We start from the raw sequence: 57,671 nt of genomic DNA on the forward strand, positions 1-57,671 counted from the left end.
CGACAGATGGTTTAGTCGACACTGGCTTTAACATCACCACGCAAAACGTGGGTGGCGAAGCGACCACAGCAGACAACGTGAAACTAGGTGAAACGGTTAAGTTCACCAATACCGATGAAAACTTGGTCGTAAGTACAACTGAAAATAACGATGTGATTTATGACCTAGCGAAAGACATCACAGTAGACAGCGTAACTGCTGGAACAGTTGATCCGACTACTGGTGAGCTGACAGAAGGTACTCAGCTGACAACAGCAGGTACAGAAGTCAAAGATGCTGGTGGTAACACAGCAACTTATGGTGCTACAGGTAGCAACCTTGAAGATGCTGTAGGTAACACCAATAACAGCACAGCATTGGGCAATACATTGACCAATGCAGAGACAGGTGCGACCACAACCAATGTTGCGGGTAGCACTACACTGAACGATGGCGAAGGCAACGAAACCATTGCGAATGCAGCGGGCACCGATGTCACTGATAAAGATGGCAACAATGCAACATATGGTGCCACAGGTTCAATCATTACCAATGCAGCTGGCGATAGCACAACTGTCACAGGCGACAACATCAGCGTAGGTGGTGCGAACCCAGTGACGGTGAATGGTAAAGATGGTGTGATTGGTGGCTTAACCAACAAAACACTTGATCCAAACAACTTTGTCAGTGGTCAGGCTGCAACAGAAGACCAAGTGGCACAAGTTGCTAATGACCTGAGCACTAACTTGACGGACACAGGTTTCAACATCACCACACAAAATGTGGGTGGCGAAGCGACCACAGCAGACAAAGTAAAACTGGGTGAAACGGTTAAGTTCACCAACACCGATGAAAACTTGGTCGTAAGTACAACTGAAAATAACGATGTTATTTATGACCTAGCGAAAGACATCACAGTGGACAGCGTGACAGCTGGAACAGTTGATCCGACTACTGGTGAGCTGAAAGAAGGTACTCAGCTGACAACAGCAGGTACAGAAGTCAAAGATGCTGGTGGTAACACAGCAACTTATGGTGCTACAGGTAGCAACCTTGAAGATGCTGCAGGTAACACCAATAACAGCACAGCATTGGGCAATACATTGACCAATGCAGAGACAGGTGCGACCACAAGCAATGTTGCAGGTAGCAGCACATTCACTGATGGCGAAGGCAATACCACGATTGCCAATGCTGCAGGTACATTGGTTAAAGACAATTTAGGCAATCAAGCACAGTACGGCTCAAATGGACTCACCATTACTGATGCTTCTGGCTCGACAGTGACGCTTGTATCTAACAAAGTTGATGTCGGTGGTAACACGATTAACAATGTTGCAGAAGGTGTTGAAAAAACAGATGCAGTGAACAAAGGTCAAGTTGAAAACCTGATTGCGGATGCATCAACAGATATGACCAACAAAGGCTTTGCAGTAACCGCTGAAGATGGTGAAACGGTTCAGAAGAAACTGGGCGAATCTGTGGATATTGTAGGCGATGACAATAACATCAGTACTGAAGTTAAAGATGGCAAATTGGCGATCAAACTCGCCGATGATCTGAACGTTACTTCAATCAATGCTGGTGGTAATGTCCTCAATGCTGCGGGTCTTACCATTGGTAATACTTCTGTGACATCGGGGGGTATTTATATCATCGGTGGTCCTAGCATCACAGTGGATGGCATCAATGCGGGTGATAAAGTCATTAGCAATGTGGCTGATGCTCAGAATGCCAAAGATGCAGTGAATAAAGGTCAGTTAGATGCAGCGATCAATGATGTTGAATCTAAAGTGGATCAGGTTGCAAACAATGCAGTTCAGTATGATGCTGCTGAAAAAGACACTGTGACACTCAAAGGTGAAAATGGCACGACTTTAACCAATCTTAAAGATGGTCAGGTTGCTCAAGGTTCTAAAGATGCGGTGACAGGTGGTCAACTGTGGAATGTTCAACAACAGGTGGATCAAAACACCAATGACATTAGTAATATTCAAACCAATATTGAGAATATTACCAATGGTAAGTCAGGTTTAGTTCAACAGGAGAACAACACTGCACCGATTACTGTTGGTAAAGACACAGGCGGTAAAACAGTCAATGTTGCGGGGACTGAAGGTGATCGTGTTGTGACAGGCGTGGCGAATGGTGAGATTGCTGCAACATCAAAAGATGCGGTGAATGGTGCACAGCTCAATACTACCAACCAAGCTGTAGTGGAATACTTAGGTGGTGGAGCAGGTTATGACAACATTACTCAAAGCTTCCAAGCACCAACGTATAACGTGGGTGATAAGACTGTAAACAATGTTGGCGCAGCAGTAGATGCCTTGAACCAAGCTGATCAGGCATTGGGTGCACGTATTGATAATCTAGGTGATCAATTGCAACAAAGCTTCTACTCAACCAATCAACGCATTGATGATGTGGAAAAACGTGCGAATGCAGGTATTGCAGCAGCAATGGCACTGGAAAGCGCGCCATATGTACCAGGGAAGTTAACTTATGCAGCGGGTGCATCGTACCATTCTGGTGAAAACGCTGTAGGTGTGACCTTACGTAAAACTGCGGATAACGGTCGTTGGTCATTGACAGGTGGTGTTGCGGCAGCATCTCAAGGTGATCCAAGTGTTCGTATCGGGATCAGCGGTGTAATTGATTAATGCTGAAGTTTAGGAAGATCCGAAGCGATCTTCCTTTCTTTTTTCACCTATTAGGATCGAAGCAATGAAAATTATTAAATCTTTCATGACAAGCAGTCTGATCTCATTGATCATTGCACCTCTGGCATTTGCCAATGCCCCGGTAGCACAGAGTGAAGAGGTTCAGTTTCCAGAGATTCAGGACAGCTATGTAAAACAGGTTCATCGTTTTGAACTGAATCAAATTGCGCGTTTAGATCAGCAACTCAATAAAGATCAAATTCGTTATATCTTAGGTCATCCACATTTTTCAGAAGGCATTTTCAATGTCAAAACCTGGAATTATGTACTGGATATTCGTCAGCCACGAACACAGCAATATAAACGTTGCCAACTCCGTATTGATTTTGATCAGAACCACTTGGCAGAGCGTTATTCTTGGAAAGGTGAGGAATGTCAGGGCTTAGTACAGTGGGGTGTCAATAATCAGCTGGCTGTTGCAGCCACTCCAGTCCCTGTTGAAGAACGTCAAGGCTCAGTGTTTTTCGCCTTTGATCGTGCTGATTATGATGGTATTGAAAATGCATCGCAGATCGAGCAAATTGTGGACAAGATCAAGCAACAAGATCAGGTGGATGTGATTTATTTGACGGGTTATGCCGATCGTTTAGGGGCAGCAGATTATAATCGTCGACTCTCTGCTCAGCGTGTGGAAACAGTCGCTCAGTATTTATCTCAACAGGGTATTGCGCGTGAAATGCTGAAAATCGAAGTACAAAGTAGTACTGAAAAATTCCAGCATTGTAGCGGTGAGAATCGTAATGTGCAGTTGATTGAGTGCCTAGCCCCGAATCGTCGTGTCAATATTACTTGGTAAGTACTCATGAATATGCTGATTAAGTCGTTGTTTATGGTGATCGGCCTTGCGGTCACCCATATCGCTTCCGCTGATACCCTTCAGCTTCCAAGCCAAGCTAATCATTCGGGACTCATGAGTCCAGAAGTGTTGACGCAGTATCCACAATGGGGTTTGGTGCGGACAGGTCATAGCTGTATTGAATACTATCAATTTCTACCCAATGGTGAAGTGAAAATTCAAAGCAATCAGGAACGTATCTTAGGTCGATATACGTTCTTGAATCATGCCAATGTGTTTGAATTGGCAGCAGTAAAAGTTGATTTTGTGTCAGACAATGGCAAGCCAGACTGCACAGGTGATGCGACCAATCAAAGTAACCATTCGACAGTCAACTACCTAAAACGTAAATCTGATCGAGAAATTTATTTCTGTGACGATGCGATGGGGAATAGCTGTCCTGTGTATTTAAGACCTGAAAATTGAAACGAAAGGAAGATGAAATGAAACGTATAGGTTTAGCACTATGCTTATTGGGTCTCGGTGTACATGCTCAAGCATTTGACAAGAGCAAATTAAATCTCGAAAATGATTTCTGGGGCACATGGTCAATCTATCATGGCAAAACTCAATGTGCTGAGAATTTCACATTTAGTAAACCTGCACAGTTTAAATACACAGCAAACCAGAAAAAGATGTCTGGTAATTTCTCGATTTTATCAAGTGATGATGCCCTTAAACATGATCTATTGGTATTAAATATTAAGCAGGACAACGCGCTAAAAGGGTGTGTTGAAGGGATGAAAAACATGACCGGTTATAAGCTGAATTTAACATTAAAATGGATTTCGAAAAATTCTGCATTGATCTGTACAGACCGTGAAGCGAAGAAGTGCACCAATCTCTATTTCATCAAGAAATCCCAATAAGGACATTATTTTTAGTTACTTTATTATTTAGAGAGTGAATTCATGTTAAAGCAAATTATTTTAGGCAGTGTCTTAATAATAGGTTTGTTACCTGTAGTCCACGCTGCTGACACGCAAAAAATAAACCTACAAAATGATTTCTGGGGCACATGGTCAGTCTACAATGCGAAAGCACAATGTACTGAAACATATGAGTTTAAAAAGCCAGGTCAATTTACTTATACGGCTAAACAGAAAAAACTGACGGGTGAGTTTGCGGTAATCACTAATGCAGACCCGAAAATGTTAGATGTGCTGATCATGGATGTTAAAACGGACAATAAAAAATCTGGCTGTAGCAAGGACATTCAAGACTATAGCAATGCTAAAGTCAATCTCAGCTTAAAGTGGGTTTCAGCCAATACAGCTGAACTATGTGTTGACCGTGAAGCGAAACAATGTACTGGCTTGTACATGATTAAACAGAAATAATCAGTCGCTATAATCTATGGTCTCTACGGAGACCATTTTTTAATACATCGTTTTATAGACTTATAAAAAAGATAAATTAAATTTATATAAAATTTAAATATTATTCATGAAAGTTTTATATTTTATCCTGCAGTAACGGTTTATATTAGCCTTAGAAATCCTTTTATATCGTTTCGCTGAAGGACGTTTTCCTCAGATCACTCACACGTTCAGTATATATAACGCGCACATGCTTCATCTTTAAAATGTAGTATGATGTGATGAAAACAAAGCTGAAATTTAAGTGTAAAGATGATCGACTCACAAAGTCATTCAGCTCACGATATGATTACGAATTAGCCAAAGGTAAGCCAGACGGTTTTACTTCAAGCTCAAATATGCTGGAACAATACAATGCCTGATTATCGTTCAAAAACATCGACACACGGAAGAAACATGGCGGGTGCGCGTGGCTTATGGCGCGCAACTGGAATGAAAGATGAAGATTTTGGTAAGCCAATTATTGCGGTAGTAAACTCATTCACGCAATTTGTACCGGGTCATGTGCATCTTAAAGATTTGGGTCAGTTGGTGGCACGTCAAATTGAACAAGCAGGCGGCGTAGCAAAAGAATTTAACACCATTGCAGTCGATGACGGCATCGCAATGGGTCATGACGGTATGCTCTATTCATTGCCTTCACGTGACTTGATTGCAGACTCAGTAGAATACATGGTCAATGCACACTGTGCAGATGCGATGGTCTGTATCTCCAACTGTGACAAAATCACCCCGGGGATGCTCATGGCAGCAATGCGTTTGAACATTCCTGTGGTGTTTGTTTCAGGCGGTCCAATGGAAGCGGGTAAAGTCCAAATCCGTGGTAATGAACAAGCGATTGACCTTGTTGATGCGATGATTGTGGCGGCAGATGACAACTATACCGACGAAGAAGTAAAAGCGTATGAGCGTTCTGCATGTCCAACATGTGGTTCATGTTCAGGGATGTTTACCGCGAACTCAATGAACTGCTTAACCGAAGCATTGGGTCTATCTTTACCGGGTAATGGTTCTACGCTTGCAACACATGCAAACCGTAAAAAGTTATTTGAGCGTGCTGGTCAGTTGATCGTTGAAATCACCAAGCGTCATTATGAACAAAATGACTACAGCGTATTACCACGTAATGTCGCGACCAAAGCATCGTATGAAAATGCCATGACTTTGGACATTGCGATGGGGGGGTCAACCAACACCGTTCTACACTTGTTGGCTGCAGCACACGAAGCAGAAGTGGACTTCACCATGGACGATATCGATCGTTTGTCTCGTAAAGTGCCAGTGCTATGTAAAGTTGCACCTGCAGTAAAAAATGTCCATATGGAAGATATTCACCGCGCGGGCGGTATTATGTCGATCCTTGGTGAATTAGACCGTGGTGGCTTACTTGATACCTCTGTACCAACAGTCCACGAAGCAACTTTAAAAGATGCTTTAGACAAGTGGGATATTATCCGCACTGAAGATGAAGAGGTGTATAACTTCTTTAAATCAGCACCGGGCGGTGTACCAACCCAAACGGCATTCTCACAAGATCGTTACTATACCCGTTTAGATGGCGACCGTGAAAATGGTGTGATTCGTAATGTTGAACATGCATTCTCGCAAGACGGTGGTTTAGCAGTTCTTTACGGCAACATCGCACTGGATGGTTGTATCGTAAAAACAGCGGGCGTTGATGAATCCATCTTAAAATTCAACGGCACAGCACATGTATTTGAAAGCCAAGACAGCGCAGTAGAAGCGATTTTAGGCGGCAAAATCACTGCAGGTGATGTGGTTGTGATCCGTTACGAAGGTCCACGCGGTGGTCCGGGTATGCAAGAAATGCTGTATCCAACCAGCTACTTAAAATCGAAAGGTTTAGGTAAAGACTGTGCACTGGTGACAGATGGTCGTTTCTCTGGCGGTTCATCAGGTCTGTCTATTGGTCACGTGTCTCCAGAAGCGGCTGAAGGTGGTGCGATTGGTTTGGTTGAAGATGGTGATCGTATCGAAATTGATATTCCAAACCGTACCATTCACTTAGCGGTAGAGGATTCTGTCATGGCAGCTCGCCGTGCAGCGCAAGAAGCCAAAGGTTGGAAGCCGGCTGAAGAGCGACCACGTAAAATTTCTAAAGCACTGAAAGCCTATGCAATGCATACCACAAGTGCCGCGAAAGGGGCTGTTCGCGATATCTAATTCGATTTAGATTGAATAAAAAAGCACTCGATGATGAGTGCTTTTTTATGTGTTTAACCTTCATTCTTTTGATATAAAATGAATCAAAAATGATCATGTGTTTATTGATTCTTGCAGTGTAAATCATTGAACTATTGGTGTTGAATTGTTATAAGTTTTGCATAAGTATTATATTTTTTAAAATTTGATCTAAATCTGTTGCGAAAGATGATTTAGATCTTTAGATATTTTCATCGAGGCTTGATTCATGTCATTGTTACGCCGTTGGTTCGATCCACTCCGATCGAGTTGGTTTTATCAAAGACCAATTCGCCAAGAGCCATTGTCGATTGAGCAAGGATTAACGATCTATTTACGTTTAGATGATGTGTATAGTTACCTGGCAGTACAACAATTAGGTCAGCTGAATGAGATTTTGAGTGAGGACATTAAACCACTTAAAATTGTCATTTCTGATACAGCAGCAGAACATCCAAATGAGATGACCGCTGAAGAATGGCGTGATTATAGTTTGCGTGATGCGCAAATTTTGGCACACCAACATCGATTTGGTTATGATAATGAAAAACCTGAAATTCCCAATGCTGAAGCCTTAAAACAAGCAGAAACCATCCTTCGAAAAACTCCGCTTCAAGATCAAAATTTTTTATATTTACTTGAAGATGTATTTCATATGTTGTGGCAACAACAGTATGGCAAATTACGAACCCTATTTATTTTAGCTACGCAGCATCAACATGATCAAGAATTGCCAGAACGTCAATTTAATCATAGTCCTGTTTTAGCCAGTTACTTCGAAGTAGGAGGACGTAGATATCATGCAGTCGATGATTTGTTACGTCTTACGAGACGCCTTAAAAAACAAAAATTACTAACCGATAATCCTATTTTTTTGATCAATCATATCGAATGGCGTGAGCATTTGATGAATGATGCCGAGGAACTCAGCGAAATTCAGGCCATGAATCCTGAGCTGGATTTGTATATCGCTTTAGAAGATCCGATTTCGTGGTTACTGTTGGCGTATATCAAAGAAGAACTCGCTGATTATTATGATATTGAACTGAATGTTTATCCTTTGATCTATCAAGGTCGTGATGCCTTTGATTGGAGTTTAGCAACGCGTTTATCAAAGCGTACAGATGTGAAATTCACACCGTTTTGTCGTCCGACGGAAGCCAGTACCTTGGAAATGGCAAAGCTATTTTATAGCGTACCTGAAGAAAGCCGTACAGATGCAATGTATGAAATTTTGCAGGCTGTATGGTCCAAAGGTAAAGATCCTTCTTATCGCGCCCACTTCGAGTACTTGCGACGTGAATTAGACATTGAGCAAATCACCACCGAAGACGTTGAAAAGAAACTTAAAGACAATGAGTTGATGTGTGAAATCAAATCGCAGCCAGATTTGCCTGTGATTGAACTTAGAATTGATGGTAAGAGTTATGTATTTAATAGCTTATATCGCGTTTGGATGATTGAAAGTATTTTCAGTAATGTGTTAGAACAAAAGTATAAGAGCGATAATGAACTAGAGCACAGACAGGAAGAATCAATTGAAGATCAAAAGAGAGAAGTGTGAGTCACTGATTCAAGCCCGTGAGAAAATCGATGAAATCGATCAGCACTTGGTTGAGCTTATTGCAGAACGCCAATTCTATGTAGATCAAGCCTTAAGATTTAAAAAATCAGTCCAGGATATTCAATCTCCTGAACGTGTCGAACAGGTGCTTCACAAAGTTCGTGAGTTGGCGACTGAACAAGGCTTAGATCCAGTCTTAGTTGAAAAAATCTACCGTGAAATGATTCAGCATTTTATCCAACGGGAGTTGAAAGAACTCCGTCCTTAGTCTATTCAATGAACGCTAAAATTCAGCCTTATTCAATATTTAGAGCCTATGGTTGAATGAATTTCTATAAAAAAGCATGTTTCAATTTACTGAAACATGCTTTTTCTTTTAAAGATATGAATGAGCCTCAAGTATATGGCGGGCGAATAGATTATGAACGCTGAATGACCAACGCTTATTCATAAGATGTGAAAAAATCAGCAATAAAAAAAGCAGCCTTGCGGCTGCTATAAACTTTAAAACTTCCAAATCAATCGTTAAATCATCAAGCGCATTTACTTGGCAGATTTGTCTGCAAGGCTAAAGAACCAATTCAATAACAAGGCAGCAAAAGTAGCGGTACCAATACCACCTAGATTAAAGCTACCAAGTTGTAAAGCAAAATCACCTGTACCCAAAATAATCGTCACTGCAGCGACCATTAAATTTTTATTTTGAGAGAAATCAACTTTGTTCTCAATCCAAATTTTTGCGCCAGCAATGGTAATCAAACCAAAAACAACAATTGAAGCACCTGTCAAAATCGCCGTTGGAATGGTATGAATAATCGCACCAAACTTAGGAGATAGACCAAGGAAGATTGCGAAAACACCTGCGATTGCAAAAATAATGGTTGAATAGACACGCGTTACGGCCATGACACCAATATTTTCACCATAGGTCGTCATACCCGGAGCACCGACACCACCAGCCAAAGTGGTTGCAACACCATCGGCAACAAAGGCTTTACCAATATGTGGATCAAGGTTTTCACCTGTCATGGCACTGACCGCTTTAATATGACCTAAGTTTTCAGCCACTAAAATTAAAGCAACAGGTGCAATGATAAGCATCGCATTGGTTGAAAATACAGGGGCATGAAAGTCTGGTAGACCGAACCATGCCGCTTGTTGAATTGGCGCAAAGTTAATCGCTGTACCGTAACCCATCACGTTTGAAACGATGTAATAGATGAAGTAAGCCGCCAATAAACCAACCAATAATAATAGACGTTGTAATAAACCTTTGGTAAAAACGGCGATCATGCCCATACACAGCACAGTCAACAACGCCATCCACATATTAAATGGATTTCCCGCAACAGCTTTGACTGTAACAGGGGCAAGGTTTAAACCAATAATCATGACCACAGAACCTGTCACAACAGGTGGCATGAGTTTTTCAATCCACTTGGTTCCAGTTGCCATCACCAAAAAACCAATGAGCGCATAAAGCACGCCACAAGCAATGATTCCGCCTGCTGCCACGGCAATATTGGGATTGGCACCACCTGCAGCGCTATAACCTGTTGCAGCAATCACCACACCAATAAATGCAAAGCTTGATCCCAAATAACTAGGAACACGTCCACCGGTCATCACAAAAAACAGAATGGTACAGATCCCTGACATTAAAATCGCTAGGTTAGGATCGAAACCCATCAGGAAGGGTGCAAGTACCGTTGCACCGAACATTGCAAAAGCGTGTTGAATCCCGAGAACTGCACTTTGAGCGGGTGGAAGATACTCATTGGTACCTACAGGTCGTGCATCAATGCTGCCTTCATAAGGACGCCATTTAGGAAACCAGTTGGACATAAAATGAGCACTCTAATAATAAATTGTGCACATGATACGCTTGTTTCAGCGATAAATGCCTATTGTAAGTTAAAAAAAAATTCAAACTAATCGTATGAATTTTATTATTTATTTACCGATTGGTAAAAATAAATATGATATAAAACAAGGGCTGTTTTGATTTATTTTCAACCTATCATTAAAATTTATAAGGTTTATTTGGTTGTTTTTTGATCAAATAAATGTGTAATTAAAAAATAAAAAATGTGAAACAATTCACCATTGCTTTAATTGGCAATACAAATTTTATTTCGTCCAGTTTCTTTTGCACGATAAAGCGCTTGGTCTGCAAGCAACATTAACTGCTGGTGATCATCATTTTCTAAAATACCATGGCTTAATCCGAAACTTGCGGTAAACCGAATGATATGTCCGTCATAAATCAATTCATGTTGTTCAATCGCTTTACGGCATCGTTCTAAAATGTGTTGGGCTGATTCAATCGTAGTATTTTCGAAAATCAGGATAAATTCCTCCCCCCCATAACGGCCTAAATGATCAATTTCGCGAATATTCGAACCTAATATTTTCGCCATATGAATCAGGACTTGGTCTCCACAATCATGTCCATATTGATCATTGATTCTTTTAAAGAAATCAATGTCGATCAAGCTCATGCTGATCGGCTGCTTTAAGTTCGGATGTGCTGTATAAATACGATCGAATTGAGTGGCGATACCGCGTCGATTTAGAATTTGAGTTAAAGGATCTATCGTCATCAGCAATCGCTGTTTTCGTTCACGATCCATCCAACGATTTAAGAATGAATTGAAAAAGATCACTAAAATGGTGCCGATAAAAGTTGTTGCAAATAAATTAACCAAGATAAAGTAAGTCTGTGTCTCTGCTACGATCATGCTAAAGGGGTGATATAAGGGTGCATAGGGCAAAATATCGATGACAGTTAGGATACTGGTGACATATAAAACCCCTAAGCAGGGTAGGGTCGAATAAAACATGATTCGGCGTTCAAACAGTAACAGCCCTGCCAAAATCGAACCAATGCTAAAGACGCCAGTGAGTATTGTCATCATCCCTGCGATGTAACCCACCATCATCAGCGATCCTGCATAAAATCCAACACATAAAATGGGGAAATAAAACTCACTACGCCGAGTCGCTTGAATAAAATAACTGGCAATGAACAGGAGGATAGAAATGAATATAAAAATCTGAAAGCACAATAAAATGTGCGGAATAAGCTTTTGATTAAAGAGTTCGAATTGTGTATTGGCTAAAATTGAAAGATAAAAAAAGGCATGGAAAAAGATCAGTACGCCACTGACCACTTTGGATTTTTGAATATTATCCACTTCCAAAAGCTGGATATAACCCAGCTTGAAGTTTTCAATTTGTTTTTTAAAGCAAAGAGATATCGACTGAAAATATTTCATGCTTGCACAAATGTTGTTGATTTATAAGATCATCATAGAACGCATTTTAGAATTTGAATAGCAAAATCAATGAATTATTGGTCATAAAAAATAGGGAGCTTAACTCCCTATTGTTAAATCATTCAGTTAGATGAGTGATTAGCCCGTGTTACGTAGCCCTGCGGCAATCCCTGCGATACTTACCATCAAGGCATGATCAACAGGTGTATGTTCCGTGTCTTGTGCCGCCAAATAACCACGGCGGCGTTTCATCAGTTCCGCCTGTAACAGATGTAATGGCAACAAATACGGTTTACGGACTTTCATGGATTGATCAAGGACATCATTAGAACTTAAAAGTTTAGATTCACCTTTCATCGCCAATAAAGTCTGAACGGCATCATGCAATCGTTGACGAAGTTCAGCACCTAGAACTTTTAGATTTTCATCTTCAGTCAAATGTGCTTCGTAATACAGTGCAATATTTGCATCTGCTTTAGACAACACCATCTCCAACATATCAATCAAGGTTTGGAAATAAGGCCACTGTTGTAGCATTTCATCCAGTTGATGCTTTTGACCCTGTTGAATCACTTGATTAATCGCAGCACCTGTTCCGAGCCAAGCAGGAAGCATTAAACGAATCTGTGTCCATGCAAATACCCAAGGGATGGCACGTAGAGACTCAATCCCACCACTGACTTTACGTTTTGCAGGGCGTGAACCCAGGGGGAGCATTTGTAATTCAAGCTCAGGTGTGACCGTTCTGAGATATTGTACAAAATGCGGATTTTCACGAACCGTCTGGCGATAGACCTTGACTGAAAGTTCCGTCATTTCATGCATCAATTGACGCCATTCTGCTTTTGGTTCTGGAGGCGGAAGTAAGGTGGCTTCCAGTGTGGCCGCAGTGTAAATTTCTAAATTCTGAAGTGCAATTTCCTCTAATCCAAATTTAAATCGGATCATTTCACCTTGTTCAGTGACACGGATGGCACCAGAAATCGACCCTGGCGGTTGAGAGAACAAAGCTTGTTGAGTGGGCGCACCGCCACGGCTAATTGAACCACCACGCCCATGAAATAACGTCAGTTGCACCCCATGATTTTTTGAAACTGCTGTGAGTTCTTCTTGGGCACGATATTGCACCCAATTGGCAGACATGAAACCTGCGTCTTTAGCGGAGTCAGAATAACCAATCATCACTTCATGCTTAGACTGGATATGTTGTTTATACCAATGCATGTTAAATAGCGTATTCATGGTCTCCGCAGCGCCGTCCAAATCTTTCAAGGTTTCAAAGAGTGGAACGATTCGAAGCGGATATTCAATGCCTGCTTCTTTTTGGAGGAGTAAAACCGCTAAAACATCACTCGGATATTCAGCCATCGAAATGATGTATGCGCCTAAGCTTTCCGTCGGCTGTTCTGCCAAAGTACGCATGGTGGCAAAAACTTCTTGGACATCCGGATGCTCAATCAAACTTTGTGCAGGGACATTGAGATGCTTAGGCAGTAGCGGACGCTTGCTTTGTAATTCTTGTAATAAGAAATTTTGGCGCGCTTGTTCAGTCCATGTTTCAAAATTACCTAAACCTAAATATTCAGTAATGGCAGAGATGGCTTGACGATGACGACCTGACTCTTGACGAATATCCAGTTTGAGTAATTCGATGCCGAAGCAGTTCACACGGTGAATAAAATCGAGCAATTTCCCTTGTGCAATCTCAGGTAAATTACAGTCAATCAACGAGCGATAACAGAGGAGTAGTGGTTGTAATAACTCATCTTTATGGCGGATGATTTGACTGCGATCTACATCAGAGTGTTGCCCTGTGAGCTTCGCTGCCAGCCATTCACGCGTGATGCGTAAACGTTCTCGTGTATTACGTAAATATTCACGATAAGGTTCAGGGTGTGCTACACCTAAGGCTTGTTTTAATTCATCATTGGCATGTTGGATCGACAGTTCCCAACGTAGATTTTCAATATCTCTTAAATATAAATCCGCTGCTTTCCAACGAGATAGCCAAAGCACTTCTTGAGTGACGGTGTGTGTAACATTCGGGTTGCCATCACGGTCACCCCCCATCCAAGAGGCAAAACGTACAGGCGCGATATTCAGTGGAAGTTCTTTGTCGCAGTGCGTTTGTACTAAATCATTTAAGCCACGCACGAATTTTGGAATCGCATCCCAAAGTGTTTGTTCAATAGTGGTAAAGCCCCATTTGGCTTCATCCACAGGGGTTGGACGATGCTGACGAATTTCATCCGTTTGCCAAGCCGAGCAGACCAATTGCTTTAGATGAGCAAGGACTTGTTCACGCTGTTTCGGGGTCAGTTTCTGCTGATCGAAAGTCGAGAGACACTCATTAATACCATCATATTTTTGAATCAGTGTACGACGACTGACTTCAGTCGGATGTGCTGTAAGAACCAGTTCAATACTGAGCTGGCAAATTTGTTGGTACAGCTCGTCCGCTGAAATATTTTGATTTTTAAACTTTTCAAATAAATGATCGAGCACATTGGGAGAAGGTGCTTGTTCATCAAATTCGCTTTGACGACGGTTACGTACCACATTGTACTGTTCTGCGATATTGGCAAAATTCAGAAAGTGAGAAAAGGCACGGGTCAATGGAAGAATTTCACTATCTTCTAAACTTAAAAAAAGCTGTTCGAGTTGTTTTTCTGCTTCAACGTTTCCATCACGAGCCCCTTTGGAGAGCGCACGAATTTGTTCAATTTGATTAAACAAATCTTGTCCGGCTTGTTCTTTCAGGGTTTCGCCTAAGAGGTTGCCGAGTAGTCGTACGTCTTCACGTAGGGGAGCATCAATTTGTTGAATCATTATTTTCTCCTTTTTTCTTGTTGAAACTATACCTCGATTAGATGGCAAACCAAGAAAATTCAAACAAAAAAATCAGAGAAAATAGTCTAATGTTCAAGTGATCAAATCAGCGAAGCTCATCCTTAAAAGCGAGGGGATCTATAAAATAAGCATTATGCAGATTTTTGGTATTTCATCAGAAATAATTCAATCGCATCAGCAATAATGTGCTTCGATTCTTCTGCTGTCGGTAGATCACGCACACCCAATAAAATCTCGTGATGGCGATGTCCCAGTAACAACGAAAGTAACAAATGGACTTGCTTTTCCACATCCGTATTTTCAACGAAACCTAAGCTTATGGCTTGTTTAAAAAAATCCGCCCAAACCATATAGAGGCGTTTATGCGAAGCATTGTAAAAAGGTTCTGCTAAAGGGTTTTGTTCAGCAGCCAATTCCAATAATAAATGCTCCAGCTTTAAGGCTTCAGGCAAATAAATAATATTTAAAGCCAAATGACAAATTTGAGAGAGCACTTCTTTGAAATTTGAATCATATTGTAAATGGATTGGACGGGTACGAATCGATTCTTCACAGGTTTGCTCAATGGCACAGGTAAACAAATTGGCTTTGTCCTGAAAATGGTTATACACCGTGAGCTTGGTGACACCCGCTTCTTGTGCAATTTGATTCATGGTAGATCCATGAAAACCTTGTTTTAAAAACAGTGTTTTAGCTGCATCTAGGATCATTTGACGTTTGGCGAGGTCTTTCGGGCGTCCAACTTGCATTTGCAAAATCTTTCCAAAATAAAATAAATCAAGTCATATACTTGATGATTGTTTTTTAATTAGTGTACCTTACGGTATATTAATTAAAAAATAAACAAATTAATATATACAAAACTAAATCTGAAATGACGCCCAAAAATTACATAAGAGCGATCCCCATGAGCGATATGAAATTCTCCTTAATCAGTTTGATGATTGCATGTGCAGTGGTGTTAACAGGCTGTGGTAAAAAAGAGCCAGCTGTAGAACAAGTACCTTTTGTGATGGTGACTCAGCCCCTAACTACCCATGACGAACTTAAAAGTTATGCAGGGGATGTGCAAGCACGTCAACAAACTGCATTGGCATTTCGGGTTGGGGGACAAATCACTGAGCGTCTGGTGGATGTTGGGGATCGCGTAAAAGTGGGGCAGGTTCTAGCAAAACTGGATGTTAAAGATGCGCAATTAGAATTGAATTCTGCACAGGCTCAACTCGAAAGTGCACAATCCGCTGCCAAGATCGCTGAAGAAGAATTTAAACGCTTTCAACAACTGCTACCGATCAATGCAGTCAGTCGCTCGCAATATGATGCCGTTGAAAATCAATATAACTCGGCAATGTCTGCTTTAAAGCAAGCACAGGCTAACCTGTCAGTGAGTCGTAACCAAACGGGCTATAACCAGTTAGTGGCAAATCGTAATGGCGTGATTACAGAGCGAAATATTGAAGTCGGGCAAGTGATTGCCGCAGGGCAAGCTGCGTACCAAGTCGCGATTGATGGGGATCGTGAAGTGGTGATTGGTGTGCCAGAACAAGCCATTTCAGACATCAAAGTCGGTCAAAATGCAGTGATTACCCTGTGGTCTAAACCGGAAGATCGTTTTGCTGCCTATGTCCGTGAAATTTCACCTGCTGCGGATCAATCACGAACCTTCAGTGTCAAAGTCGCGCTAAAAGAAGGACAGTCAGCGATTCAACTGGGACAAAGTGCACGCGTCTTCTTTGCGAACAATGTTGAAAATGTGATCAGTGTGCCGTTATCCAGTATCTCAGCTCATGAAAATCAGGCCTATGCTTGGGTGGTCAACGCAGATCATTCGATTCGTAAAGTGCCAGTCACCATTGGTGCTTATGGGCGCGATAGTGTACCCGTGCTGACCGGTTTAAAAGCAACGGATTGGATTGTGGTTGGTGGAGTACACTTGCTTCGTGAAAAACAAAAAATTCATCCGATTGATCGTGAAAATCGAGCAGTGAAAATTCAATCAGGAGCAAAATAATGAGTTCCAAAATGAATTTTAACTTGTCCGAGTGGGCACTTAATAATAAAGGTTTGATCCTTTATTTTATGATTTTGATGGGCATCGTCGGAATTTATTCGTATTCAAAACTCTCTCAAAGTGAAGATCCACCCTTTAGTTTTAAAGTGATGGTGGTACAAACCTATTGGCCGGGTGCGACCGCTGAAGAGGTGTCACTCCAAGTCACCGATCGTATTGAAAAAGAGTTGATGAGTACTGGGCTTTACGAGCGTGTTACAGCCTATTCTCGTCCAGGTGAGTCCATGGTGACCTTCATTGCCAAAGATTCTTTAAGATCAGCGGATTTACCTAATGTTTGGTATCAAGTTCGTAAGAAAGTGGGCGATATCAAACATCAGTTGCCAAGTGGTGTACAAGGTCCATTTTTCAATGATGAATTTGGCGATACCTTTGGAAATATTTATGTTCTGACAGCTAAAGATTTCGATTATGCCGTTTTAAAAGAGTATGCGGATCGTTTGCAACTCCAACTTCAGCGGGTAAAAGACGTCGGTAAAGTGGACTTAATTGGATTACAAGATCAAAAAATTTGGATTGAAATATCGAATACCAAATCAGCGCAAATGGGTATTCCGGTTACTGCCATTCAAGAAGCCTTACAAAAGCAAAACAGTATCGCGAGTGCGGGATTCTTTGAAACCAATTCAGACCGAATTCAAGTCAGAGTCAGCGGTCAACTTCAAGATATTGATCAGCTTAAAACGATGCCGTTATTGGTGGGTGATAAGACCATTCAATTGGGTGATGTCGCTGAGGTCTATCGTGGTTTCAGTGAGCCTGCGCAACCCCGTATGCGATTTATGGGGGAAAATGGGATTGGGATCGCGGTGTCTATGCGCAAGGGTGGTGACATTATTGCCTTAGGTAAAAGTTTAGAGGGCAGCTTTACAGAATTGCAGAAATCGTTGCCTCTCGGGATGACTTTAGAAAAAGTCTCTGATCAACCTGTGGCGGTAGAGCGCAGTATTCATGAGTTTATTAAGGTCTTGGCTGAAGCGGTGATTATCGTTCTATTGGTCAGCTTTTTCTCTTTAGGCTTCCGTACCGGGCTGGTTGTGGCATTTTCGATTCCATTGGTTCTTGCCATGACCTTTGCAGGGATGAATCTCTTTGATGTCGGACTACACAAGATTTCATTGGGTGCTTTGATTTTAGCACTGGGGCTGTTGGTGGATGATGCCATTATCGCCGTCGAAATGATGGCGATTAAAATGGAGCAAGGTTATAGCCGTTTACAAGCCGCAGGATTTGCATGGACATCGACTGCATTTCCCATGCTCACAGGAACACTCATTACTGCAGCAGGGTTTTTGCCGATTGCTACCGCAGCGTCAAGCACAGGTGAATATACCCGTTCAATATTCCAAGTCGTGACCATTGCATTAGTGGTGTCATGGTTTGCAGCAGTGCTTTTTGTGCCCTATTTAGGTGATAAGTTACTGCCTGATTTTAACAGTCAAAGCTTACATAAAGCGCCTTGGTATATGCGTCTGTGGGCTCGTTTACGTAAACAGCCTGAACCTGATCCAGTCATTCATCAACACGGCGATCAGCATGATCCCTATCAAACCAAGGCGTATCAAAAATTTCGTTCGTGGGTCAATATCTGTCTTACTTATCGTAAGACCGTGATTGCAGCCACAGTCGGCATATTTGTGCTGTCGCTCTTGATGTTTAAATTGGTTCCGCAGCAGTTCTTTCCACCTTCGAATCGAGCAGAGATTTTAGTTGATCTCAAACTAGAAGAAGGCGCTTCACTCATTGCAACTGAAAATGCAGTGAAAAAAGTTGAAAAGTTCCTGTCTACTCAAAAAGGCATTGATAATTATGTGGCTTATGTCGGCACAGGATCGCCACGTTTCTACTTGCCACTCGATCAGCAACTTCCTCAAGCCAGTTTTGCGCAATTTGTGGTTCTCGCATCATCACTCGATGATCGTGATGAAATTCGAAAAACCTTGAGTCAGGAAATCAGTAAACTTTTACCTGAAGTGAGAACACGTGTATCACTCTTGGAAAATGGTCCTCCCGTAGGTTATCCAATTCAATTCCGTGTGTCAGGCGAAGATTTAAATACGGTGCGTCAACGTGCGCAATTGGTATCAAAAGCTGTCAGTGAAAACTCCAATACCAGTAATGTCCATCTGGATTGGGGTGAGCCGAGTAAGATTATTTCATTGGAAATTGATCAGGATCGTGCACGTCAACTGGGTGTATCGAGTTTGGATTTGGCAAACTTTTTAAATAGCTCAATTACAGGCGCTGTGATTAACCAGTACCGTGAAAAACGTGAATTGATTGATATTCGTTTAAGAGGCGACAAGGCTGAGCGTGTTGATGTCGGTTCTTTATCCAGTTTGGCTGTACCGACTTCAAAAGGGGGCACAGTACCATTGGCTCAGATCGCCAATATTCAATACAAATTTGAAGATGGACTAATTTGGCATCGTAATCGTTTACCGACCATTACGGTACGTGCTGATATTCGAACCGACTTACAACCTGCAACGGTCGTCGGGGAGTTAAAAGATAAGATTCAAAAAATTCGTGATGATTTGCCAAGCGGTTATTTGGTTGAAGTCGGAGGCACAGTAGAAGAGTCTGCTCGTGGACAAAGCTCCGTTAATGCAGGTATGCCATTATTCTTGGTCGTGGTATTTACCTTGCTTATGATTCAGCTCAAAAGTATTTCACGTTCTTTTATCGTGTTCTTGACTGCACCATTAGGGCTTATCGGCGTGGTGCTGTTCTTGTTGCTATTTAATAAGCCTTTTGGATTTGTCGCGATGCTCGGTACGATTGCACTATCGGGTATGATTATGCGGAATTCTTTGATTTTGATTGATCAGATTGAACAAGATATTCGAGCAGGACATCAACCTTGGGATGCCATTTTAGACGCGACGGTTCGCCGTTCACGCCCCATTATTTTGACAGCACTCGCTGCGGTATTGGCGATGATTCCATTGTCACGCAGTATTTTCTTTGGTCCAATGGCTGTTGCGATTATGGGTGGCTTAATCATCGCGACATTACTTACGCTGTTTTTCCTGCCAGCATTATATGCCGCTTGGTTTAAAGTCAAAAAAGATACAAAAAATGCATATAAATGATGAATTCTAGGTGCGTTGTTTAGAAAAATTTAATATAGTAGCGGATGGATTTTACATAAAATAACATACGGTATCGATTGCATAAATAACGACTGAATTTGCAATCGGTTGAGGTCAAAAGTATCCATGGGGCAAGACTTTTTAGACAGACATCGTCGTTATATGACTTTGTCTTATGTATTCATGTTTCTTGCACTCTTTACCGTAGTGACAGCTACGATCGCTTATTGCTTAGCGCGTAAAGTTGCTAATACGGATGCTACGGAAGTGTGGTTACATGCTCAGGCACTTTGGGTGATGCGCAGTGTCGTTTTATTTATGCTATTGGCTGTGTTCGCGGCACTTTGGTTTATTCCCGCTTGTTTCATTTATTGGGACAGTGTCCTTTGGGTGAAAGCCTGTACTGTGATTGGTGTGATTTTTAGTACCATTGCTTGGCTTTATCTGCTGAATACATGGCTAAAAGGCTTTGTAAAATATACCCAAAAAAAAGCAGCTTTCTAAAAAATATTTCAATATCGACTTGTAATTTCGGCGTATGAACCCAACATATTTCGCAGTGAAGTAATCTCAAATTTTTGTGGAGCATCGCCAGACATGGCTAAACGTGATTATTATGAGGTTTTAGGGGTATCTAAAACCGCTAGTGATGATGAAATTAAAAAAGCCTACCGTAAGTTGGCGATGAAATATCATCCAGATCGTAACCCTGACAACGCCGAAGCTGAAGAAAAATTTAAAGAAGCTGCTGAAGCTTATGAAATTCTTTCTGACGGCGAAAAACGCAGTATGTATGACCGTATGGGACATAACGCCTTTGAAGGCGGTATGGGCGGTAGTGGTGGCTTCGGCGGTGGATTTAGCGCGGAAGACATTTTCAGTCAGTTTGGTGATATTTTTGGTGGTGCTTTTGGTGGTGGAGGCCGTGGCGGTCAACAACGTCAAAAACGCGGCTCAGACTTACGCTATGTAATGGAACTTACCCTTGAAGAAGCGGTAAAAGGCATCAAAAAAACCATTACTTTCACAGCGCCAGCGCCTTGTGAAACCTGTGATGGTAAAGGCTCTAAAAATCCAAACGATGTTGAAACGTGTAAAACCTGTCATGGTGCAGGTCAAGTGCGTATGCAACAAGGTTTCTTCTCTGTTCAGCAAACCTGTAGCACTTGTCGTGGACAAGGTAAAATCATTAAGAACCCATGTGGCACATGCCATGGTTCTGGTGTAAAAGACCGTCAGCAAACGCTCGAAGTTACGATTCCAGCGGGGGTGGACAATGGTGATCGCGTACGTTTAACCGGCAAAGGTGAAGCGATTCGTGATGGTCAATCAGGTGACCTATACGTTGAAGTGACTGTTCGTGAACATGAAATTTTCCAACGTGACGGTGCTGATTTGTATATGGATGTGCCGATTAGCATTGCAGATGCAGCTTTGGGTAAAGAAATTGAGATCCCGACACTGGATGGCCGTGTGAACTTGAAAGTGCCTGAAGGAACTCAAACGGGCAAGATGTTCCGTTTACGTGGTAAAGGTGTAAAACCTGTACGTACCAGTATGGTGGGTGATTTGCTTTGTCGCGTTGTGGTTGAAACACCAGTGAACTTGACATCACGTCAACGTGAGCTGTTAAAAGAACTTCAAGAGTCGATGGATGGTGAAGACAGTAAATCGTCTCCAAAGAAAAAATCTTTCTTTGATCGTCTTTTCGACTAATTAAAGATGTCAAAAAACCCGACCAAGCGTCGGGTTTTTTATTGTCGAGATTTAATCATTGTCGCTGTAAGAAATGAATTCTATGCTGTGAATCATTTCATTGATGCTAAGGCGTAGGAAGATTGAGCCCAAATCGTTTCAAGTTAGCGTATTCGTACGGTGCATCTTCAGCAGGATAACGTAAATTTGGAATGCCATATATTTTTGCAATATTCCATACAATACTTTCACCCGCAGGGAGTAATTTTGGTTCAATGTTATAGATTGGATCCTGATAGGCTGTATCACTATCGATCAATGTCCAGCCCTGATGATGAAATGCATCAATGATGTCTTGTAACCAAGCAGCATTGATTGCGCGAACATGCAGTAATAAGACATGCTTGGGTGAACGACCTAGTGTTTGTTGGGCTAAATCATCGTAATATTTTGCTCGCTCCAATAAATGGAAAATATACGCTTGTTTGAGTTTAGTGAGGCTCTGTAGGTCATGCTCTTGCTGATATTTGACAAAGAGTTGATTGTAAAACCAGTCACTGGCATCGATGCTTACAGCACCTGATTGGTAGTGATGATCTTCAATCCATTGTCTAACGCCATCTCTTTTTTCTAATGTGTTACCTTCTTTTAGAAATGGAAAGCGATAACGTGGCACAAAGCCTTGTAGTGTGGAAAATGTTTGATGACCTTGTTGCATATCTGCTAGATAAGCAGACAGGATGACTTCATCTTTATTTAAATTAAGATGTAAATTGCCATGATTACCAATGCGATGACCTTGTTCTCCCCATTGTTTGATCATACCTAATCCATCATTAGCTCCAATTTTACTCAGGCTTGGATAGATGATGGCATGCACTTTATTCTGTTTTAGGGTATTGAGAATTGCATCATTAATATTCTGAGCTTGTGGATGAGTACTGTGATCTAAACCATCATCGAAACTAAGTGCTAAACTTTTCGCAAATGTAAAATTGGAAACCAATATAAGACAACTCAGCATGATTTTTTTAAACATTGGATGTCTCTATGCTCTTTAAAAGTCAGGGTTTTAATTTGATGATTTAGAATTTTTTGGTTTACAGAAAATGATCATCATCTAGCCTAAAAATGTTCATGCTCATTTTCTAATATTGAATATCAATCAGATCTGTGAATATAAAAAAGGATCGCGGAGATCCTTTTTATATTAGGCAATTTTTACAACGTCATATTAAGCTTGCGCATCAATACTTTGACCATTCAGCCCAATACTGTCTTCACCCATCAAATATAGGTAAGCAGGCATAATTTGCTCAGGCGTTGGCAAAGTTTTTGGGTCTTCATCAGGATAAGCTTTAGCGCGCATTGCCGTGCGTGTTGCACCTGGATTGATACAGTTAAAGCGAACATTTGGGTACGTATGTTCTTTGGCGAAAATTTGGCTCACTGCTTCAATGGCAATTTTTGAAACAGAATAAGCTCCCCAAGTGGCACGAGCTTCGCGTCCTACACCTGAACTGGCAAATACCACAGAAGCATTATCTGATTTTTCTAAAAGAGGGAGCAGTTCTTGAGTGAGCACAAATGGCGCACGTAGATTTACTGCCATCACATCATCCCAATCTTCAGCAGGGTAGTTCGCAAGTTCTGTACGCTCACCTAAAATGCCTGCATTGTGTAAAATGCCATCTAACCGACCAAATTGCTGAGCAAGTGTGTCGTACAACAACTCATAATCATGTGAGGTCGCTGTTGAAAGTTGTAAAGGTAAAATCGCAGGCTGTGGTGCACCTAGACTTTCAATCTCATCATAGATCACTTCTAGCTTATTAATAGTGCGCCCATGCAGTACCACCGTTGCGCCGTGCAGGGCATAACTCAAAGCAGCTGCGCGACCAATACCATCGCCAGCACCTGTAATCAGGATAATTTTGTCTTTTAACAAATCTGGACGAGGTTGATATTCTGAATAATTCATGGGCGACCTCCTATATTTTTATATTATTAAGTAAGTTGTTTCAGCAGTATTGATTTCAACCATGCGATTTAAAAAAGTCAGCACGTATAGATTATGCTGACTTTTCTTGAGCATTCAGCAGTTTTAGAACGACCTGATGTAACTCAGCAACGTCTTTTACTATACAGTCTGCTTGCCATGCTGTTAAGTCATCTTTGTGCGCTAAAGGTAAATATCCATAGGCTGCCAAAATGGTATACATCCCGGCATGACGACCCGCATCAATATCACGTGGATGATCACCCACATAGATGCAATCTTTAGCATCGATATTGATTTGAGAGGCTGCCAAAAACATGGGTTCTGGATCGGGTTTGGTCTGTTTTACATCTTCAGGGCAGACTAACACAGCACAACGCTCAGTAAGATCTAAAGCTTTGAGTAAAGCTTCACTGAGCCAGCGCGGTTTATTGGTCACAATACCCCAAGGAATGTGTTTCGCCTCTAAAGCTTCAAGTAAAGCATACATACCGTCAAAGAGGTCAGTATCCACAGCAATATCTGCACCATAAATATCGAGAAAACGCTGGCGATGTGCAAGGAAAATCGGGTCTTCCACATCTAGGTGGGGATAGACCAATTTAACCATTGCTCGCGCGCCTTCAGACACTTGAGTGCGGATCAATGCTGCATCAACAATGTTACAATTTTCTTCACGACACATGTTTTGAATGATACGAATAAAATCTGCTGCCGTATCAATCAAAGTTCCGTCTAAGTCAAAGAGTACCGCTTTCATTCAGCTTGCTCATTTTTGATTTCATTCTGGGTATACACCATGTAGTTCACATCAACATTTGGTGCTAACCAATAATTTTTCGTCAGCGGGTTGTAGTGCAAGCCCGTCATGTCTTTCAGTTTTAAATTCGCACTACGAATATCATGTGCCAACTCTGAAGGCTTAATGAATTTATGATAATCATGCGTGCCTTTTTTCAACATGCGCAATACATATTCAGCCCCGATAATCGCGAATAAATAAGATTTTGGATTACGATTAATGGTGGAGAAAAAAACGTGACCATTTGGCTTTACTAACTTTTGACAGGCTTGAATAATCGAAGCTGGATCTGGAACGTGTTCTAACATTTCCATACAGGTCACAACGTCATATTGTCCCGCTTGTTCTTCGGCCAGTTGTTCAACAGGAATTTGACGGTACTCAATATTGCTCACATTTTCTTGTTCTGCATGTAGGCGAGCGACATTTAAAGGGGCTGCACCCATATCAATTCCGAGTACATCTGCACCACGGCGCGCCATGCTTTCAGCCAAAATACCGCCACCACAGCCGACATCAAGCACTTTTTTGCCTGATAAACCACCTGCATGTTCATCAATCCAATTTAAACGTAAAGGATTGATTTGATGGAGTGGACGGAACTCAGAGTGCTGATCCCACCATATTGCAGCCAGTGCTTCAAATTTAGCAATTTCTTGTGGATCGACATTGAGTTGCGTCATTGGGTACGTCCTCAGTAAATTATTGGAATAAATAAAAGATTAAGTATAGCGAGCTTAGTGTAGCGCTTGTTCGAAAAAAAGCGATAAATCGTCAAAAAAACTTCACAGAAGGAAAACGAAATTCTCATAATTGATTTATAGTGGATGTATAAGCTAACCATAATGATTTTTAGGACGATAATCCGAATGAATAAATTCCTTTTAAGTGCTGTTGCTGCATCTGTTATGGCTTTTTCAGGTTCTGCAATGGCGAACTTTGTGGCGGGTAAAGATTACCAAGTCGTAACCAATCCAATTAAAGTTGAAAAACCGGGGAAAATTGAAGTACGTGAATTCTTTTGGTATGGCTGTGGTCACTGCTTCACATTAGAACCCCACATGCAATCTTGGTTGAAAAAATTACCTAAAGATATTCGTTTTGTACGTACTCCAGCGGCGATGAATCCAGTGTGGGAGCAAGGTGCACGTGCCTACTATGTGTCTGAAGCATTAGGTGTACGTCAAAAAGCACATTTACAGTTATTCCATGACATTCATGTGAAGCAAAAACCGATTTTAGATCAAGCCTCTTTAGCGAAGTTTTATACGCGCTATGGTATTCCAGAAGCAAAATTTAACAGTACTTATAAATCATTCCCGATTACCTCTAAAATTGCGCAAGCCAAAAGCTTAGCGGCACAATACCAGTTATCAGGTGTGCCTGCAGTGACGGTGAATGGTAAATACATCGTGCAAGGTGATAATGGTCGCGTGATTGAAGTCGTGAACTACTTGGTAGAAAAAGAGCGTAAAGCTGCAAAATAATTTAAATAGATTCGATTAAAAAAACCCGCTGATGAGCGGGTTTTTTATTCAATTGCACATTAGGTCGTCTTTATGATGTGGTGATTTTTGTAGATGATTATTGGATGAGATTTAGCGATTCATTTCACTGTTTGACCAGTTAGAAATCCCTTTAAAGATGAGTTTGATTTGGGTAATAGACTGTTTCTTGAGTACTAATTTTTGTAATTCGAGTTCCATACCTGAATATTGACGACCCAAGCTAATCCATGACATCGCCCAAGTAAAACAGAGGTTAATCAAAATGTTGGCTAAAACTTTTAAATCATCACCATGATCAAAATTTTGCACAATTTCAAATTTTCGTAGATCTTCAGCCAAATCAATATTTAAAAAATCAATTTCACGTGCAATGGCACGACGAACCATTTCTGAGCCACCCCAACGCTCTGCGATCATAAAAATCCATGGGGTCGGGTTTTGATCAACCGCATTAAAGAAAAGTTCAATACTCATTTCAGGATTCGCTTCTGCTTGAGCAAGACCTTGTCCAAGTTGATGCATGACATTTTTTAAATACAGAGCGACTTGATCGACCAGTTCTTGACCCAATTCGTCCATATCTTGGAAATGGCGGTAAAAAGCTGTTGGGACGAGCCCCACTTCACGTGCAACTTCTCGCAAGCTAATACTGCTAAATGAACGACCAGACGTGCTTAAGCTTAAAGCAGCATCTAGTAAAGCCTGTCGGCTTTGTTGTTTGCGTTCATCGCGTATGGACATTGTTGAACCTAGTGATTTGAATGGTGATGAGTCTACCAAAAAAATTACAAAATTAAATGATGAATGTCAGTGAACAGGTGTTGACTGATTTTTAAAATAAACTATAGTGTACAAGTGTTCACTATGAAAACACATGTTCACTCAATTAAATTGAAATACAAAGAGGAACGGAATGAGCAGCCAAATGCAGTATCAACCTGAATGGGTTCGTGAAGATTTTGTTGATTTTGTGGTCGAGAAAATAAACCCAGTCTGGGCATGGAAACGTGTCAAAGCGACTATTGTTGCGAAACAATGGTTAAACAAAGATTTCGTGCAGCTTACGCTCAGACCGAACCGAAATTTTAAACATCGAAGCTTTAAAGCAGGTCAAAGCGTGTTGTGTACGCTTGTGATTGAAGGCGTACGCCAACAACGGAGTTATTCAATCGTTGATATGTTGCCAAATGGTGATGTGGTTTTGGCGATACGTGTGCAAGGTTTGGTTTCAAAAAGAATCGCGCAAAGTGCTCATGGTGCGGTGATTGAAATATCTCAGCCGCAAGGTGCTTTTGTATTAGATACGCATTCTAAATCTGTTGTATTGATTGCCTCAGGCAGTGGAATCACCGCCATTTATGCGTTGCTTAAACATGCTTTAGGCTCACAGATTGAGTCGGTTACTTTGTTGTACTTCACTCGAGACGATGCGTTTCACGTGGAACTAGAGGCGTTAAATCAACAGCACGCCCATTTTAATTATCACCACATCAACACCATTCAAACACAGCAACATTTACATCAAGATTCACTCGATCAACGTGTTCCGCAGCTGAGTCAGAGTATGACCTATGCATGTGGAGCGACGACGATGATGCAAAGTATTAATCGAATTTTTGCTGAACGTGGTTTGACGGCTCAACTGAAACAGGAGTTTTTCCAGCTTCCTGTAGATGAGCATCAAGCCAGTCAGCCGATTGTATTTGCACGTGCACAACAACAGTTTGAGTCGAAAACCAATCTACTGGACGACGCTGAACAAGCAGGCTTAAGACCTGCACATGGTTGTCGAATGGGGATTTGTAATACCTGTACGTGTACTAAAGTGAGTGGTTCAACCAAAAATATTCTAACGGGCGAGATTGATCATCAATCGAATACACAAATCAAACTATGTATTAGCCAAGCGGTTAGTCCAGTCGTTATCAACTTATAAGCATTGCCAAAACCAATGTGAAAGTGAAGTGAGTACAACCATGAATATGTCAGTCACATTTCCTAAAAATAGTAAAACAAAGCATTTAAGTGCTGAACAGATCGAAGCATTTGGGCGTAGAGTTGAAGAAATCCGTCAGAACATTATGTCGGATTTAGGTGAAAGAGATGCCAAATATATTTATAAAATCCGTGATTTTGTTCGTTATAGCGAAATCGGCTCACGTGCGCTACTGATGTTCGGCGGTTGGTTGCCACCTGTTTGGTTAGTCGGTACAGGACTACTCGGCATTTCCAAGATTGTGGAAAACATGGAGCTTGGTCATAACGTCATGCATGGTCAGTTTGATTGGCTCAATGATCCAAGTTTAAATGGTGCAAACTATGACTGGGACACCATGGCAACGGGGGATGACTGGAAATATACTCATAACTATGTACATCACACCTATACCAATATCGTCGGTAAAGACCATGATGTGGGCTATGGCTTATTACGCGTCAGTGAGTCGCAAAAGTGGGAACCCCGCTTTTTATTGAATATTCCTTTAGCGATTCAACTGATGGTATTTTTTGAATGGTATGTTGGGGTACAAAATCTGCATTTAGAAGATGCACTGATTTATAAAACCAAAACGTGGAAACAGGTTTGGGCGGATGCAACGAAGTTCCGTAAAAAAGCACGCCGTCAAATTTTAAAAGATTATGTATTTTTCCCTGTGATTTCAGGACCGAATGCTTTGCCAGTTCTAGCAGGCAATACTGTGGCAAATATCATTCGTAGTTTATGGTCATCTGCGGTCATTTTTAATGGTCACTTTACTGAGGATGCTGAAACTTTTGAGGCAGACAATACGATAAATGAAACACGTGCCGAATGGTATTTAAGACAAATTCGTGGTTCGAGTAATTTTACAGGGACAGATTGGTTGCATATTTTAAGTGGTAATTTGAGTCATCAAATTGAACATCATTTATTCCCAGATATGCCAGCAAACCGTTATGCAGAAGCTGCACCAAAAATTCGAGAACTCTGTGCAGAATACGGTGTGAACTATAATGAAGCCAATTTTATGCAACAGTTTGGCAGTGTATGGGTACGTTTAGCGAAGTGTTCATTACCGAATGAGATGACAACTAAAATGATGAAATCTTGGATAAAGGTAAAAGGCATTTTGGGCTAAATATTTAGTTTTATTTGATGGAAAATGTTAAGTGATTTTTTAAAACACAGGTTTGAAAGCTTGTGTTTTTTCGCTTAAAAGATTGGAGACTAATCTTTAAATGTTTATTATTCTGATATAAACCAATGATCAATTAGCTCAATAAATAAAATGATACATGAAGATTTAAAACAATATCCTAAAGCCATCTATATTCATCTTTATAAAGATCATATGAGCCTTATAGCAAAAGATGGTTCGATTGAAGTCACAGAAGTTCCTCAAGTACCTTATCACAATCCTAGAATGATCATCGGTGATTTTGAAAGTGCTGATTTGACGCTTAAAGCATTGCTAAAACATCACTCCAATCCACTTAGTTTCTTAAAATTACGCAGAAGCATTGCCATTGTTCAAATTATGGAGCCAATAGAGGGTAATTTAGCGAAGATTGAAAAAAGAGTTCTTCATGAATTATTTGTTAATCATGGCTTTGAACAATTAATACTTTACGATTTTGCTGGTAATTTGATTTCTAATGAGCAATGAAACGTATAGTTAATCTGTATTTTTAAATAAAACATTGATCCTACACTTAAAAAATTTTATTTAAGAAAGTTATATATCCTTAATTTTTATTGATAATAGTCATTCAAATGAAAGGGGATTCACCAGTCCGAAACACTGACTAGTAACAAAACCATTGCTCTTGTATCTGCTATAATCTGCGCAATTAATTTTTTAGTCAGTTTAGGATACATCATGCGTATTGACCAACGAGCATTAGACCAACTTCGTGAAGTGAAAATTACCCGTAACTACACACGTTATGCAGAAGGTTCTGTATTGGTTGAATTCGGTCATACCAAAGTGCTGTGTACTGCAAGTATCGACAACTCAGTGCCACGTTTCCTTAAGGGTAAAGGACAAGGTTGGGTAACAGCAGAATACGGTATGTTGCCACGTTCAACGCATACGCGTAGTGATCGTGAAGCAGCACGTGGTAAACAAAGTGGCCGTACTCAAGAAATTCAACGTTTAATTGGTCGTAGCCTACGTGCGATGGTGGACCTTAAAAAATTAGGTGAAAATACAATCACCATTGACTGTGATGTGATTCAAGCCGATGGTGGTACACGTACAGCAGCAATCACAGGTGCAGCAGTGGCATTGATCGATGCCATGAATGTTTTGCTTGAGAAAAAGAAAATCAAACAAGACCCATTAAAAGGTTTAGTCGCTGCGATCTCAGTGGGTATTTACCAAGATGAAGTGCTTTTAGATCTTTGCTATGAAGAAGATTCAAGTTGCCAAACTGACTTGAACGTTGTGATGACACAAGCTGGTGAGTTCATCGAGATTCAAGGCACTGCTGAAGAAAAACCATTTACACGTGAGCAGTCAAATGCAATGTTGGAAATGGCTGAAAAAGGGATTGCAGAATTGGTGAAGAAACAACAAGAAGCCTTAGGTTGGTAAGTTGCTCTTCGACACAATGACGATACAATAAAAAAATGATTAAAAATACGCACTTAAGAGTGCGTTTTTTTTGTGTCATCAGTTTGCAATTTTAGCATCACTAGATTGTCATGAAGGATGAGTATTTCTGTTATTTCATAAAAACAGAGACGTTCTTCATGACAAGAATTTTAGGGATCTTAATACTGAGTTTGAGCGTAATTTTAAGCGCATGTAATGACGATGATGCGAACAAGGAAGTCACATCACAACCAAATCCTGAACCGAATTGCAAGATGCACTGTGCACCATAAACATAATAAGGAAAATAACAATGAACCGTCGTGATTTTATTTTAAATTCAGGAAAAACATTATTTGGTGCGACTGCACTTGCAGCTTTTCCATTGAGTATCCAGAAAGCTTTGGCGATTGATGCAAAAGTTGAAACTGGCACAATTAAAGACGTTAAACATATCGTGATTTTGACTCAAGAGAATCGTTCATTTGATAATTACTTTGGAACATTCAAAGGTGTACGTGGTTTTGGTGATCGTTTTACGATTCCACTAACCGAGGGTCGAAAAGTATGGGAACAATATGATCAATCAAAAAATAAAATTCTTCCTTATCATTTAGATAGTCGCATTGGAAATGCTCAACGTGTTTCTGGGACACCACACTCATGGAAAGATGGTCAAGCGGCGTGGGATGGTGGTCGCATGGGCCATTGGGTTGAACATAAACAACCACAATCGATGGGATATTATAAAAAGGTCGAGCTCGATTTTCAGTTTGCCTTAGCAGATGCCTTTACGCTGTGTGATGCCTATCATTGTGCCATGCATGCAGGGACCAACCCGAACCGAAAATTCATATGGACCGGAACCAATGGTCCGACAGGGGCGGGTGTGGCAAGCGTAGTCAATGAGTTTGATGGGATCGGACCTTCTACAGTAGGCTATGACTGGACCACTTACCCTGAACGCTTACAAGAGGCAGGTGTGACTTGGAAAGTTTATCAAAATATGCCAGATAATTTCACTGACAATCCATTAGCAGGCTTTAAACAATATCGCCGTGCCAATGAACAATCAGGACAGCCCGTTAGTCATTCGAATCCTAGCTGTCCTGCATACGATGAAAAAATTGATGTCACGCAGCCATTGTATAAAGGCATCGCCAATACGATGCCGAATGATGGTGGATTATTGGGACAGTTTAAACTGGATATGGAGCAAGGCAAATTACCTGAAGTGAGTTGGATTGTTGCACCAGCTGCATATAGTGAACATCCTGGACCCTCGAGTCCGGTACAAGGTGCTTGGTATATTCAAGAGCTACTCAATACCCTAACTGCTGATCCTGAGCTATGGAGTAAAACCGTTTTATTGGTAAATTTTGATGAAAATGACGGATTTTTTGACCATATTCCATCGCCATCTGCACCTTCAAGAGAAATTAATGAGCGCGGTGAAATCCTGAAAGTGCATGGCAAGACCACACTTTCGGATGAGCAAGTTTCTTATGAATATTTTAATCATCCGCGGATTGCAGAATCCACTTCACAGCCTTTGCTTCAGTATGTAAATGGAAAAAATGAAAATTTTTGGCATGGGGTGTATGGACCAGGGGTTCGTGTGCCGATGTACGTCATTTCACCATGGAGTCGTGGAGGTTGGGTCAACTCTCAGGTTTTCGATCATACGTCCATTATTCAATTTTTAGAGCAACGTTTTGGGGTGATGGAACCCAATATTAGTCCTTATCGCCGTGCGGTTTGTGGGGATCTAAGTTCAGCATTTAATTTCAAAACACCGAATATAGATGTCTTGCCAGTTTTGGATGGGCAAAGAACGAAACAGCAGGCAGATTCGATTCGTCTAAGTCAGCAGGGGCTCGCTCAAGTCAAAGTACCAATTTCTCAAAATCTACCGATTCAAGAAACTGGTATACGTTATTCGCGTGCCTTGCCCTATATATTGCATAGCAGTGCCAAAGTGTTGGTCGAACAAAATAAAATCCAATTGTTATTTTCCAATACTGGGAAGCAGGGTGCGGTATTCCATGTGTATAACAAGATGGATTTAACTGCTCTTCCTAAACGTTATATGGTTGAAGCGGGTAAACAGCTTGAGGATGTTTGGACATTAATGCATGGTCAATATGATTTATGGGTATTGGGTCCCAACGGATTCCATCGTGGATTTAAAGGTGATCTAAATGATCCTATTCAGCTTGAGAGTCTGGCTGAAATTCGGGTATGTGTAGAAGAATGTCAACCCAAAATATATCTAAAATTACGTCATGATGGAATTAAAGCATCCAATCTAGAGATTAAAGCAAATGCTTACTTGAATAATAGAACATGGCAGGTTTCCACTCAGGAGAGTGAGCAAGATCTGGTATTAGATATGAGTGATGTCTATGGTTGGTATGATTTTACAGTCAGAATGCAAGGTCAAAGTTCTTTCGAACGCCGTTTTGCAGGACGTATAGAAACAGGCGAAGACTCTTATTCCGATCCATTTATGGGGAGTATAGGTGAATAAGAGTTGATCTATAAAAGCGTACATTTAGGTACGCTTTTTTAAGGAAAATTACAGTAGAAACAGCGTAATCTGGGTAAGATAAAGTTCAAATATAGATATAGGAAATATGGTAAATGAAGCTACTCGCTATTGTTCTGACGGTATGTACTTTTCTATTGGTTGCGTGCGATTCACGTTCTGACCATGAAAATAAGGACAATGATTCAGTTTTAAAGCAAAATTCTGACAACGACAACGACAACGACAACGACAACGACAACGACAACGACAACGACAACGACAACGACAACGACAACGACAACGACAACGACAACGACAACGACAACGACAACGACAACGACAACGACAACGACAAGAAAGGAAAAAGTCGTTCAGATAAAGACGATGATTAAAATATCAAATAAACAAGGAGGCGATTGCCTCCTTTTTATATAAATCGATCATGAAATATGATGAGGTTTGAGCAGCTCATAGGTAAAATTTTGACCATTTATGACATCCATATTCAGATCTTTATATTGCTGTAAAATTTCATTTTTTTTCTGGTGACATACTTGATTGGTTGGCGATCCAGTTTGGTGAATCTGTGAGTAGCAATCTTGAACAGAATTCATAAAATCATAATAAGGTGAAGACGGTAATTGTGCAGCCCGAAGTACTTTTTGAGCAAGGAAATGGGCAGGGATTATGGTATCGGAAGCTGAGTTGGAAAACTCACTATGATTTATTTCAAAATTACTCCATACAGCCAAAGGTGTACTGAAGAACTTTGCGTTATTTTTTTGTGCTTTCTCTTCCGCATTGGCATAAAAACCAAACTGATCAAAGACTTGACCCAAATTAGGTAAGTGATCACCGAAGAAAATGATCATCGTTGGACGTTCAAGCTTTTTAGCTTCATCAATCAGTGTTTTAAAATGTTGATCTGCACGCTGCATACCGGATAAATAAGTATTGAGTTGGCGTTTATTGATATCTGAAATGCCATTTTTGGTGATTTTAAAATTATCTTTTCCAAAGCGATCATCATTGTAATTAAAGTGATTTTCTACCGTAACCGCATAAATGAACTGAGGCTGATCTTTGGACTGTTGTAATTGAGTATGAATACTTTGATAAATTAAATCATCATTTGCCCAACCGCCTGTATTGGTATATTTCTTAAGATCAGTCGCACTGACCATATTTTCAATAGAGATAAAACGATTGAATCCTAAGTTTTGATAAACCGTACTTCGATTATAAAAATATTTGCCATTGTTATGCATTGCGGTGCTGTCATAACCCAAACGATTCATATGTTGGGCTAGAGAATACGTTGGTCGTTTCAATTTAGACACATAAGCCAATTCATTATGATTGAGCATGACATTGAGACTCGTCAGTACTTCAAACTCAACATTGGCCGTTCCACCACCAAAAGAAGGTGATAAGAAATGATTGACCTGATAGCGATCAATGGTGGGTGTAATATTTTTCGGAATACTTTGATCAAGCTGACGCGCATCCCAATGCGCTTCACTCATCACAAAAATAATATTCGGTAATGCTGAATGATCAATTGCATTCTTCTTTGGCAAAGCATCGCTAGATTCAGCAATGAGTTGATCCTTAGGAGAACTAACATGAAGTATCTGTTGAATTCGACTTTGATCAATATCTTCGGTCTTAAAAATTTTGGTATTGACACTATCGAGTGATTTAGACACAAAGAAACTGACATAACCCGTATTTTTAATGGTGAGATGATCACCAACCCAATCCCCACTTGTATTCGGCAAAGCATGTACAAAGGAGCAAATCAATTGCTTTTTGTTATTTGCACAAAAGTTACTGAAGTTATTCGTAAAATTTGCAGTAACAAAAAAACTGAGGAGGGCAAAAGAAAAAAGGGCATTGGGAATAAGCTGTTTTAAGGGTTCAATGCGTTCCTTTTTATACATGAAATAACAGATGACCATCACTAAAATACTGACGCTAACCACAGTCAGTTTCATTAGAAAAGGTGCGGCTACAAAAGTTTCAGGTAATAATAAAAAATCACTCGGGACTAAACTCGCAGAAAGATATTGTTCTTTTTTGATATTAATAAAGGTCAAGCTAAAGAAAATAACCTGGCTGAAAAATAGCGTCATCCATGTTTTTCTTAAAATAACATAAACCAAAGAGATCAGCGCGTAGTTAATGAGAACCGAAAAGCCATATTTACATAATCTAAGCTTAAATTGGCCATCAGAGAGTTTTAAAAAATCTTGTAAATCCTCTTGATAAAAGAAAAAAATGACGACTGAGAGAAGCGAGCCAAGGACAAATAAAGCCTGCTGTTTAAATGTGGACATTCTGATCTAGTATTAAAATGAGGAGTGAGATTATTATAAAAGTTTGCGTCATGATTTCAATGACTGTGAGTGCAGATATATCTTTTCATTTAGATTTAAAAATATACCTGCATTTTTCTGTTGGTTTATGGATTAGGTTCTAGCCTAGGATTATGCGGGATTAAAACGCATAGATAAATCGATCGCTGTCACGTCTTTAGTGAGTACACCCATTGAAATATAATCGACACCTGTGGTTGCAACATGGCGCAGATTTTCAATCGTAATATTTCCGGAGGCTTCGAGTTTACAACGCCCTGCAACATATTTCACAGCATCGATCATTTGCTCTTGGCTGAAGTTATCTAGCATCACAATGTCAGCACCTGCATCAAGTGCTTGATTCAGCTCATCCCAAGTTTCCACTTCGACTTCGACAGGTTTATTCGGCGCAATTTGATGTGCCTGTTGAATCGCTTGGGAAATTCCACCTGCTGCAATAATGTGATTTTCTTTAATCAAAAACGCATCAAATAAACCCAAACGATGATTTCGCCCACCACCAACGGAGACGGCGTACTTCTGAGCGATTCTTAGTCCTGGTAAGGTTTTACGTGTATCTAATAATTTTGTATTTAAACCTTCAAGTTGTTTAACATATTCAGCGGTTTTAGTCGCAACAGCAGACAAGGTTTGAATAAAGTTCAAAGCTGGGCGTTCAACGGTCAGTAGACTTCGTGCCGAACCACTGAGTTTGAGGAAAACTTCGTTGGCTTCGACTGAATCCCCATCTTGTTTTAGCCACGTGATTTGTACATTTTTGTCAAATGATTGAATCAGTGCATTCACCCAAGGTTGACCTGCTAAAATCATAGGTTCACGGCTGAGAATGTTGGCAGTCGCTTGTTCATCTTCAGGGGTCAATAGGGCAGTGATATCGCCATCGCCAATATCTTCTTGGAGCGCTTGTTCGATATTGATTTGGATACTTTGTTCAAGCAAAGATTGCGGTATGCTCATAAATTCCCTATCGTGTATACCTGAAAAATGAACAATATATTACATCAGCTGAACCCAAGATGCATATGTGTTTAAAAGTGATTCAGTGCAAAAGTGATTTAGAATGCCTTCGTATGAGAATGCATGTGTGGAGTTGAAATGTCGCAAACAGTCAAATTTCAGGTGGTCGATGGCATCTTACACGGAGCAAGGTTTATCCCATCTCCAAATTTTAATCAACGCCCAGAAGACGCTGACATTCAGCTGATTGTCATTCATAACATTAGCTTACCACCCTCGCAGTTTGGAGGTGGCTATATTGAGCAATTTTTTCAAAATCAACTCGATTGGAATGCGCATCCATATTTTAAAACCATTGAAGGTATGCAAGTTTCGACTCACCTTTTGATTTTACGTTCTGGTGAAGTTTTACAATTTGTGAACTTTAAAGATCGGGCTTGGCATGCAGGACGTTCGACCTATCTGGCTCAAAAAGAGTGTAATGATTATTCGATCGGTATTGAGCTTGAAGGAAGTGACGATACTGACTTTGAACAACAGCAATACCATACTTTGGCTGACGTTGTGAAAACATTACAATGCGCTTATCCTCAGATTAAGCAACATATCGCAGGGCATTCTGATATTGCGCCAGGGCGTAAAACAGATCCAGGACCGCATTTTAAATGGCAATATTTCCGAGAAAAATTAAAGCAAATTAAAACAACTTAAGCGTTAATAATATTCTACCCAAACATTTTTTATTTTAATTACAATAACGACATTCTTTTCAGTGGTGAATACGATGGCGCTTTGGCGATCGACTTTTATTGTCAGTGCAATGACGATGTTGTCACGTGTTTTAGGTTTAGTACGAGACATGGTTCTACTCAATGTCTTTGGTGCAGGCAAAGACTTTGATACCTTTGTGGTTGCCTTTCGTATTCCCAATTTTTTCAGGCGGTTGTTTGCCGAAGGCGCTTTTTCGCAGGCTTTTATTCCTGTTTTGACTGAGTATAAAACCACGAAATTACATGCAGAGGTTCAGATCCTGATTAGTCGAGTGTTCGGCTGTCTTTTGGTGGTCATGACCCTTCTGACCTTGTTCTGTATGATTATTGCACCTGCGATTATGTATATTTATGCTCCAGGTTTTCATAGTGATCCAGCCAAGTTTGATCTTGCTGTCGATATGTTTCGTTTAACGATTCCTTATCTTTTATTTATGTCTTTAACGGCATTTGCCAGCAGTATTTTGAACAGTTATGGTTCATTTACCACGCCTGCATTTGCACCTGTACTATTAAATATTGCGATGATTGCAGGGGCACTTTGGTTGTCACCTTATATGGCAACGCCGATTATGGCGCTCGGTTGGGCTGTGATAATCGCAGGTATTTTGCAATTGGCATTACAAATACCAGAACTTTGGCGTAAAAAACTGCTGATCCCACCCAAAGTTGATTTTAAGCACGAAGGTGTTGAACGTATTTTGAAATTGATGTTGCCTGCACTGTTTGGCGTGTCAGTGACGCAGATTAACTTATTGCTGAATACGATTTGGGCATCGTTTATGCAAAATGGTTCTGTCTCTTGGTTGTATACCGCAGAGCGAATGACGGAGTTACCACTTGGTTTAATTGGTGTAGCCATCGGTACGGTGATCTTACCTGCACTGTCTTCACGCAAGGCTGAGCAAGATCAAACTAAATTTAAGCAAATGCTGGATTGGGCGGCGCGAGTGATTGTATTTGCAGGCATTCCTGCCAGTATTGCGTTGTTTATGTTGTCCACACCCATTATTCAGGCACTATTCCAACATGGTGCATTTGACGTTCGTGATACACAAATGACTGCTTTAGCTTTGCAATGTATGAGTGCTGGTGTATTGGCATTTATGTTAATTAAAGTCTTTGCGCCAGGGTTTTATGCCATTCAAGACACCAAAACACCGGTACGTGTAGGATTGATGGCAGTAGCAGCCAATGCCATTCTTAATATTATTTTCCTTGGAATATTTAAATATATTGGTTGGGAAGAACAACACATGGCTTTAGCCATTGCATCATCTGGCTCGGCTTTAGTGAATGCGGGAATGCTGTATTTCTATTTGCACAAACGTAATATTTTTCGTTTTGGACCACATTGGAAAAAGTTATTTGTTCAATTCGCGATTGGAAATCTGGTGATGATTGCCGCACTTTGGTACGGATTGACATGGTATGAGGCTGATGTCGCGCCGTGGATTCGAGTACTTGAAGTTTTGGGTTTATGTGTGGTTGGTGTCTTGGCTTATGCCATCGGATTGCTAGTGTCTGGTTTTAGACCGAGAGATTTAAAACATTAACCTTGAAGCTTGTAATAAAAAAACATCGCGATAGCGATGTTTTTTTATTTGTATGATTGCGATGATGTAGTGACTTAAGACACCACTTTAAGCAGTTCAATATCAAAAATCAGGGTGCTATTTGGTTCGATAGAATCACCCGATCCAATTTCACCATAGGCCAGTTTTGCAGGAATAAAGAAACGGTATTTAGCCCCTTCTTTCATCAGCTGTAGGCCTTCAGTCCAGCCTTGAATGACTTGACTCGCTTGAAATTCAACAGGTTGATTACGTGCAATTGAACTGTCAAAAATGGTTCCATCAATTAAACGACCTTCATAATTGACTGTCACTTTTGATTTAGCAGTTGGATTTCGTCCTGAACCGTTATTCAGAATCTGATATTGTAATCCGCTAGGAAGTGTCACTACACCAGATTTTTTAGCATTTTCAGCGAGAAACTGTTGCCCTAACTTTAAATTATCTGCTGCAAGTTTTTGAAATTTAATCAGCTGTTTTGCTTCATTAATTTTTTTAAATTCGACTAAAGCTTTTGCCATTTCTTCATCAGATAAATTGGATTGATCGCCAGCAGATCCTTGCTTTAAACCCACGACAAAAGCATCTAAATTAATATTGCTCAGGGTTTCAGCATTACTACGTCCCATGAGAAAACCATAGCTATATCCCATCTGTTCTTGTTGTGAGCTTTTATTATTGATGGTATTGGCCTGTGTTGCAAAACCACAAGATATGAATAACGCACTGAGAATTAATTTTTTCATTATTTATTCCAAAAAAGGAGAGCGATGCTCTCCTTAAAATTGATTATTTTACTTGTACCAATTCAACATCAAAAATCAATGTGCTGAAACCTGGAATAGGACCTTGGTTCTGTTCACCATAGCCTAGGTAAGCAGGAATATATAACGTTGCTTTAGCGCCTTCTTTCAAATGTTGAAAACCTTCAGTCCAACCCGCGACAACTTGATTCAATGGAAACTCAACAGGTTTACCTGACTCTAATGAACTATCAAAGACAGTCCCATCAATTAAAGTACCTTTATAATGTGCAAGTACCGTTGACTCAGCGGTGGGTTGTTTGCCCGTACCTTGCTTGGTGATTTTATATTGCAAGCCAGAATCAGTGGTGATCACACCTTGTTTCTTAGCATTTTCTTTTAAGAAGTTGGTATTTGCATCGTAGGCAGCAAGTGCTTGCTCAGCTTCGGCTTTTTGCTCCGCAGGAATGCTGGCTAAATTGGTACGCAGTTCTTCCATACCTTTTGCATAAAGTTCTTTATTGAGCAGTGCTGTTGCAGATTTAATTTCAGCTTCAGAATATTTTGATGGCTTTTCAGATTTTGCATCCAATAAGCCTGCAACAAGTGCATTCACGTTCACTTCCGCAGGGATTTGTGATGCCATTTGATAACCATTGGCATAACTGAGCTTATTTAAAACCTCGCTATTCTGGCCCTTGTTTACAGCAACTGTGGTTAAAGCTTGGCTTGTAGCTGGCGTTTTTGAAGCGTAATAAACAGGTGCGAGTGCAGCTCCACCTAAAAGAATTGCGACAGCGATGGGTAAGGCTTTACTCATGATGATTCCTAATTTTTAATCTTAATACGCTACATTATTGGGGTAGCTTGTTGTATGAAGCATATATCGTCTAGTCTATAAACGATAGAGAAATTAAACTAAATCTACCGAAAATAACAAGATACAATATTTAAAAAATAAATGCTCTATGCAATAAAAAGCCAGAATCGAAATTCTGGCTTTTAAGTTTTCAAAAACTTAAATGATGTTAATCATTGTCTTTGGATGCTTTATAGGCATAGTTATAATTATAACCGTAACTACCACCTGCACTACGCTGAATGTCATTTAAAATGAAACCATTCACTTTAACACCTGCTTGCTCAAAACGATTGATTGTAATTTCAAGCTCTTTCATTTGAGTTTTCGAATGACGAGCGACAACTAAATTCACACCTGCGTATTGAGCAATAATAATACCATCCGTGACCGCCAATACTGGTGGTGTATCAATGATGACATAATCAAACTGACTAGAGACTTGTTCTAATAGCTCTTTAAAACGAGGACAACCTAATAACTCAGATGGGTTATTTGGACTCTTACCTCGAGTCATGACACTCAAACCAGAGACACTACTTTCTCGGATCACAGGATCAAGTGGAGACTGTGAGTTGAGATAATCAGTTAAGCCTGGCTGTGTATCCAAATTAAAATACTTATGAATATAACCACGACGTAAATCTGCATCGATAATCAGTACACGACTACCAGATTGGGTAAGGATTGTTGCTAGGTTCGTTGAAATAAACGACTTGCCGACTTCTGGAGAAGGGCCAGAAATCATGATGACGTTGTTGGTAGCTGAATTCAACACAAAGTGAATTGCAGTTCGCATACTTCTTAAACTTTCAACCGCAATATCATCACCATGATTCACAGCCAGAATCGGAATCGACTTTTTCTTTTTCAATAAACGAATCCGATTTTCCTGTAATGGAGAGCGAGGAACCGTGGCATATACAGGGAGATTAAACTCACTTTCTAATTGAGTCGCATCTTTAATGCCTGATTTCAGCATGTTTCTGATCAGAGCAATCAGTACACCAATAAATCCACCAACAAATAATGAAAGCAATAAAATAATGAGTGAACGAGGCTTAACTGGTTTTACAGGCTCTACAGCATGGTCAATAATGCGGACATTACCAATTTCACCCGCTTCTGCGATTTTAAGTTGTTGATAGCTATTCAGTAGAGTTGTATATAATTCTGTATTAACTTTTACATCACGATATAACTGTAAATAAAGACGTTGTGTCTCAGGCAATTTTTTAATCGTCTGAGTCATTTCAGACGTTTTTTGATCAATTTCAGCAAGCTGAGCATTTACTGCCGCCATCAGAGGATGATCATTGGTATATTTTGATGATAATTCAGCTTGCTGTTGTTGTAGCTCAATTTTAATTTTTGCCAATTCAACATTTTGTTTCAGCATCAATTCAGCTTCTTGAGTCACGTCAATCGTATTGTATTTTTGACGGAAATCATTAAATTTGATTTCTGAAATTTCAAGTTGCTTTTTCAACTCTGGGAGTTGTTTGTCTAAAAAACTCAAAGTTTGTTTGGATTCTTGACTTTTTCTTTCAATATTTTGTGCTTGATAGACATTTAGCACATTATTAAGAACATCGGTAATATGTTCTTGATCTGTACCATGATATGACAAGCCGATCACACCAGATTGTTTGCCTTTTTCAGCGACGCCATATTGTGAGCGAACAAGCGAAACAGCAGAGGGTAAGGATAGTTTTTTAAGGATGAAACTTTGCTTAAAAGGTATTTTATTAAATAGCTCTACATTCCATTGTCCATATTGATCAGTTTTGATATTGGCTTTATTTAAGGCACCTTCAAAAACGATATGATCTTTATAGCGAAGTGTAAATTTATCTGTATTGATAAAATTTAACTCTAAAGGCTTATCAATATAATAGGCAGGAACATCAAGCGTTTTAATGACAAATTCAGATTTTTCATTTTTGAAAATGACTAAATTATTCTTATAAATGGTTTGGTTTTTATTCGGTTCTATGATTCGGTTAAATAAAGTATCTTGATTATCATGAATGCGGATATTGAGATTTAAGTCTTCGATTACTTTACCCAAGATCATACGAGAGTTTAAAATCTCGATTTCGGCATCCGCTACAGATTTAGCCCCTACACCAGGTACAGCTTTGCTTAGATCGCCTAATAGTGCTGCGGCTCCTGCACCTTTACTATCTTCGACTTGTACCAATGCATCAGTCGAGTAAATAGGTGTCGTGACGCGTAAATATAGCAAAGCGCAAATCAAGCTTAAAATCACACAGAGTGCAATCACTTTCCACTGTGCGATCAGTGAAAAAAACAACTCTTTTAAGTCAATAGTGTCGTCAGTCGTGTTCGAATTTTGATTCATAAAAAACTACTAAATAAATTTTAAATATGTGATTTCCAATCCGCAACATAGGACTGTATGTTACGACACGTTTCTTCAAAAAAAGCTTGATCATGTTGGTAAGGATCAGGCACATTTTGTCCCTGCCAATGACCGAGTCGAAACACTTTACCTTTAGCAAAAGACCAAGTGTGTTCGATATGTTTTTGTTGATTGCTACTCATCACCAAAACCAGATCCGCTTTTTTGATTAATTCTGCATTGATTTGCTTGGCTATATGAGAACGCATATCAATATTGAGCATATCCATACACGCGATTGCTTTATCATCAGCAGTGTGCCCCACCATGGCAGATAGCCCCGCTGAATCAATCTGCAAATCAGGATGCTGTCTTTTGATTAGATATTCGGCCATAGGGCTGCGACAAATATTACCGACACACACCACTAAGATATTTTGAATCTGCATCTGGATTACTTACCTAACTGATCAAATGAGTATAGTGCACTTGAGAAAGGCACGATTTGATTGATCACACGCTGCCAGCGTGTTAAGCCTGTTGCATCGATATAAACGATATCATTTTTTTGCATTTCAAACTGATTCGCTAATCCTAAATTACCAAAACTGCTTAAATTTAAATGAAAAACGGTAGATTCTTTAGTTTTTAAGTTAGTACGCATGACATAAATTTTGGCAGCACTGGCAGAGTAGGGGTTAATACCTTCACTTTCACCCAAGACATCACTCAAGGTCATGCCCTGATCACGCAGCGCAATCGCTTGGCTTTTACTGGATTCGCCCATGACATACAGCTTTTGATTTTGTTTGGTATTTACAAATATGGTGTCATTGGGTTGAATCAAAAGATTATGCAGGGAAAGGCCTTGTTTTTCCAATTGAACGGTATTGAGATCATAGGTTTGACCCTGACGAATCAGTTGAATATTGGTGTTGTCACCTGTTTCAGTATTAATCCCCCCAGCTTGACCCAAAGCGGTATATAGACTGATGGGCTGATCATTTAAAGTGTATTGCCCACTTTTCATGACTTGACCATTCACAAAATAACGTCGGCCTTCATAAGACAGCACTCGAACTACAACGTCAGGATGTTTCAAATAACGGGCAAACTGACCACGTAGAAAACGGTTGGTCTCTGCTAATGTTTTACCCGCAATACGTACTTGACCGATGAGTGGGAGTTGGACATTACCACTTGAATCAATGGGATAACCTGAGGCACGGACATTGGATATATCTTGAATCGGAGGGGTAATTTCAGGGTAAGCCCAAAGCTGAATCGAGAGCACATCGCCTGCACTTAAGGTATAAGCGCGCTGATTGCCATTAAATAGATGTGAAATAGCAGAAGAATGTGAGTTTTGTGCATGATTAAAAGCAAAAGCATTCACATTTTGTTGATTCAACTGAACCACGGACAGTTTTGAACCTTGTTCAGTGGTATAGTCGCCTTGCTCTGGCAAATCATAAGTTTGAAGACCAGAGGTGATCGCACACCCTGAAAATAAAAAAGAAACTGTTAAAAAAAGTGATGTGCTTTTGTATTTCACATTCAAAACCCTTAGTTGTAATAAGTTGTTGCTTGAAAATCCTTTGAAAGGCAATTGTATTCTAAAAAACCAAGTTCGCATACTCGTGTGTGTAAGTGCGTCAGTTACATCGACAAATTAAGTTTTATGATATAGTGCTACCTGTAAAAATTACACTGAATTTAAGTAATGAGTAGCTTTATCTTTATTTACTTCACAGATTAAATCTTAAATTTTTAAAACATTAAATGCTTATATGAGTGTAATGAAAAAAATCCTCACTAAACTTTCAAACCCCATGTTTAGTAACTCCTTGTGGATGATGTCCGAAAAGCTTATTGCTATATTTGGTTTGATTTTTGTTACGTCGTTCGTTGCAAAATACATCGGTCCTGAGAACTTTGGCAAATTAACTTTCGTTGGCTCCATATTTGCGATTGTACAAACATTGTCCTTGATGGGCACAGAGAATGTGATTTTTCAAAAAACCGCCAAGAGTCGAAAATTTGGTGAGAAAATGATCCATGCATCCAAAAGGTTGCGAGATTATATTTATAATACACTTTCCATCATTATCTTATGTGTACTTTATTTTTATACAGATCGTTTAACATTTATTTTTGGTCTAGCAACTTGTATCGCAATTTATTTTGCTGTACATGATGTTTATAGCATTTATTTCAATGCGATTTTAGAATCAAAAATAAATGCATACTGCAATGTCACAGCGTTAATTATTTCCTTAAGTGTTCGCTATATCATTGCTTTGTTTCAACTTCCGATTGAAACACTCGGCATACCCATCATTTTACTTACACTCATTCCATTTTTATTAAGAAAATATCTTTATAAGAAAAAAAAGCTGTCCGTTGGCACCATGCTGCCCCATGCTATAAAAAGATATAGGCAATACACTTTTTCGGTCGGTCGAAAGCTTTTGTTGTATTCACTGTCGGTTGCTATTTTTACTAAAACAGCACAGTTGTTTCTCGGTTTAGAATCGCAATTTGATCTTGGAATCTATACCGTAGCCATGACATTAGGTAATAGTTTCTATTTTGTACTTGTAGCGATTATTTCATCTTATTTTACTGGAATTTATCAAGAAAAGAGTCTCGAAAAAAGCCATAATCATGTTGCACAACTTTATATGGCGGTGACTGTCATTTCTTTGAGCGTCACCTTCGGTTTATATTTATTTGGACCTTGGGTGGTCAATGCGCTCTATGGCGCTGAATTTGTACGGGTCACTGAGATTTTATGGATCGCAGGTTTGGTTACCCTGTTCTCAGGATTGTCTACAATTGCTGAAAAGTATCTGATTAAGTTCAATGCATTTGATTATTTAAAGCGAAAAACTTTTATACTTGTGGTTTTTAATGTCATATTTACCTTTTTAATGGTGAAGATGTATGGGTTATATGGTGGGATTTATGCCATTTTAATGACAGAAATTTTATCTGTAACCTTATTTAATTATTTTTTTAGAAATGGACTTATTTGGGATACTCAAAAAAGAATGTTCCTACCATCCACTTATTTGAAGCGGTAAAAGATATGCTCTTAAGTATTATAATCCCTATCTATAAAGTAGAAAAATATATTGAAGATTGCTTAAGAAGCATTATTAATCAAATAACATCTGAAGTTGAAGTTATTTTGATTAATGATGGTACCCCTGATGACTCTATGCAATTAGTGGAAAATATTTTAAAGACAACTAAAAATAAAGTAAGAAAATCTTTTGTTTTGATAAATCAAGAAAATCAGGGGCAAAGCATTGCTAGGAATAATGCATTAAATTTGGCGAAAGGAGAGTTTATATTATTTTTAGACTCAGATGACTATTTGGTAGACAATTGTTTAAATAAAGTTTTAGAAAAAATATTATGTCATCGAGAATTCGATATTTTTGAATTTAACGCAAATAAAGTTGATGAGAATGGTTTATTTATAAATAAAATTAATTTAGTGGATGAGCTTTATTGTATCGTAAATCATAAGAATAAAATGAAAAATTTATATGAAAAAGGATACTGGTACTTATGGTTGAGAATTTTTAAAAAGTCTATCCTTGAGGGATTTGAGTTGTCGCCTTGTCATTTGGAAGATAAAATTTTACTTCCATTTATCTATGATAAAACTAATAAAATTATGGGTTTTGATATAGAAATAATTAATTATAGAATTAGAGCTACTAGTGATACTAATAGTTTTAATACTCAGTTTGAGTATGAGAAAATATTGGAGACAAAAAATTTTTTTCAATATAATTATTCAATATATGGTTTAAATAAAGATAATGAATATATATATGGTTTAATTTTATTTGATTTAATTTACAGGTTGAATTATTTGGAATATTCTTTAGGTAAGGGACGTTTTTTTAATATCATTGCTTTAAAAAAATATAAAATTTTATTTTACTATTTGAAGTTTAATGGGTTTAAAAATTTTTTAATCCTTATTTTTCCATCTTTATATCTTTTGAGGAATTAAATTGATGTGCAAAGACCCCTTAATTACTGTATTTACTCCTACTTTTAATCGAAAGAATACTCTGCAAAGATTGTATTTGAGTTTAGTTGGACAAAAGTACACGAACTTTGAATGGCTAATTGTTGATGATGGTTCAACCGATAATTCTGAAGCTGTTGTAGCTAATTTTATCAAAGAAAATAAAATTATAATTAAATACGTTAAACAGGAAAATGCAGGAAAACAGGCTGCATGGAATAAAGGTGTAATGATTGCAAGAGGATCATATTTCATGGGTATAGACTCAGATGATGCACTTTTTGATGACAATACTCTTAAAATGATAGTTGATAATTATCTAAAAAGAATAAGTAAAGACGTTATAGGTTTGAGGTTTTTGGCATTTTCGAATGTAAAAAATGATTTTGATGGTAATGTTGTTTCAGATAACATCATAGATATGTCATGGTTTGATGAGTTTAAAAACCATAAATTACATGGTGAAAGAGTGGATGTGTTTGAAACCGAATTTTTGAAATTTTTTTTATATCCTGTTTCTCCTAACATTAAATTTGTACCAGAGATATGGTTTTATACTGAAGTTTCATCTAAGGGCTATAAGTTTTCTTATATTCCCGAGCCAGTTAGAATGTTTTATGATGATAATCAGAATGAAAGGTTAAGTAAATCCTCCCTCTACCAGCATGCATTAGGACATTATATATCAAGAAGTTCAATGTTAAGAAATATGCCTATAAGTATCTTTATAATAAATCCTATTCTTTGGTTGAAAACTATTATTAGGTTTTCACAGGTTTCAAGCCATCTCAAGATTTCTTTCTCAAAAAGGCGTAAAGATAGCAATTTTGTATATTCTTTTCTTTCTTATCCAATTAGCTTAGTATCTAAATTAATATGAAAAAAATTTGTTTTTTAGTCGGAAATTTGAATCTAGCTGGTGGTACTGAGAAAGTTACTACATTATTAGCATCAAATTTAGATCCTGAAAAGTATAATATATCTATACTAAATTTTTTTGATGGGGGATCTCCTTTTTTTGCATTAAAAAAAGGTATAAAAAATGATTATATTTATAAAAATAAAGTTTCTTTAAAGTTTAAATATTTTGATGTGGTAAGTAGAATTAGAAAATACTTAATTAGGCATAAGATTGATACACTTATAGTAGTCGATAGTATTTCTTGCATATTTACGATTCCAGCTACATTGGGTTTAAAAATTAAGCATATTTGTTGGGAGCATTTTAGTTATATTAATGATATGGGTTCAAGAGCAAGAAAACTTGGAAGGTTTATTGCTACTCTAAAAAGTGATTATATAGTTATTCTTACAAGAAAGGATTTGTTGAATTGGCAAAAAAAACATAATATTAAAGGTAAAATTATTGCAATACCTAATCCTAATCCTTACAAAATCAATTATGATCATAATCCAAATAAAACTAATAAAATAGTGTTGTCCGTAGGAAGGCTGTCTCATGAAAAAGGTTACGATATGCTTATCAAGTGTTGGAAAAGAGTCATTGAACAGTTTCCTGATTGGCAACTCCATATCGTAGGTGAAGGTAGTGAGTTGACATCCTTAAATACCATGATTGATGATTTTGGAATTCAAAATTCAGTACACTTTTGGGGCAAACAAAATAATGTGGAAAAGTTCTATAAAAATGCATCGATATTTTGTTTATCTTCAAGATTCGAAGGTATGCCTATGGTACTTTTAGAATGCCAAGCATTTGGTATACCGGTAGTTGCTTTTGATTGTCAAACAGGACCATCGGATATTATTAAGCATAGTTATAATGGAAAATTAGCTTTAGACTCAGATGTTGAAGATTTGGCTGACAAAATGATGGAATTAATGGGTTTAGATAATGAATCATATAAGCAGTATTGTTTAAATAGTAAATCAGCAATGAGTAATTTTGAAATTATAAATATTTTGAAATCTTGGGAAGAAATATTGTGACCTCTGGATTATTAAATGTCAACAAGAGAAACTATATTATCTCTCTATTTTTTATGATTTTTTTGCTGATCTTTTTTCTCAGTTTAAGCTTTTTAGAAGTGGTTTTAACTTTATCTGATTATAGCTGGTCTTTTGCTTTTGTTTCGATAATTTTATTTATAATGTTCTTTCGTTTTGTAAATAAGGTTAATATTGTTTCATTATACTCACTTTTTTTCTTTACGACTTTGCTATTTATTGGTGGTAGGTTTATAAGTATTTTTTTGGGATTAAATGGTGAAAAACTTTTTGAGATAGATTTTTTCATATACAAAGTTTCTAATGCATACGAGGCATCAACACTATTCTATTTGGTAGTTATAGGTTTTATTTCATTGGAAATTGGTTCTTATTTGTCACTTCTTTTCATAAGAGATAAATGTTTAAATTATTCAAAAAATAACGATATTTATATAAATTTTAATAAAATTGTACTTTATTGTTTCATGTTTATTTTATTTTTTATGTTATCAAATAATACAATAGTTGCATTTAAATTGGTCCTTTCAGGAGGCTATTTAGCATTATTTCAGTCTCAGACTGAGGCTTATGCATATAATATATCAAGCCTTCTTAAAATCCTTTTAATTGCAAGTAGTGGTATTTTTCTTGCTCAAAATGATAGAAATATTAAGAATATTTTTATATTTTTAATGGGCTTATATTTCTTTGTAGATATGATCCTAGGGGGTAGAGGTGGTTTTGTTTGTTATTTGATTTTTTTAGTATGGTATTACCATGATTATGGATTAACTAAGGCCAATATTCTTAAGTTTTCTTTTTATGTTTTAGCAATTCTTGTTTTTCTATCGACTATATTTGGTGTCTTAAGTTTGAGGTCACCTGGTGAGGAGCAGGGTGGGATAATTGATAGAGTTTTATCGCTAATTTATAGTCAAGGGATATCTTTGATGGTTTTTAATGAGTCTCGATTTATTGAAGACTATCCTATTATTCCTTTTTTTCAAAATTTTATAGCTGGCTTTAGCTTTATATATAGTAAAATATTTGGTTATGTTTACCCATATGAAATTTCTTTTAGTTCCTTCATTAGTTATGAATTAAATCCTAAACTTTATAGTCTAGGTTATGGTTTGGGTTGGACATTCTTTTCTGATGCGTACTTGTATGCTCAAAGAAATGCTATGTTTTATAGTTTGTTTATTGTTATTTTCTCGATTTTTATAAATTACTTACAATTTAAAGTAACTAAGAATATTATTTCGAAAATTATAACTATATCTTTAGTAACTTCAATTTTATTTTTACCGCGGTCAGGTTTAAATACTATTTTTCCATTAATTCCTTATATCTTGGTTTTATTCTTTGTAATTAAGCTTTCCTCTAAGGTTTTTAATCGATGAAAATCCTTTATATAATTACAGGTCTTGGTGGTGGTGGTGCTGAAAAAGTTGTCGTCGATCTTGCTACACGTATGGCCAATTTGGGTCATAAGGTCAAAATTGCTTACTTAAAAGGTGAGGTTGTCGTAAAGCCTCAAACTGACCAAATTGAACTGATTTATTTGGGTCTAGAAAATTTAAAACAAACAAAGCTTGCGTATAATAATTATAAAAATCTATTGGATCGTTTTGAACCCAATGTTGTTCATGCACATATGGTACATGCCAATATTTTTGCACGTATTTGCAGAAAATTCAGACCAATTGCAAAGTTAATCTGTACTGCGCATAGTAATAATGAAGGCGGTAAGGCACGTATGCTGGCTTACCGACTAACGCATCAATTATCAGAAATAACGACAAATGTAAGCAAGTCTGCTTCATCCAGCTTCCAACAGTTAGGTGCAGTACCAAAGAATGGGATTACTACTGTTTATAATGGGATTGATTTAAATAAATTTAGATATAATCCCAGTGTTCGAGAAGGTTTAATGAATGAATTAAACTTAAATCGAGACAGCACCATTATTTTAGCAGTGGGTCGATTTCACACGGCTAAAGACTATCCGAATCTGTTACATGCTTTTGCAAAACTGATTAAGCAAAATCAGAGTAAGCTTGTACTCATTATTGCGGGTGATGGAGAGGAAAGACATACTATTGAGCATTTAATTAGCTCTTTGGAGCTTCAATCGTATGTACATTTGTTGGGACGTAGAGACGATATCCCTGAGCTCATGTCAGCAGCAGATATATTTGTACTTTCATCTTCGTTTGAAGGATTTGGTTTAGTTGTTGCAGAAGCAATGGCATGTGAAACTTTTGTAGTTGCAACAGATTGTGGTGGTGTAAGAGAAGTTATGGGACAAACAGGAATTTGCTGTCCAAGTCAAAATAGTGAACAGCTTGCTGCGGCTTTGATGAAAGCAATTGAAATGTCACCACATGAAATTCAAGCAAATAATCTGAATGCATTAAAGCATGTTCAAGATCATTTTGATTTAAATCTAATCGAAAAAAAATGGTTAACTTTATATGAGTCTTAAAAAAAAAATCGTTCTCATAGGAACAACTGGTTCTAGTTTCTATGGTTTTCGTGCAGATTTAATTAAAAAATTAGTGTCCGATCAGCATGAAGTTTATGCATTTACCTCTGAGTATACTGAATCTTGCTTAACTAAAATTCAGGCGTTAGGGGCTAAGCCTGTTTGTTATCAACTTAGTCGTGGTGGCTTAAATCCATTTGCGGATATTGCATCGATGATTGAACTAACACGGGAAATAAAAAAAATTCAACCCGATATCGTTTTTTCTTATTTTGCAAAACCGGTGATTTACGGCAGTATTGCTGCTAAACGTGCAAAAGTGCCCAATGTTATCGGAATGTTGGAAGGGTTGGGGTATACATTTACCGAACAACCTGAAGGACAAAGTACTAAGACGAAACTGATTCGTAACATTCAAGTCATATTATATAAATGTGCCTTTCCATGTTTAGATAAGATGATCTTCCTCAATCCTGATGATCAGCATGATCTCATGCAAAAATATGGTTTAAAAGTGCCAGAAGTCCATGTTTTAGGTGGTATTGGTCTAGACCTGAAAGAATACCAGTACGCACCAGCCCCGATTGAACCAGTTAAGTTTCTATTTATCGGTCGATTGCTTAAAGAAAAAGGGGTTTTTGAATTAATTCAAGCTATGCGTTTAGTTAAAGCAAAATATCCTTCTGCTCAATTTACAATTTTAGGTGAGATTGATCATCAGAATATGGGTGCACTTAAACAAAGTGAACTGGATCAACTTATCAAAGAGAATCTGTTTGAATATCCTGGTTTTGTTACAAATGTAAAAGATTGGATAACTGAAACAAGTATTTTTGTACTGCCATCATATAGAGAGGGAGTACCGCGAAGTACTCAAGAGGCTATGGCTGTTGGTCGTCCTATCATTACAACTGATGTGCCAGGCTGTAGAGAAACAGTAGTAGATGGACTCAATGGGTTTCTAGTACCAAAGTGGGATGCAGAAGCTTTGGCAAATAAAATGTGTTATTTTATTGAACATCCGAACCGAATCAATGAAATGGGTCTAGAAAGTTTCAAAATTGCACAAGAAAAATTTGATGCAGATAAAATCAACTTAAGACTTATAGAAATTATGGGATTAACATCAAAAAATGAAACGACTTATTGATATTTTAATATCAGTCATTGCACTTTTGCTCCTTTCACCAGTGTTCCTACTCGTTGCAATTAAAGTTCGCCAAAACTTAGGTTCTCCGATCTTTTTTTTGCAAGAAAGACCAGGGCAGAACGGCGAAATTTTTAAAATGATTAAATTCCGTTCTATGAAGGATGCAGTTGATAGTAAAGGCAATGCTTTACCCGATGAGGAACGAATCACTCCTTTTGGGCAAAAATTGCGTTCTACTACGCTCGATGAAATGCCACAACTGATCAATGTTTTAAAAGGTGATATGAGTATTGTCGGTCCAAGACCGCAGCTGAGTGAGTTCATGGAGCACTATACGCCACATCAAATGCGTCGTCATGAGGTGAAACCAGGTATGACTGGACTTGCGCAGGTCAGTGGACGTAATAATTTATCTTGGGAAGAAAAATTTGCGCTTGATGTTGAGTACGTCGACTCAAGAACAGTTTTGCTCGACTTTAAAATTATGTTTAAAACGGTTCAGGTCATGCTGAACAAAGAGGGAATTAATGCCCCAGATCAGGCAGTCGGTGCCACACGCTTTTCAGCTCGTGATAATATAAAAAATATAGATTCAAAGTCCTCTTCAAATTCTTAAATTTTGTAATACAGTAGTCTTATTATGATCAAAAAAGCCATTCTTCCCGTTGCAGGTCTAGGTACTCGTTTTTTACCAGCAAGCAAATCCATTCCTAAGGAAATGGTCACAGTGGTTGACCGTCCTGCCATTGAATATGTCGTAAAAGAAGCTGTTGCAGCAGGTATTGAGCAAATCATTCTGGTAACTCATTCATCTAAAGCATCGATTGAAAATTATTTTGACCGTAATTTTGAACTTGAAACCACTTTAGAAAATAAAAAGAAATTTGATCTTTTAGATGAAATCACCAACATTGTTCCATCACATATATCTGTGATCAGTGTCCGCCAGCCTCAACCATTGGGTTTAGGACATGCAGTACTGTGTGCAAAAGATATTGTAGGCAATGACGCTTTTGCTGTATTACTCCCAGATGTATTGGTTAAAGATGACAGTGATCAAAATGATCTTTCTCTAATGATCGAGCACTTTAATGCATCCAATGCATCACAAATTATGGTGGAAGCAGTGCCAGATCATTTGGTGGATCAATATGGCATTGTTGATGTGGCACAATCTCCTGCAGAAGGGAAAAGCATCGTCATGCAGGGTATTGTAGAAAAGCCAGCTGTCGGTACTGCACCATCAAATTTATCAGTCGTAGGACGCTATGTTCTGCCTGCTGAAATTATGCAATTACTTGAACAAACGCCTCGTGGGGCTGGGAATGAAATCCAGTTGACCGATGCCATTGCGAAATTACAGGAAACACAGAAAGTCGAAGCCTATCGTATGAAAGGGCAAACTTTTGATTGTGGTAGCAAGATTGGTTATTTAAAAGCTGTACTACATTATGGATTAGAACATCCAAAACTGGGTGCAGAGTTTAAGCAACTCATTCAAGAGCTAGATTTAACTCATTAATAATTAAAAGATGTGTGATTGGTGATGTATGAAAATTAGTATTTTCGGTTCCACCCTGCAAGCTGCGGTTTTTGCAGGGGTATTCGCCGAATCAGGGCACCATGTACATTGGTGTCCTCAGTTTTCAGAAAGTCAGGATGTTCAATTTCCTGAATACCAAGATCAGAATGTGAATCAGTTGCTTGAAAAACAAGTGAATACTGGTCGTTTAAGTTTAAAGCAAAATTTCACAGCTGAGTTCGAACATGAAGTGTGTTTACTCAGTTTTGGAAGTACGGACTTAAACCTCGCTGAACAAGTGATCGATGATATTGTGCAGAAAAATATCATTCCTCAATTGGTGATGAATGGTTCCACTTTTGGCTTAAATATGACGCAGCAGCTATCACAGCGGTTGAGTCAATCTCATTGGGCGTATTTACCAGATAATATTCAGGAAGGAAATGCGCTGAATAGTGTATTGGGTTTAAAAAGACTGATTGTTGGTGTCGATCAACAGTCTACTAAGCAATTGGTTATAGAGCTCTTTAGACCTCAATTTCCAGCGAAACACCAATTCTTGTTTATGCCGATTTTAGACGCTGAGTTTACCAAGTTAACTATCTCAGGTATGTTGGCGACTCGGATCAGCTTTATGAATGATCTCGCGAATGTCTCTGAAAAATTGGGTATTGATATCCAAAATGTGCAACAGGGGTTGGCATCTGACAGTCGTATTGGTGCATCCTATTTGGCCGCGGGTGCGGGTTTTGGTGGTGAAAACTTTTCGCATGACATTTTAACACTATCCAATACCGTAAATGCCACAGGTGTGAAAAGCCGTTTATTGGATCAGGTTTGGACGATTAATGAGCAGCAGAAAGAGATTTTATTTAGAAAGTTATGGAATATTTTCAAAGGTGATTTAAAAAATAAAAAAATCGCGATTTGGGGGGCTTCCTTTAAAGAAAATACGGCAAGTATTCAAAATTCATCGATTCACCCGTTACTTGAAGCACTTTGGGCGCAAGGTGCGATTGTTCATTTGCATGATCCTGAAGCATTGGATGAGGTTAAGACCGTATATGGTGAGCGGGAAGATTTGATTTTGTGCAAAGATCAGTATCAAGCAATTCAGCAGGTAGACGCGCTGTGTCTGTTGACCGCTTGGAAACAATACTGGAGCCCTGATTTTCAATACTTAAAAGCGCATATGGTGCGTCCACTGATTCTCGATGGACGTAATATTTATGATCCAGCCTATGTGAAATCGCAGGGTTTTGATTATCAAGGAGTGGGTCGAGCATGAGTGCAACCATTTCTCCAAATAATAAAATAGATGTATTGCAAAGCTTAAAAGACAAAGCTTCTAAAATGCAATCGCAGCATTTGGTGCAGTTGTTTAGTGAAAATACTCAGCGTTTTGAGCAGCTATCTGTACAGTTTGACTGCGTAACTTTTGATTATAGTAAACATCGTGTTGATCAAAACATTATTCATCAATTAACAGAATTCGCAGAGCAAAAAAATCTATCTGGCTGGATTAAGCGTTTATTTTCAGCAGAAGAAATCAATTACACGGAACAACGTGCTGCAATGCATTGGGCTTTACGACTGCCTAAGCATGATACTGTGCATACAGCGCTAAGTGACCAAGTTCATGTACAACTTGATCGTATGTATGCACTTGTCGACAAAATCCATGCAGGACAATACCGTGGGTGTACCGGTGAAGTCATTCAAGACGTTGTCAATATTGGGGTGGGTGGTTCAGATTTGGGGCCATTAATGGTTTCACATGCGCTCTCCGACTTTAAAGTTGAAACTAAAAAGCCTTTAGGTGTACATTTTGTGTCGACCATGGATGGCAGTCAGCTTTCTGATTTACTCCATCAGCTACGCGCTGAAACGACACTCTTTATTATTTCTTCTAAATCCTTTGGTACGATTGATACGCTTTCAAATGCGAAAACTGTTCGTCAATGGTTGCAAAAATCACTCGGTGATGAGGCTTGTGCGGTAAGACATCATTTCATTGGTGTTTCGACAAAACCTGAAAAAATGACAGAGTGGGGGATTGCACCTGAAAATCAGTTCCTGCTTTGGGATTGGGTTGGGGGGCGTTATTCACTGTGGTCGTGTATTGGTTTACCGATTGCACTCAGTATTGGCGTTGACGGATTTAAACAGTTGCTCGCTGGTGCATATGCAGTCGATCAGCATTTTCAAAACGCACCATTGAATCAGAATGTTCCCGTGTTAATGGGATTGCTAGGTGTTTGGAATAATAATTTTTTAGATATTCAAACCCATGCAGTTTTACCCTATGACGGACGGTTAAAGTATTTTGCATCCTATTTGCAACAGCTTGAAATGGAATCCAATGGTAAGTCGATTCAACGTAATGATCAAAAAGTTGACCTAGATACTTGTCCGATTTTATGGGGTGAAGTTGGACCAAATGCTCAGCATGCGTTTTACCAACTGTTACATCAAGGGACACATGCGGTCAGTTGTGATTTTATTGCACCTGTACAACGTTACAATGCTAAGCAATTTACTTATGTTGAAAATGCAGAGGCTTTGATTGCACAACATTATTTAGCACTGTCCAACTGTTTGGCACAATCCAGATTATTGGCATTTGGTAATCAAGCACTCGATCAAAATGAATTAGAACAGTTACCCGAATATAAACAGTATGCGGGCAATCAGCCGAGTACAACGATGTTACTGAATGAGTTGAATCCGTATTCATTGGGCATGCTGATTGCGCTTTATGAACATAAGGTTTTTGTTCAGTCTGTAATTTGGAATATCAATCCTTTTGATCAATGGGGGGTTGAGAAAGGGAAGGAAATCGCCAATCAAATTTTACCTGTATTAAATGGCGATCAAACCGATTTAACTCGTTTAGATGCATCGACGCAGGGCTTATTGAAAGTATTGCTGAATAAATAAAGATTTTAAGAATGTAGGGTGGGATTATGGCTCAAATATTAGTGACAGGTGGCGCAGGTTATATTGGATCTCATACATGTATTGAGTTGTTAAATGCAGGTCATGAGGTTGTTGTTTTAGATAATCTTTCGAACAGCTCTGTTGAATCCTTAACACGAGTTCAAGAATTAGCGCAAAAAAGTCTGAATTTTGTTGAGGGTGATATTCGTCATCCTGAAACTTTAAATTCGGTGTTCAAGAATTTTAAAATTGATGCTGTGATTCACTTTGCAGGATTAAAGGCGGTGGGTGAAAGCCAACAGATTCCTTTAACCTACTTTGATAATAATATTGCAGGTTCAATCAGTCTCGTTCAGGCCATGGAGCGAGCACAAGTCTTTAATTTGGTGTTTAGTTCCTCTGCAACCGTTTATGATGAAGCGAATATCTCACCGTTGAATGAAGATATGCCAACGGGTATGCCGACCAATAATTATGGTTATACAAAGCTGATTGTGGAGCAGTTATTACAAAAACTCTCTATCTCAGACGAGCGCTGGTCAATTGCGTTATTGCGTTATTTTAACCCTGTTGGTGCACATAAGAGTGGACGTATTGGAGAAGATCCACAGGGTATTCCCAATAATTTAATGCCATTTGTGACCCAAGTTGCAGTCGGTCGCCGTGAAAAATTATCGATATTTGGTGATGACTACGATACTGTAGATGGTACAGGTGTACGTGACTATATTCATGTGGTGGATCTTGCTAATGCGCATTTGTGTGCTTTGAATAACCGTCTAGAACATAAAGGTTGTCGCGCTTGGAATATTGGTACAGGTCATGGTTCCTCTG

At 38.9% G+C, this 57,671-nt stretch carries 49 protein-coding genes (1 of these 49 running past the window's edge); 33 read left to right on the plus strand and 16 right to left on the minus strand.

From position 1 onward, the window contains the following. The 8 genes from AC5YD2_RS11325 to AC5YD2_RS11360 form a co-directional block, all read left to right on the plus strand. Positions 1-2,642, plus strand: a 2,642-nt coding sequence (locus AC5YD2_RS11325; protein ID WP_496126433.1) for a YadA-like family protein, incomplete at its 5' end; no start/stop codon positions are given. 64 nt (positions 2,643-2,706) lie between these two features. After that, positions 2,707-3,498 carry a trimeric autotransporter adhesin/peptidogylcan-associated protein TpgA gene (tpgA, locus tag AC5YD2_RS11330; RefSeq protein ID WP_496126434.1) on the plus strand — a complete coding sequence of 264 codons (792 nt, stop codon included), beginning with the start codon at positions 2,707-2,709 and terminating at the stop codon, positions 3,496-3,498. A gap of 6 nt (positions 3,499-3,504) precedes the next feature. Beyond that, positions 3,505-3,963 (plus strand): hypothetical protein, encoded by a 459-nt coding sequence (locus AC5YD2_RS11335; protein WP_496126435.1) that lies wholly within the window; start codon positions 3,505-3,507, stop codon positions 3,961-3,963. 17 nt (positions 3,964-3,980) lie between these two features. Continuing rightward, on the plus strand, positions 3,981-4,406 hold the full coding sequence (locus AC5YD2_RS11340) for a hypothetical protein (RefSeq protein WP_496126436.1): 426 nt from the start codon (positions 3,981-3,983) through the stop codon (positions 4,404-4,406). Positions 4,407-4,448: 42 nt separating this feature from the next. Next, positions 4,449-4,877 carry a hypothetical protein gene (locus AC5YD2_RS11345; RefSeq protein ID WP_496126437.1) on the plus strand — a complete coding sequence of 143 codons (429 nt, stop codon included), beginning with the start codon at positions 4,449-4,451 and terminating at the stop codon, positions 4,875-4,877. Positions 4,878-5,270: 393 nt separating this feature from the next. Then, positions 5,271-7,100: a dihydroxy-acid dehydratase gene (gene ilvD / locus AC5YD2_RS11350; RefSeq protein ID WP_496126438.1), complete on the plus strand. Its 1,830-nt coding sequence runs from the start codon at positions 5,271-5,273 to the stop codon at positions 7,098-7,100. Positions 7,101-7,347: 247 nt separating this feature from the next. Continuing rightward, entirely contained in the window at positions 7,348-8,682 is a 1,335-nt protein-coding gene (locus AC5YD2_RS11355; protein ID WP_496126439.1) for a hypothetical protein, read from the plus strand. Beyond that, the gene (locus AC5YD2_RS11360) at positions 8,663-8,950 is read left to right on the plus strand and encodes a chorismate mutase (RefSeq protein ID WP_496126480.1); all 288 of its coding nucleotides are present in this window, start codon (positions 8,663-8,665) and stop codon (positions 8,948-8,950) included. Before AC5YD2_RS11355 ends, AC5YD2_RS11360 begins: the two co-directional genes overlap by 20 nt. A 275-nt stretch (positions 8,951-9,225) precedes the next feature. On the opposite strand, the gene AC5YD2_RS11365 is transcribed toward AC5YD2_RS11360, so the two are convergent. The 4 genes from AC5YD2_RS11365 to AC5YD2_RS11380 all read right to left on the minus strand — a co-directional run bounded on the left by AC5YD2_RS11365 (position 9,226) and on the right by AC5YD2_RS11380 (position 15,565). After that, entirely contained in the window at positions 9,226-10,527 is a 1,302-nt protein-coding gene (locus AC5YD2_RS11365) for a solute carrier family 23 protein (protein ID WP_496126440.1), read from the minus strand. A gap of 266 nt (positions 10,528-10,793) precedes the next feature. Then, on the minus strand, positions 10,794-11,960 hold the full coding sequence (locus AC5YD2_RS11370; protein WP_496126441.1) for a GGDEF domain-containing protein: 1,167 nt from the start codon (positions 11,958-11,960) through the stop codon (positions 10,794-10,796). A 138-nt stretch (positions 11,961-12,098) separates the two neighbouring features. After that, a complete protein-coding gene (gene ppc / locus AC5YD2_RS11375) occupies positions 12,099-14,789 on the minus strand; it encodes a phosphoenolpyruvate carboxylase (RefSeq protein WP_496126442.1) in 2,691 nt (896 codons plus the stop codon). 152 nt (positions 14,790-14,941) lie between these two features. After that, positions 14,942-15,565 carry a TetR/AcrR family transcriptional regulator gene (locus AC5YD2_RS11380; RefSeq protein ID WP_496126443.1) on the minus strand — a complete coding sequence of 208 codons (624 nt, stop codon included), beginning with the start codon at positions 15,563-15,565 and terminating at the stop codon, positions 14,942-14,944. A 152-nt stretch (positions 15,566-15,717) separates the two neighbouring features. On the opposite strand from AC5YD2_RS11380, the gene AC5YD2_RS11385 reads away from it, so the two are divergent. The 4 genes from AC5YD2_RS11385 to dnaJ all read left to right on the plus strand — a co-directional run bounded on the left by AC5YD2_RS11385 (position 15,718) and on the right by dnaJ (position 21,692). Further along, complete coding sequence (locus AC5YD2_RS11385; RefSeq protein ID WP_496126444.1) at positions 15,718-16,821, plus strand: efflux RND transporter periplasmic adaptor subunit; 1,104 nt, start codon at positions 15,718-15,720, stop codon at positions 16,819-16,821. A gap of 11 nt (positions 16,822-16,832) precedes the next feature. Further along, a complete protein-coding gene (locus AC5YD2_RS11390; protein WP_496126481.1) occupies positions 16,833-19,976 on the plus strand; it encodes an efflux RND transporter permease subunit in 3,144 nt (1,047 codons plus the stop codon). 126 nt (positions 19,977-20,102) lie between these two features. After that, positions 20,103-20,480, plus strand: a complete 378-nt coding sequence (locus AC5YD2_RS11395) for a hypothetical protein (protein ID WP_496126445.1) — start codon at positions 20,103-20,105, stop codon at positions 20,478-20,480. 93 nt (positions 20,481-20,573) lie between these two features. Then, the gene (gene dnaJ / locus AC5YD2_RS11400) at positions 20,574-21,692 is read left to right on the plus strand and encodes a molecular chaperone DnaJ (RefSeq protein WP_496126446.1); all 1,119 of its coding nucleotides are present in this window, start codon (positions 20,574-20,576) and stop codon (positions 21,690-21,692) included. A 106-nt stretch (positions 21,693-21,798) separates the two neighbouring features. Here the strand turns inward: dnaJ and AC5YD2_RS11405 are convergent, their stop codons facing one another. The 4 genes from AC5YD2_RS11405 to ubiG form a co-directional block, all read right to left on the minus strand. Beyond that, the gene (locus AC5YD2_RS11405; RefSeq protein WP_496126447.1) at positions 21,799-22,710 is read right to left on the minus strand and encodes a polysaccharide deacetylase family protein; all 912 of its coding nucleotides are present in this window, start codon (positions 22,708-22,710) and stop codon (positions 21,799-21,801) included. 195 nt (positions 22,711-22,905) lie between these two features. Next, positions 22,906-23,652, minus strand: coding sequence for a YciK family oxidoreductase (locus AC5YD2_RS11410; RefSeq protein WP_496126448.1), 747 nt, complete (start codon positions 23,650-23,652; stop codon positions 22,906-22,908). Positions 23,653-23,743: 91 nt separating this feature from the next. After that, positions 23,744-24,430: an HAD family hydrolase gene (locus AC5YD2_RS11415; RefSeq protein WP_496126449.1), complete on the minus strand. Its 687-nt coding sequence runs from the start codon at positions 24,428-24,430 to the stop codon at positions 23,744-23,746. Further along, positions 24,427-25,155 (minus strand): bifunctional 2-polyprenyl-6-hydroxyphenol methylase/3-demethylubiquinol 3-O-methyltransferase UbiG, encoded by a 729-nt coding sequence (ubiG, locus tag AC5YD2_RS11420; protein WP_496126450.1) that lies wholly within the window; start codon positions 25,153-25,155, stop codon positions 24,427-24,429. Before ubiG ends, AC5YD2_RS11415 begins: the two co-directional genes overlap by 4 nt. Positions 25,156-25,341: 186 nt before the next feature. Between ubiG and AC5YD2_RS11425 the strand changes: the two genes are divergently transcribed. Further along, positions 25,342-25,959, plus strand: coding sequence for a thiol:disulfide interchange protein DsbA/DsbL (locus tag AC5YD2_RS11425; RefSeq protein WP_496126451.1), 618 nt, complete (start codon positions 25,342-25,344; stop codon positions 25,957-25,959). 111 nt (positions 25,960-26,070) lie between these two features. Here the strand turns inward: AC5YD2_RS11425 and AC5YD2_RS11430 are convergent, their stop codons facing one another. Continuing rightward, positions 26,071-26,721, minus strand: a complete 651-nt coding sequence (locus tag AC5YD2_RS11430) for a TetR family transcriptional regulator (RefSeq protein WP_496126452.1) — start codon at positions 26,719-26,721, stop codon at positions 26,071-26,073. A gap of 172 nt (positions 26,722-26,893) precedes the next feature. Between AC5YD2_RS11430 and AC5YD2_RS11435 the strand changes: the two genes are divergently transcribed. The 6 genes from AC5YD2_RS11435 (at position 26,894) to AC5YD2_RS11460 (ending at position 33,479) form a co-directional block, all read left to right on the plus strand. After that, positions 26,894-27,916, plus strand: coding sequence for a flavin reductase family protein (locus AC5YD2_RS11435; protein WP_496126453.1), 1,023 nt, complete (start codon positions 26,894-26,896; stop codon positions 27,914-27,916). Positions 27,917-27,956: 40 nt separating this feature from the next. Beyond that, a complete protein-coding gene (locus tag AC5YD2_RS11440; protein ID WP_496126454.1) occupies positions 27,957-29,099 on the plus strand; it encodes a fatty acid desaturase family protein in 1,143 nt (380 codons plus the stop codon). A 150-nt stretch (positions 29,100-29,249) separates the two neighbouring features. Beyond that, positions 29,250-29,627 (plus strand): rod shape-determining protein, encoded by a 378-nt coding sequence (locus AC5YD2_RS11445; protein WP_496126455.1) that lies wholly within the window; start codon positions 29,250-29,252, stop codon positions 29,625-29,627. 213 nt (positions 29,628-29,840) lie between these two features. Next, entirely contained in the window at positions 29,841-30,557 is a 717-nt protein-coding gene (gene rph / locus AC5YD2_RS11450) for a ribonuclease PH (protein WP_496126456.1), read from the plus strand. A 313-nt stretch (positions 30,558-30,870) separates the two neighbouring features. Beyond that, the gene (locus tag AC5YD2_RS11455; protein ID WP_496126457.1) at positions 30,871-33,087 is read left to right on the plus strand and encodes a phosphocholine-specific phospholipase C; all 2,217 of its coding nucleotides are present in this window, start codon (positions 30,871-30,873) and stop codon (positions 33,085-33,087) included. A 113-nt stretch (positions 33,088-33,200) separates the two neighbouring features. After that, positions 33,201-33,479: a hypothetical protein gene (locus AC5YD2_RS11460; RefSeq protein ID WP_496126458.1), complete on the plus strand. Its 279-nt coding sequence runs from the start codon at positions 33,201-33,203 to the stop codon at positions 33,477-33,479. A gap of 48 nt (positions 33,480-33,527) precedes the next feature. On the opposite strand, the gene AC5YD2_RS11465 is transcribed toward AC5YD2_RS11460, so the two are convergent. After that, positions 33,528-35,186 carry an LTA synthase family protein gene (locus AC5YD2_RS11465; RefSeq protein ID WP_496126459.1) on the minus strand — a complete coding sequence of 553 codons (1,659 nt, stop codon included), beginning with the start codon at positions 35,184-35,186 and terminating at the stop codon, positions 33,528-33,530. A 390-nt stretch (positions 35,187-35,576) separates the two neighbouring features. Continuing rightward, on the minus strand, positions 35,577-36,425 hold the full coding sequence (gene nadC, locus AC5YD2_RS11470; protein WP_496126460.1) for a carboxylating nicotinate-nucleotide diphosphorylase: 849 nt from the start codon (positions 36,423-36,425) through the stop codon (positions 35,577-35,579). A 138-nt stretch (positions 36,426-36,563) separates the two neighbouring features. On the opposite strand from nadC, the gene ampD reads away from it, so the two are divergent. After that, complete coding sequence (gene ampD / locus AC5YD2_RS11475) at positions 36,564-37,136, plus strand: 1,6-anhydro-N-acetylmuramyl-L-alanine amidase AmpD (RefSeq protein WP_496126461.1); 573 nt, start codon at positions 36,564-36,566, stop codon at positions 37,134-37,136. Between the two features lie 64 nt (positions 37,137-37,200). After that, positions 37,201-38,751 (plus strand): murein biosynthesis integral membrane protein MurJ, encoded by a 1,551-nt coding sequence (gene murJ, locus AC5YD2_RS11480; RefSeq protein WP_496126482.1) that lies wholly within the window; start codon positions 37,201-37,203, stop codon positions 38,749-38,751. 74 nt (positions 38,752-38,825) lie between these two features. On the opposite strand, the gene bamJ (AC5YD2_RS11485) is transcribed toward murJ, so the two are convergent. From bamJ (AC5YD2_RS11485) to AC5YD2_RS11505, 5 genes are all read right to left on the minus strand, one after another. Next, positions 38,826-39,515 (minus strand): BamJ family beta-barrel-assembly machinery protein, encoded by a 690-nt coding sequence (bamJ, locus tag AC5YD2_RS11485; protein WP_496126462.1) that lies wholly within the window; start codon positions 39,513-39,515, stop codon positions 38,826-38,828. A gap of 43 nt (positions 39,516-39,558) precedes the next feature. Next, positions 39,559-40,332, minus strand: coding sequence for a BamJ family beta-barrel-assembly machinery protein (gene bamJ, locus AC5YD2_RS11490; RefSeq protein WP_496126463.1), 774 nt, complete (start codon positions 40,330-40,332; stop codon positions 39,559-39,561). A 208-nt stretch (positions 40,333-40,540) separates the two neighbouring features. Beyond that, on the minus strand, positions 40,541-42,736 hold the full coding sequence (locus tag AC5YD2_RS11495) for a polysaccharide biosynthesis tyrosine autokinase (RefSeq protein WP_496126464.1): 2,196 nt from the start codon (positions 42,734-42,736) through the stop codon (positions 40,541-40,543). Between the two features lie 20 nt (positions 42,737-42,756). Beyond that, on the minus strand, positions 42,757-43,185 hold the full coding sequence (locus tag AC5YD2_RS11500; protein WP_496126465.1) for a low molecular weight protein-tyrosine-phosphatase: 429 nt from the start codon (positions 43,183-43,185) through the stop codon (positions 42,757-42,759). 5 nt (positions 43,186-43,190) lie between these two features. Then, positions 43,191-44,291 (minus strand): polysaccharide biosynthesis/export family protein, encoded by a 1,101-nt coding sequence (locus tag AC5YD2_RS11505; protein ID WP_496126466.1) that lies wholly within the window; start codon positions 44,289-44,291, stop codon positions 43,191-43,193. 244 nt (positions 44,292-44,535) lie between these two features. Here AC5YD2_RS11505 and AC5YD2_RS11510 point away from each other — a divergent pair, with 244 nt between their 5' ends. The 12 genes in view from AC5YD2_RS11510 to galE are tightly spaced (at most 28 nt apart) and all read left to right on the plus strand, a layout consistent with a single transcriptional unit that may run on beyond the window. Beyond that, a complete protein-coding gene (locus AC5YD2_RS11510; protein ID WP_496126467.1) occupies positions 44,536-45,822 on the plus strand; it encodes an oligosaccharide flippase family protein in 1,287 nt (428 codons plus the stop codon). Continuing rightward, complete coding sequence (locus AC5YD2_RS11515; protein WP_496126468.1) at positions 45,771-46,769, plus strand: glycosyltransferase family 2 protein; 999 nt, start codon at positions 45,771-45,773, stop codon at positions 46,767-46,769. The genes AC5YD2_RS11510 and AC5YD2_RS11515 overlap by 52 nt, the downstream gene beginning before the upstream one ends. A 4-nt stretch (positions 46,770-46,773) precedes the next feature. After that, positions 46,774-47,667, plus strand: coding sequence for a glycosyltransferase family A protein (locus AC5YD2_RS11520; protein WP_496126483.1), 894 nt, complete (start codon positions 46,774-46,776; stop codon positions 47,665-47,667). Continuing rightward, complete coding sequence (locus AC5YD2_RS11525; RefSeq protein WP_496126469.1) at positions 47,664-48,737, plus strand: glycosyltransferase family 4 protein; 1,074 nt, start codon at positions 47,664-47,666, stop codon at positions 48,735-48,737. Before AC5YD2_RS11520 ends, AC5YD2_RS11525 begins: the two co-directional genes overlap by 4 nt. Next, a complete protein-coding gene (locus AC5YD2_RS11530; RefSeq protein ID WP_496126470.1) occupies positions 48,734-50,140 on the plus strand; it encodes an O-antigen polymerase in 1,407 nt (468 codons plus the stop codon). The genes AC5YD2_RS11525 and AC5YD2_RS11530 overlap by 4 nt, the downstream gene beginning before the upstream one ends. Then, positions 50,137-51,225, plus strand: a complete 1,089-nt coding sequence (locus tag AC5YD2_RS11535) for a glycosyltransferase (protein WP_496126471.1) — start codon at positions 50,137-50,139, stop codon at positions 51,223-51,225. The genes AC5YD2_RS11530 and AC5YD2_RS11535 overlap by 4 nt, the downstream gene beginning before the upstream one ends. Then, on the plus strand, positions 51,215-52,375 hold the full coding sequence (locus tag AC5YD2_RS11540; protein ID WP_496126472.1) for a glycosyltransferase family 4 protein: 1,161 nt from the start codon (positions 51,215-51,217) through the stop codon (positions 52,373-52,375). Before AC5YD2_RS11535 ends, AC5YD2_RS11540 begins: the two co-directional genes overlap by 11 nt. Continuing rightward, positions 52,359-52,991 carry a sugar transferase gene (locus AC5YD2_RS11545; RefSeq protein WP_496126473.1) on the plus strand — a complete coding sequence of 211 codons (633 nt, stop codon included), beginning with the start codon at positions 52,359-52,361 and terminating at the stop codon, positions 52,989-52,991. Before AC5YD2_RS11540 ends, AC5YD2_RS11545 begins: the two co-directional genes overlap by 17 nt. Before the next feature lie 24 nt (positions 52,992-53,015). Beyond that, positions 53,016-53,897, plus strand: a complete 882-nt coding sequence (gene galU / locus AC5YD2_RS11550; protein ID WP_496126474.1) for a UTP--glucose-1-phosphate uridylyltransferase GalU — start codon at positions 53,016-53,018, stop codon at positions 53,895-53,897. A gap of 28 nt (positions 53,898-53,925) precedes the next feature. Then, positions 53,926-55,185: a nucleotide sugar dehydrogenase gene (locus AC5YD2_RS11555; protein WP_496126475.1), complete on the plus strand. Its 1,260-nt coding sequence runs from the start codon at positions 53,926-53,928 to the stop codon at positions 55,183-55,185. Further along, entirely contained in the window at positions 55,182-56,837 is a 1,656-nt protein-coding gene (gene pgi, locus AC5YD2_RS11560) for a glucose-6-phosphate isomerase (protein ID WP_496126476.1), read from the plus strand. The genes AC5YD2_RS11555 and pgi overlap by 4 nt, the downstream gene beginning before the upstream one ends. Positions 56,838-56,863: 26 nt before the next feature. Next, positions 56,864-57,671, plus strand: partial view of a UDP-glucose 4-epimerase GalE gene (gene galE / locus AC5YD2_RS11565; protein ID WP_496126477.1) — the 5' portion only. The gene runs 209 nt beyond the window's last position; only the first 808 of its 1,017 coding nucleotides appear in the window; it begins with the start codon at positions 56,864-56,866; its stop codon lies beyond the right edge, outside the window.

The organism is Acinetobacter sp. CY73 (assembly GCF_059515865.1).

What these genes read in the sequence shown, in the direction of transcription:
- tpgA (WP_496126434.1), top strand. Translation starts at nt 2,707, where the DNA reads ATGAAAATTATTAAATCTTTCATGACAAGCAGTCTGATCTCATTGATC.
- AC5YD2_RS11335 (WP_496126435.1), top strand. Translation starts at nt 3,505, where the DNA reads ATGAATATGCTGATTAAGTCGTTGTTTATGGTGATCGGCCTTGCGGTC.
- AC5YD2_RS11340 (WP_496126436.1), top strand. Translation starts at nt 3,981, where the DNA reads ATGAAACGTATAGGTTTAGCACTATGCTTATTGGGTCTCGGTGTACAT.
- AC5YD2_RS11345 (WP_496126437.1), top strand. Translation starts at nt 4,449, where the DNA reads ATGTTAAAGCAAATTATTTTAGGCAGTGTCTTAATAATAGGTTTGTTA.
- ilvD (WP_496126438.1), top strand. Translation starts at nt 5,271, where the DNA reads ATGCCTGATTATCGTTCAAAAACATCGACACACGGAAGAAACATGGCG.
- AC5YD2_RS11355 (WP_496126439.1), top strand. Translation starts at nt 7,348, where the DNA reads ATGTCATTGTTACGCCGTTGGTTCGATCCACTCCGATCGAGTTGGTTT.
- AC5YD2_RS11365 (WP_496126440.1), bottom strand. Translation starts at nt 10,527, where the DNA reads ATGTCCAACTGGTTTCCTAAATGGCGTCCTTATGAAGGCAGCATTGAT.
- AC5YD2_RS11370 (WP_496126441.1), bottom strand. Translation starts at nt 11,960, where the DNA reads ATGAAATATTTTCAGTCGATATCTCTTTGCTTTAAAAAACAAATTGAA.
- ppc (WP_496126442.1), bottom strand. Translation starts at nt 14,789, where the DNA reads ATGATTCAACAAATTGATGCTCCCCTACGTGAAGACGTACGACTACTC.
- AC5YD2_RS11385 (WP_496126444.1), top strand. Translation starts at nt 15,718, where the DNA reads ATGAGCGATATGAAATTCTCCTTAATCAGTTTGATGATTGCATGTGCA.
- AC5YD2_RS11390 (WP_496126481.1), top strand. Translation starts at nt 16,833, where the DNA reads ATGAATTTTAACTTGTCCGAGTGGGCACTTAATAATAAAGGTTTGATC.
- AC5YD2_RS11395 (WP_496126445.1), top strand. Translation starts at nt 20,103, where the DNA reads ATGGGGCAAGACTTTTTAGACAGACATCGTCGTTATATGACTTTGTCT.
- dnaJ (WP_496126446.1), top strand. Translation starts at nt 20,574, where the DNA reads ATGGCTAAACGTGATTATTATGAGGTTTTAGGGGTATCTAAAACCGCT.
- AC5YD2_RS11405 (WP_496126447.1), bottom strand. Translation starts at nt 22,710, where the DNA reads ATGTTTAAAAAAATCATGCTGAGTTGTCTTATATTGGTTTCCAATTTT.
- AC5YD2_RS11410 (WP_496126448.1), bottom strand. Translation starts at nt 23,652, where the DNA reads ATGAATTATTCAGAATATCAACCTCGTCCAGATTTGTTAAAAGACAAA.
- AC5YD2_RS11415 (WP_496126449.1), bottom strand. Translation starts at nt 24,430, where the DNA reads ATGAAAGCGGTACTCTTTGACTTAGACGGAACTTTGATTGATACGGCA.
- ubiG (WP_496126450.1), bottom strand. Translation starts at nt 25,155, where the DNA reads ATGACGCAACTCAATGTCGATCCACAAGAAATTGCTAAATTTGAAGCA.
- AC5YD2_RS11425 (WP_496126451.1), top strand. Translation starts at nt 25,342, where the DNA reads ATGAATAAATTCCTTTTAAGTGCTGTTGCTGCATCTGTTATGGCTTTT.
- AC5YD2_RS11430 (WP_496126452.1), bottom strand. Translation starts at nt 26,721, where the DNA reads ATGTCCATACGCGATGAACGCAAACAACAAAGCCGACAGGCTTTACTA.
- AC5YD2_RS11435 (WP_496126453.1), top strand. Translation starts at nt 26,894, where the DNA reads ATGAGCAGCCAAATGCAGTATCAACCTGAATGGGTTCGTGAAGATTTT.
- AC5YD2_RS11440 (WP_496126454.1), top strand. Translation starts at nt 27,957, where the DNA reads ATGAATATGTCAGTCACATTTCCTAAAAATAGTAAAACAAAGCATTTA.
- AC5YD2_RS11445 (WP_496126455.1), top strand. Translation starts at nt 29,250, where the DNA reads ATGATACATGAAGATTTAAAACAATATCCTAAAGCCATCTATATTCAT.
- rph (WP_496126456.1), top strand. Translation starts at nt 29,841, where the DNA reads ATGCGTATTGACCAACGAGCATTAGACCAACTTCGTGAAGTGAAAATT.
- AC5YD2_RS11455 (WP_496126457.1), top strand. Translation starts at nt 30,871, where the DNA reads ATGAACCGTCGTGATTTTATTTTAAATTCAGGAAAAACATTATTTGGT.
- AC5YD2_RS11460 (WP_496126458.1), top strand. Translation starts at nt 33,201, where the DNA reads ATGAAGCTACTCGCTATTGTTCTGACGGTATGTACTTTTCTATTGGTT.
- nadC (WP_496126460.1), bottom strand. Translation starts at nt 36,425, where the DNA reads ATGAGCATACCGCAATCTTTGCTTGAACAAAGTATCCAAATCAATATC.
- ampD (WP_496126461.1), top strand. Translation starts at nt 36,564, where the DNA reads ATGTCGCAAACAGTCAAATTTCAGGTGGTCGATGGCATCTTACACGGA.
- bamJ (WP_496126462.1), bottom strand. Translation starts at nt 39,515, where the DNA reads ATGAAAAAATTAATTCTCAGTGCGTTATTCATATCTTGTGGTTTTGCA.
- bamJ (WP_496126463.1), bottom strand. Translation starts at nt 40,332, where the DNA reads ATGAGTAAAGCCTTACCCATCGCTGTCGCAATTCTTTTAGGTGGAGCT.
- AC5YD2_RS11495 (WP_496126464.1), bottom strand. Translation starts at nt 42,736, where the DNA reads ATGAATCAAAATTCGAACACGACTGACGACACTATTGACTTAAAAGAG.
- AC5YD2_RS11500 (WP_496126465.1), bottom strand. Translation starts at nt 43,185, where the DNA reads ATGCAGATTCAAAATATCTTAGTGGTGTGTGTCGGTAATATTTGTCGC.
- AC5YD2_RS11510 (WP_496126467.1), top strand. Translation starts at nt 44,536, where the DNA reads ATGAAAAAAATCCTCACTAAACTTTCAAACCCCATGTTTAGTAACTCC.
- AC5YD2_RS11520 (WP_496126483.1), top strand. Translation starts at nt 46,774, where the DNA reads ATGTGCAAAGACCCCTTAATTACTGTATTTACTCCTACTTTTAATCGA.
- AC5YD2_RS11525 (WP_496126469.1), top strand. Translation starts at nt 47,664, where the DNA reads ATGAAAAAAATTTGTTTTTTAGTCGGAAATTTGAATCTAGCTGGTGGT.
- AC5YD2_RS11535 (WP_496126471.1), top strand. Translation starts at nt 50,137, where the DNA reads ATGAAAATCCTTTATATAATTACAGGTCTTGGTGGTGGTGGTGCTGAA.
- AC5YD2_RS11540 (WP_496126472.1), top strand. Translation starts at nt 51,215, where the DNA reads ATGAGTCTTAAAAAAAAAATCGTTCTCATAGGAACAACTGGTTCTAGT.
- AC5YD2_RS11545 (WP_496126473.1), top strand. Translation starts at nt 52,359, where the DNA reads ATGAAACGACTTATTGATATTTTAATATCAGTCATTGCACTTTTGCTC.
- galU (WP_496126474.1), top strand. Translation starts at nt 53,016, where the DNA reads ATGATCAAAAAAGCCATTCTTCCCGTTGCAGGTCTAGGTACTCGTTTT.
- AC5YD2_RS11555 (WP_496126475.1), top strand. Translation starts at nt 53,926, where the DNA reads ATGAAAATTAGTATTTTCGGTTCCACCCTGCAAGCTGCGGTTTTTGCA.
- pgi (WP_496126476.1), top strand. Translation starts at nt 55,182, where the DNA reads ATGAGTGCAACCATTTCTCCAAATAATAAAATAGATGTATTGCAAAGC.